This window comes from Hungatella sp., from assembly GCF_046966825.1.
Genome location: NZ_JBKVCZ010000004.1, coordinates 1 through 54,919, shown reverse-complemented (window position 1 = coordinate 54,919; position 54,919 = coordinate 1). Strand labels below are relative to the sequence as shown.

Genomic DNA, 54,919 nt, shown 5'->3' with positions numbered 1-54,919 from the left:
TCCTCCATGTCCTTCGGCAGGAATAAGCGGAGGCCAAATCTCGGAAGCTCCGGCAGCTCGGTGTCGCGCTTCACGTTTAAGTTCACATCCACTCTTCCGTCTGCTCCGATCAGCCACTCTGCCTCCATATTTAAAATCCTCTGGATAACCGGTGAGAGAATCGCAAGTACCGAATGGATACGCACGCCTTCCGCTGTGACAGAGTAATCCGTCTGATACGCCCTCGAATACGTGATATCGTAATGGGCCTTCTGCCATTTCAGTTTGATGTAGCGGTCATTATCCGTAGGCGCCCGCCATATGTTGTATTCCACAGGCCGTTCCAGGAGGCGGCACTGGTTGACATTCATCTCTTCCAGAACACCGGTCAGTTTATTGTAAACGTGAGCAAAATTCGGTCCGGACACAAAGAGACGGCGGTCGTCTTCTTTTACCGTGAACGGGCTGGACTGATTCCTGTCCGCACACGCCTTGCCGCACCGTTCCAGCATGCGCAGGGCGGTCTGGTTTCTTCCGTCTTCGTTCTTCAGCAGAATTTCATCGAATCCCAGCTCTGTCCCGGCCTCCGTCAGTCTCGTGCTCTCTCTGCGGATATACCGGAGCTTTAAGAAACATTTTCCCGCTTCCGGCACTTGAAAGTCCAGGCGGACGGCGGCTTCCCCGTGAGGCAGAATATCCGGCATTGCAGCCCCTTCCAGAACGCCGTCTGCGATGCACGCTCCATCACACGTCACTTCCCATGCAACAGACGCATACTCCTTTAAATTGGTAAAATCCAGATAGTTACGGATCACGGCTTCCCGTGTCTCCTGACAGAAGGAGACGACTCTCGCCGGACGGTTCACATTTTTCAGTTCCTTAAGGCCTGTATGAGGCGTTCTGTCCGGATAGACCAGTCCATCCATACAGAAATTACTGTCATGAGGATATTCTTTATGGTCTCCGCCATAGAGGTACATCGGGCGTCCCTCCAGGGTTCTGCCCTGGTAAATTCCGTGATCGCACCACTCCCATACAAATCCGCCGCAGAGGCCGTCATACTGCTCGATCACTTCGAAATAATCCTCGAGGTCTCCAGGCCCGTTGCCCATGGCATGGCAGTATTCGCACATGACGAACGGCTTCTTCGGATTCTCCGCAAAATACGTGTGAATGTCCTCCAGAGGCGGATACATCCGGCTGTATAAGTCAATGTTGGAAAAATCGTACGTTTTTTTGCTGTCTCTGTAACGGGCGCTCTCAAAGTGAGTCAGTCTCGTGGAATCAAATGCTTTCGTCCATGCTAAAGCAGCCTCAAAGGTGCAGCCGTAGGCGCATTCATTTCCCATGGACCAGATGAGGACACAGGGGCGGTTCTTATCGCGTTCCACCAGACGTTTTGCACGGTCTACCGTGGCCTCTGTAAATGCAGGGTTATCGGAAATCGCGTGGTTCCAGCGCTCTCTCCAGCCGGCCTCGTGGTCCTCTTCCATGTAAATATCGTTGGTTCCGTGGCTCTCATTATCCGCCTCGTCGATCACATAGAAGCCAAGCTCGTCGCAAAGCTGGTAAAACTGCGGGGCATTAGGGTAATGGCTGGTGCGGATCGCATTGACGTTATGCTGCTTCATCACCTGGAAATCCTTCTTCATCTGATCCAGGCTGATCACAAAGCCGGTGACCGGATCGCTGTCGTGGCGGTTTACACCGCGGAACTTGATTTTCGTTCCATTGACCAGTACGACTCCGTCCTTTACTTCGATCTCCCTGATTCCAAGGCGGTCTGTGATGACCTCCTTGCCGCACTCGTATACCACCGTGTAAAGATAAGGCTGTTCCGCATTCCACAGAACCGGACGCTCTACCGTAAGGGATAATCCAGCTTCTCCCGGTACGCCTTCCGCCGACGCGGCCAGATTTCCTTCCTGATCGTATACCGAGCATTTGACCGGCATCTTCTCATCGAAAAAGGAAAATGTCACATCGATCTGCGCCTGCTGCTCACCAGTTTGCGTTTTCAGGAAGTAATCAAAGATACCCTGTTCCGGCCGCTTTAACAGATAGACATCCCGGAAAATACCGCTCATTCGGAATTTGTCCTGGTCCTCTAAGTAGCTTCCGTCACACCATTTTAAGACGAGAACCGCAAGCTTATTTTCGCCTGCCCGGATATAAGGCGTTACATCAAATTCACTGGTAGAGTGGGACACCTGGCTGTAGCCCACATAGCTTCCGTTCAGCCATACGTAGTAACAGGAATCCACGCCCTCAAAATTCAAAAACGCCTTCGGCGCCGCCTCGTTGGGCTCATAGACAAAATGATGGATATACGCTCCGCAGGGATTTTCCTCAGGAACGTAAGGCGGGTCCATAGGGAACGGGTATCTCGTATTCGTATACTGATGTCCGTCAAAACCGTAATTCTGCCAGCAGCCCGGCACCGGAATCTCTCCGAAGCCCTCTTCCCCGTATCCTTCCTGGTAAAATTCATCCTTTAAATCGTAAATACTGTCAAAATACCGGAAACCCCACATTCCGTTCAACAGCTGAAAGCGTCCGGAATGCTCCCTGTTTTCCACCAGATCGTCAAACCGTTCTTCCGCCGGAATGTAATAGGATCGGTTCGCCACCGTATTCTCATGCAGCACATGCAGATTTTCGTAATGTCTCGGTATTATCATGGATTTTCAATCCTCCTCTTTCATTCTTTCCTTTATTATAAAATAGCGGGCTGAAAAATCCATATCCTTCGTTAGACAAAACATGCACAAAATGATACAATCATAGAATAGAAGGTATCGCAGGCCTGAAAGGAGAATCAAGCCATGTATACGAATACGGGATATCTGGACATATCCGACGCGGAACTGGAAGATAATACGATCCCCCTGCGGATCAACTGCTGCGGAGTCTACCGCCTGCTGACCCGCGTCTCCATGACCACCATCAGGGCCACAGGCCGGCCCGATTACCAGCTTCTCTATATCGCCTCAGGCAAAGCCGAATTTGTCTTAAACGGTCAGGCAGTCACCATTCCCGCCGGGAGCATGGTTTTATACGGGCCGGGAGAATACCAGCAGTATACGTATCTCCTGGAGGACAGGCCGGAGGTCTTCTGGGTCCATTTCACGGGATATGAGGCGGCGGGGCTTCTCTCCAGCACCGGCCTGAGTCTGGAAGGCCGCCGCATTCTGCGCACCGGATGTGTCTCCCGCTACCAGGAGCTCTTTCTCTCCATGATCCGGGAGCTGCAGCTGCCGCGCCCTTTAAGCGGTGATTTCTCCTCGCTGTATTTTAAACAGCTTCTTCTGACCGTACAGCGCCAGATCGCAGAGGGCGGAAAAAATAAACCGCAGATCCAAAAAGATATGGAGCATGCGGTTCAGTTCTTCCATGAAAATTTTTCTGCGGACATCGATATTTCCAATTACGCGGCCAGTCTTCATATGAGTACCTGCTGGTTTATCCGGAGCTTTAAGCAGTACGTGGGCGTACCGCCCTGTAAATATCTGACTTCCATCCGGATCAATAAGGCGAAGGAGCTCTTAGAAAGCACCAACTGCCCGGTCAGCGAGATCGGTTCCATCATCGGCTACGAAAATCCGCTGTATTTCAGCAGAATATTTAAAAAACAGACAGGACTTTCACCGGCTGCTTACCGGAAAGTCCTGCCATAACAGTGCCGCATCAGGGAAAGCTCCCCGTTATAGGGTACGGGGAAGCGGATGCGGCCTCCTCAGTCTTTTCCCTGACATCTTTATGATTTTATGACGCGCCCTGAAGCGCGGCGGAAAATATTTTCAAACACGCTCCCGGGCAAAACAGCTTTAGCACTCAATCGATACTCCGCACGGATACTTGGTATCGTCGATCACAACAAAGACCTCGTACGTTCCCTTCATTCCCGCCTTGTTCACATTGGTCTTCGTCACACGCTCATCGGACTCCAGGAACGTTCCGCAGCACATGGCCTTGTGGGAAACCGCTGTGGTGGAAATATAGTAACGGTGTTTCTCTTCGCCCTGCTCCAGCATGAGCATAACCAGCTGGCCCTTCTCGAATTTCGCATGGAAGGTGAAACGGTCGTCCTCATCCTCGATTCTAGCCTCATAGCGGTCCGGAATCAGTTCGCTGCTTACCGGAGCCGGGATATCTGTGTCAAATTCCTTCGTGATGCCCATTTCGCCCAGCACGGAGCCCTCGCCCAGCTCTAAATTGCCCTGATCCGCGTACAGCTTCATCTTCTCAGCCCTGTAGTAATTGCCCTTGGTATGCAGCTCCAGCATCTTCCTGTCGTCACAGAGCTCCACGGTTGTGGCAAAGAGCGTGCCGCCCATGTTCTGCTCCAGCGCGCCCAGGGACTCAGAAATCTCGCCGTCCTTGTTGTAGGCGCTTCCTCCGGAATGAACCATGTAATGGCCTTCGTTATAGTATTCTACGTTGCAGATATAGGGGGAGAAGAACCTGGCCCGCGGTCTTTTCCGTACTGCCAGATCTGCTCGATCGTCATATCCTTCGTATTAATCCTGTAACGCACGCCTCTGGAATAATTATTCTTCGCCGCGCGGTAGTTCTCCTTTATCTTGGATCCCCAGTGGTGGTTGTCAAAGCACATGACGTCGCCGTCCGGGGTGATCAGGCACGCGTGCTGCTCATACTGCCACTCGAAGTCGGTTCCTACAGGCTTGAAGAAATAGCGGTCCACCCACTCCTGCGGCCATCCTTCCGGATCGGACAGGATCCAGTTAAGCTTTCCGGTCTCAAAATCGATGTTGACGATGGAATCCATATGTCTTCCGGAAAATGTCAGGCTGTGGCTCTTCTCATCGTACCACACCGCGTTGTTGTGGAACCAGTCCTTCTCCGACCAGCTGCCGCTCTTTCCCAGTCCGGGCTCCAGGAAATTCTTATAATCCCAGGTCTTTAAAATATCACCCGTTTCCCTGTCAATCAGCACGCACATATCTTCCACGGTACCCGATGTCAGATCCTCGGTCAGGCAGAGAAGGCTGCCGTCCGGCATCTCAAACGCATCATGGTGAGAGCCGCCAGGCAGACGGTACTCGTGGTAAATCTTGCCGCAGGCACTGGTCTCATACATACCGGACATATAATACGGCATCTGCACGAGACGGTCCGTACCCATGAGAATATGGCCGTTTTTCAGCCGTTTCATATCGAATACGCATTTGATGTTCAGGCACCATCTGATGTCTCCCGCATAGTCAACAGCCACCGCCAGCTCCGCCCCCGACGGAGATAAGAAAATGCAGTCGTCCTGTAAGTATTCCGGCGTCGTATCCATGGATTCAACCGGTGAATTCCCTTCAAATACGTCCGGCACCTCGATCTCCACCGTATGTACTTTTCCACGGTATTCCCGCACCTCCACCCGGTTTACGTATCCGGAATAAAGGCCTACCACCGGCAGGACATGCTCTTTCGCCCTCGGAAATGTATGTGTGATATTGCCTTCCTTTGCTTTTCCGAATACAGTCACTGTAACGGCGGTCTCTTCCTCTGTGTAAAAGGAGATTACCGCGGAAAGCGGATTAATCAGATAGAGATTGTACGATACCAGCGGATTATCAATGGTATACGCTCCGGAACGGAGTTCCTTTAACATTGCTTCCTCCGCTCTGGCCTGTTTTTTAATCATGTGTTCTTCAAATGAGTATACTGCACCTGCCATAAATTTTCTTCTCCTTCTTCCGGCGCCTGCCGGTTTTTCGTTTGACAAAAGTATAACACACGGGGAGAAGGCAGGAAATTAGCCTTGACTATATTCCGGGAATTTTTTCTGTCCTCTTACTGTAACTTTAACACCTCTTCCGCAATTTCCTGCGTATTTCCAATGAACTGGTTTACTTGCGGGAGCCAATAAAATGTTGATGTATTCTTATCACACTTGAAGTACGTATCGTCATGGTGACACAGGTAAATTATTTTGTTCAGCGCGATTGCCATCCCCAGTTCTATATGAGTTCCTCTGCCCTGGGGAGTTAAAATTATCACAACATCCGACTGCCTGATCCCCTCATATTCCTTTTCCCCGACAGACATCAGTATCTCCGCGTCGTTTTCTTTCAACGGGCAGTATAATGTCCAGTCGAAGGTATGCTCCCATCCGGCATTTCTCAGCAGACGTGAAAGGTCACGCACCTGTTCATAGTTTACAAGACTTGAAGCGATGTAGAATTTCATATGACCCTCCCGTTGTATAATTACTGTTATATAAGAGCTTTTAAGCGGTCCTCGTCAATGATGAGGATGCGGCCTTTTTCTTTTTTGATGATGCCGGCTTTTTTCAGGGCGGAGGAGAGTTTGGAGACGGTGACCGGATGCATGCCCAAGTATTTGGCGATCTCGGCGTAGGTGAAGCCGTGGGGAACCGCACGGTACTGGCCCTCGCGGCTGCTGAAGGCGAGAAACCATTTATAGAGGCGCTTTGAGGCGCATTCCTCCTGGGTATCGTGGAATTTGCGGACCAGGGTGACGTAGTTGCAGGTCACAGCCTCCATGATGTAGGAGAGAAAACGGGAGTCTTCTTCCAGCAGAATCTCGAAGGTTCTCTCATCCAGACGGTAGAAGACACAGTCTGTCTTTGTGTCGATGCCGAACGGGATCTTTTCCTGTAAGCAGTCGTCTCCAGACAGCGTACGCTCTTCTCCGCGAATTTTTCTGTAGTGGCGCATCAGGGCCGGAGCAAAGCCAAGGAGATGGTCGTGGGGGAAATAGATGAAGTCTTTTTCTTCTCCGTCCATGGTCAGGGAGGTCAGACTGGCGATGCCTTCCACCAGGTAATAAATATAGGAGTCGGACAGCCTGGGATTACAGATCGATGTCTCCCTCTTTACTTCAATTCTCATACCGTAACGCTCAAAGTATTGTTTTACTCCGTTTTGATCCATTTCACCGAAGTCCTCCCGTCAAATTGTCGCTTTTATATCTGATTACTTCCTAATTATATCTTTTTACAAATATTGGAATAAAAATATAACCAAGACTATATTTTACTCTTTGTTAATATATTATCATATTTTTATGAAATTTAAAACAGCAAAGAAAAACAATAGGGGGTTCACTATGGCACAAACGAAAAAAAGGATTTCTACTCCATTCATCTGGTAATCGGAATTGGTATTATGCTGCTGTTCCGTTACCTTCCGTTCCAGCTTCCCTGCATCACGCCAATCGGCATGGAAATTCTGGGTATTTTCATCGGTACGCTGTATTTATGGACGACTTCCGACCCGATTATCTCCAGTATCCTCTCTATCTTTTTAGTGGGACTTTCCGGATACAGCACCATGAACGAGGTGCTGACCGCAACCTTTGGCAACCCGATTCTCGTTCAGGTTCTCTTTCTGCTGACAGCGATCAACTGTCTCATCGAGAACAACTTAACGGAATACTGCGGACGATTTTTCCTGACCAGGAAGATCTGCCTCGGCCGTCCCTGGGTGCTGGCATTCTTTATCATGCTTGGCTCCATGCTCATGGGCGCGTTTATGGGCGGCTTTACCCCGATCTTCTTATTCTGCCCGATCCTCTATGATATTTTTGAAACAGTAGGCCTCAAGAAACATGACAAGTTCCCGACCATCATGCTGATTCTCGTCACCGTTGCGACCCTGCTGGGCTTCCCCATCCCGCCGTTTATGGGAAATGGCCTCGCCCTCATCAGCAACTACGCTTCCGTCACCGGCAACATGGGAACCGTAATCGAGATCAATAACGCCGGCTACCTGCTTACCGGCCTGATCCATGCGACCGTCTGTATCGTGGTTCTGGTTCTGTTCTGCAAGTTTGTACTGAGACCGGATACCAGCAAGCTGAAAGAATTAAAGATGGAAACGTTAAATAAGAACCCGCTTCCGCCAATGAGCCTGCGCCAGAAATTTATTGCAATTTCTTTCACCGTGTTCATTCTGATCCTTTTAATTCCCAGCGTACTGCCAACGCACCCGGTCGGACGCTTCGTAAAAGCCAATACATACGGCATCGCCGCCTTCTATGTGTTCCTGCTGTGCGCGATCCGAATCTCCAAGAAGCCGCTGATGGATTTCTCCAGCACCATGAAGAGATTTTCCTGGAGTACCTATTTCCTCATCGCTTCCGCGATCCTGCTGGGAAATGCACTGACCAACGAGAGTACAGGCGTGTCCGCATTCTTAAACACAGTACTGATGCCGGTACTTCAGAACGTCCCGGCCTCCGCATTTGCCGTGATTATCATGATTCTTACCGTGATCTTAACGAACGTGTGCAACAGTTTCGTAATCGGCCTCTTAATGCAGCCGGTTATCGCAACCTTCTGCATGGCGACAGGAATGAACTCCGCACCGGTGGTGTCCATGATGATTTTGTTCGTGCTCTCCTCCGCGGCCATAACACCGGCAGCCTCCCCGTTTGCCGCACTGCTTTTCGGCAACAAGGACTGGCTGAAATCCGGAGAAATATACAAATATACAACCATATTTGTGGCGATAGAACTGGCAATTGTGCTGCTGATCAGTATGCCGGTTGCTAATCTGCTGATTCATTAAACATAAAAGGTCTGCAGACTGCCGTTGAAAAAAGAAAAGACTTGAAGCGCTGACTGATACAGCCTTCAAGTCTTTTTTTATCCCTGTTAAGCCCCGCTCACTTCTCCTGCCGTTTTGCATCCAGCCTGGTTTCATAATTGATCATGGTCTCTACCACAGTCAGAATACGGTCCTGAGCCGTGATGGAAAGATCACCTATTTTTTCATCAATATATTTGAATCTCTCCTCCCGCTCTTTCCTGTGTTCGCTGGGTTCAATTCCCAGAAGCCAGTCAGCGGAAACATCCAGCACGCTGATCAGTTTGGTAAAGGTCTGGATACTGGGTTTCTTCCTGTCGCCCTCAAGCGCGACGATAAAGTTATAGGACAGCCCCAGCACCTCCGCCAAAGCCTCCTGCGTATAGTGCAGTTCTTCCCTTCGTTCCTGTACTCTCCCCCCAAATGTAGCTCTCTTCATACAGTATCCTATCCTTTCAGTATCATAAAAATTACTAAAAGTATATCCATTATCCCGCCGCCAAAACAGAGACCACAAGTATCCATACTGTTACTGTCAGTACCATAATTTTATTATTTTTCTAACTATGTCTGGTATTTTTTATAAATCTGTGGTAGCATAAGGCGTTCACCATTAACAACCATAGAAGAAAAGGAAAACTACAAATACATGACTTTTAAAGACTTACAACTATCTCCGCTGCTGTTAAAGGCACTGGAAGAAAAGGGTTATATCACACCATCTCCCATTCAGCAGCAGGCAATTCCCTATGCGCTGGCCGGACGGGATGTATTGGGCTGCGCCCAGACAGGTACCGGAAAGACGGCCGCATTTGCCTTACCGATTATACAAAACCTGATGAAACCATCGGATAAAAAACATTCCAAAAAAGTGATCCGCTCCCTGATTCTCACACCGACCAGGGAGCTGGCCCTGCAGATTGCGGAAAATTTAAATGAATACGGTTCCCATACCCAGGTGAGGAGCGCCGTTATCTTCGGCGGAGTCTCCGCAAATCCCCAGATCAAAGAGCTGCGGCGCGGTATCGATATCCTGGTTGCCACCCCCGGGCGGTTAAATGATTTAATCGGTCAGGGAGAGATAAGCCTGTCTCATGTGGAAATCTTCGTTTTGGATGAGGCGGACCGTATGCTGGACATGGGCTTTATCCATGATGTAAAGAAGATCCTCACACTGCTTCCTGCTAAAAAACAGACGCTGTTCTTTTCGGCAACCATGCCCGCCGAGATTCAGGCGCTGACCGAAAAACTATTAAAAAATCCAGCCCGGGTGGAGGTGACTCCGGTCTCATCCACCGTGGATATCATAGACGGCTCTCTCTACTATGTGGATAAAGAGAATAAGCGCGCTCTGTTAGTCCACCTGCTGAAGCGCGAAGCCATCACCTCTACCCTGGTCTTTACCCGCACCAAGCACGGCGCCGACCGGGTAGCCAAATTTCTGACGAAAAACAAAGTAAACGCCGCCGCAATTCACGGTGACAAATCCCAGGGCGCGCGTCAGAAAGCGCTCAATCAGTTTAAATCCGGGGAAATCCAGGTGCTGGTAGCCACTGACATCGCAGCCAGAGGCATTGACATCGAGGAGCTTTCCTGTGTGATCAACTATGATCTGCCAAACGTTCCAGAAACCTATGTCCATCGAATCGGAAGGACCGGACGGGCCGGTCTCGGAGGACGGGCCATCTCCTTCAGCGATATCGAAGAAAAAGAATATGTGAAGGATATCGAAAAGCTCATTGGGAAGACGATTCCGGTCGTAGAAGACCACCCGTTCCCCCTGTCCGTATTCATCGTACCTCCGAAGGAGACAAAACCGCGGCCGTTAAAGAACGCGCGTAAAAATGACGGGAAACGCCCGGCCAAGCCATCGGCTAAACCATCGGCCAAACCAACGGCTAAGCCATCAGCTAAACCATCGGCTAAGCCACAGCAGCGCGCCTTTCAAAAGCCGTCAGCCGGCCGCAAAACAGCCAAAGTCAAATAAGGTTCACATCTGTCTTACTCAGAATCAAACAGCAGAAGATCGGACGGAAGGTATACGCCTTCCGTCCGATCTTCTCTGTTAAAGCCTGTTCTTATTCGATCAGCCGTTCCACATCAAGCATTCCCCAGCCCTGCTGGTTCATGGGCAGCCCCAAATCCACCGCCCGCTCTCTCAGCCTGAGCTTTACATCCCGGTTGCTCATATAGGGATATTTCTGCAGTAAAAGCGCAATCGCCCCTGAGACCAGGGGCGTGGACATGGACGTTCCGCTTTTTGACTGGTAGCCCCCTGTTTCCGGGGCGCAGCTGATGATTCCGGCTCCGGGAGCGATGATTTCCGGCTTACAGATGCAGGCCCCGGTAGGCCCTCTGCCGGAATAGTCGATCATACGGTTTCCCATCACATTCACTTCTTTATAGTCATCGGAGCATCCCACCGTAATCACCTTCCGGCTGATGCCCGGCGTAGTTATGGTGTTCTTTCCGGGGCCCATGTTGCCGGCAGCCACACAGACCACCAGACCGTCGTCCCAGGCGGCATTGACGCCGCGCACCAAGACGGAGTTTTCAGTCATGCCTTTCTTACTGAAAGAACCGACCGATATATTTACAATCCGGATTCCCAGCCGTTCCCGGTTCTCCCGGATCCATTTGATACCGGCCAGAACATCGGAGGCATATCCGTTTCCTTTCTGGTCCAGCACCTTGACCATAATTATATGGCACTCCGGCGCTACCCCCTGATACCTTCCATCGGAAGAATTTCCGCTTCCGCCAATGATTCCTGAAATATGCGTTCCTGCCTGTGTCAAGTAAATTCCAAAAAATATATTAAATAGCGATCAGTCGTTCACAGGCATCGGCATAATTCCAGATAATCTCGATGCGGTTATCCCCATAAAAGTAGATTCTTTTAATTAAGGTCTGAACCAGTTCATATGACAGCTCTGTTATATCCCCTCTTCCAGAAAAAACTTTCAGATATTCACTTTCTTCCAGCATTTCGCTCTGCAAATTCCTAAGCTCTGCCTCACAGAGTAATTTCTTTTCCTGTAATTTTGCCGTCTGGTTATCATACGTTTCCTTAATTTCCAAATAGGTTTGGCGGCTGATCTTGCCAAGGCTGTATTTTTCATAGCTTTCCATTTTGAAACGGCTGATTCTTTCAACAGTTTCCTCCATTTCGGCCAAATTTTTCAGCAGACCCGCCTGCTTACTTCCGGCAGGTCTGCTTCTTTTTAACAACGTATGGTTTAGGTCATCTGCGAGGGCAATTTGCCGATTAACTGCCGTCAGCACAATTTCCTCTAAAAGGCTGTATTCCAAGTGGTCCTGGCTGCACTGCACATCACTTTCCACCTGATGCCTGATACAGCGGTAATAGCCTTTCCCTTCCTTCCGCCTCCCCAAAGCATGACGGCAGGAACCACAATATACTTTTCGGGCAAAAACCGACTTTTCTTTTTTTCCGCCAGAAATCTTTCGGGGTCTTCTTTTTTCGGCTTCTTCCTTGATTGCCTGATTAATTTTAAGATATACCGCTTCATCAATCAAAGCCTCATGGAAGCTGTCAACCGTAATCCACTCTGACTTTGGTACGCCTACACAATGCTTGCTGGACATTTTTTCTTTCTTAAACCGTCCGAATTGCAGCTTTCCTATGTAGACAGGATTCTGCAGGATACGGTTAACACATCCTGCCGTCCATACCGACTTATCTAAATCTTTTACATTCAGCCTTCCGTATTTCTGCTTTAAATACTTTCCAGGAGGCGTAATCCCTTCTTTGTTCAGAATACGGGTGATCTCTGCTTTGGAACACCCCTCCGAATACATAGAAAAAATCCTTTTTACAATTTGAGCAGCTTCCTCGTCGATTACCAGATAATGCTTATCTTCTGCCGATATTGCATAGCCAAATGGTGCCGTTCCGCCCAGGAACAGCCCGCGTCTTCTCATGTCCATTGATGTTTCCCGGACCTTATCTGACGCATCCTTGCAGTACATCTCATTTATCAGATTTTTAAAACCGATCTCAAGCCCTGCACTTCTACTTTTATAATCATCACTGTCAAAGTGATCATTGACCGCTATCAGACGAATTCCGAGGAAAGGAAATACCTGTTCAATATAGCAGCCTGTCTCAATATAATCCCTCCCCAGTCTGGACAGGTCTTTTACCATAACAACATCTACTTTTCCCCGTTTTCCATCCTCTATCATTTTGCAGAATTCCGGCCTTTTAAAATCATTACCGGAATATCCATCATCACAGTACTCAGCTATTTCGGCCTCCCCATCAGGAAAAAAACGGCTTATACATTCCAAAAGCAGCTTCCGCTGATTACTTATGCTATTGCTCTCGCCATACTGGTCATCCTCACGGGATAACCGGAGATAGATGGCAGTCTTTATTTTCCGCATACGTTTCCCCTCCCATATAAATCTGCAAAACGAAAGGTTATCTGTATCCGTTTGTTATCAAAGACTTCAATTTTTTCTATCAAATCCCTTATCAGTTCCGGGGTAATTGTGCTCTTTTTTTCGTATTGCTGAATCGTTTTAAAAAATGTTTTCCCTCTTTCGATTTCCTGATCTGTCTGTTCCGTATCCCTCTGCAGCTTCTCCAATACTTCTTTCAGAAAGGAAATTTCTTTATCGTATTGTTCGGAAGTGTATAGATAATCTGTCTTTGTCAAAAAACCGCTGGCATAACTTTCATATAATCCGGCTTTCAGGCTACGGCATCTTCCGATTTTTTCCAGCACCTCTGCCTGTTGCTTTTCCTGTACTTCCTGTTTCCGGGCACTAGCCGACATAACAGGCACCATTTCATGCTCAGCCTTCTCCTGGCAGATCTGCCGTATCATAGGAAGCACTGTGGATGATACAATATCCACCAACTTATCCTCCATGATATGTTTGCTGGTACAGCATTCCTTTCCCAACGCTGCATACTTTTTACAGGTATAAGAATATTTTGGTGGCGGCTGTATCTCATTCCTGTCCCTGCGCCGATTGGGAATGATTTTCTTCTGGCTCATGGCATATCCGCAGTCCCCACAGAAAAGGATTCCTTTAAACATATTTTCGTGGCCGCCCGGCTGACCGGCTGAGGTTTCCGAGTCCTGTGCGGCTTTTCTTTTCATGGCATTGACTCTTTCAAACTGCTCCCTGCCGATAATGGCCTCATGGCAATCCGGAATGATGATCCACTTCTCTTCGGGAAGTTTCTTACACTCTTTTCCCTCATAATAGGAAGTAACCGTTTTTCTCTGAACCATGCTTCCGGTATAAACCTTGTTGGACAGCATTTTTGCTATCACCCCTGGGTGCCACATTGACTCACATTTACAATGTACATTCACAGTATATCCTTTTTCTTTCAATGACAGCCAGGGAGATTTAATGCCCTGCTCCTGTAAATACTGAGCAATTTTTCGGCAGGTCATTCCACTCTCCCGCAACGCGAATATCATGCGGACGGTTTCCGCCGTCTCTGGGTCAACAAACAGCTTTTTCTTATTCATCCCCTCAAAGCGGTAGCCATAAGGCGGACAGTTGCCAAGAAACTCCCCCCGCTCCTGCTGTAAATGTTTTACGGTTTGAATCTTTTTCGATATATCTTTGACATACAGTTCATTGATTAGATTTTTTAGCGCCACCACCAAATATTCCGTCGTGCATTCTGGATTATCCGAATCATAGTTATCGTTAATTGCAATAAACCGTACTCCGATATGGGGAAATACCCGCTCAATATAATTGCCCGTTTCTATAAAATCCCGGCCAAATCTTGATAAGTCTTTTACGATAATGCAGTTTACCTCCCCGGATTTGACAGCCTCCATCATCTGCTCAAATCCGGCTCGGTTAAAATTGGTTCCACTGCGGCCGTTATCTTCATATTCAGCCACTATTTTCACGTTTGGATTCCGTTCTGCAAATTCCCGAATCAGCTTCTTTTGATTGGACAGGCTTTGGCCCTTTCTGCTATCTTCATTTGATAACCTTGAATAACTGGCTGCCAGCCATTGGAAAACCACCTGATTTTCCTTATGTTCCGTCATGCTGCGTGCTTTGCGGCTAATTCTTCCCATCACATCACCGCCTTTGCAGCGTCGTCTGTAACCTGACATTCCAGTATTTCACACATACGGTCAAATTCGTCCTTATATTTTGGTACAAGAATGATTTTCTTTTTTTCATATATGACACATTGATCAATCAGCATAACCAGCAGTTTTCTATCCAGCTTCGACAATTTCCGGTTTGCAAGAAATACCTTCGTCCACTCCAAGCCGCCGCCATCGTCCGCCATCAGCGCTCTCAATTCCTTTTTTACAGCCCCGATATTTTGGATTGTTTTTTCAATATGCTCCGTATATACTTTTCCGTATTGCTCATATTCTTCACGTCCGATTACTTCCTCTGCGTAATCTTCATAAACGGACATTTTCAGATGCTTATATTTCTCCAGCTCCTCATTTAAAAGCTTCAGTCTTGTATCGGTAGCAATGATTTTCCTTTTATGTTCCTCGGAAAAGCGTAAATTTTTACAAAGCTCCTGCAGTACAACCACCGCCTCAATATGCTTGTTCAGCAACTCCAGAACCATCTTATATAAAAGGGTTTCACTAATGCGGTGGCTGCTGCAAGTGCCGTCCAAGCGGTTTGTGGAGCAGATATAATAGGCATATTCCTTTCCATTGGAAACAGTTGCTTTCCTTATCAAGGCTTCTCCACAATCTCCGCAAATCAAAAGCCCGGAAAATGGATATACAGTTTCCCTGTTCTGAGCCACTCGCAGGTCCTTTCCCAACAGTCCCTGTACCATTTGGAATGTATCCTTGCTTATAATCGCTTCATGGGTACCCTCCGCCCGAATCCATTCTGACTCCTTTAAATATACCGTATTTTTCACCTTATGGTTAGGCGTGCTCCGCTTGCCCTGCAGCAATACTCCGGTATAAATTTCATTTTTTAAAATTCTCCCTACTGTAACGGCGGACCAGAGCGCTATGCTCTTTTTCTTAAAGCTGCTCTGGTAATTGACACCTATGGCCTTCTTGTATTCCAACGGCGATAGTTCACCGCTTTCGTTAAGCCGCTGCGCAATCCGCTGCTGGCTTAACCCCTCCAGCTTCCACTCAAAGATTTTCCTTACAATTCCGGCTGCATACTCATCCACAACAATTTTGTTCTTGTCGCAGATATCTTTTTTATATCCGTATACCGCAAAAGCTCCTATAAATTCGCCCTGCTTACGCTTAATCTGCAAATGGGAGCGTATTTTTATAGAAGTATCCCTGCTGTAAGAATCATTTACTAAATTTTTAAAGGGAAGATAGAGCTGACTAGACTGATTTTCCGTATCCAGGCTGTCATAATGATCGTTAATTGCGATAAAACGGATTCCAAGCGCCGGAAACATCCGCTGAATATATCTTCCCGTTTCTATATATTCGCGCCCAAATCTCGACAAATCCTTCACAATGACACAATTTGTCCTGCCCGATTTGACATCTTCAAGTAACTCCATAAATGCGGGCCGATCAAAATTCGTTCCTGAATAGCCGTCGTCAATCCGTTCCGCGGACAGCCTGATATCCTGGTGTGATTTGACAAAATCACGAATCAGGCTCTGCTGATTGGTAATACTGTCACTCCTGTGCTTTCCTTCTGCTTTGTCAATATCATAATCATCTTTGGAAAGCCTGTAATAAGCAGTTGCTTCATAAATAATTGTATCGTTCTCCATACGAATTCTCCCATTCTACTTTGCTTCGATAGCAAACCAGATTAGGCTTCACTGTATGGTGCTATTTATCCCTGTCACCATAATACCATAACATCCTATCGGCGTCTATCTCGGATTTATGCTCTATAATCTTATCGCATAAGTTTCAATTGCCTCCTCCAGCGTTACCTTTGTATCTGGAAACTGCACTTTTACCACCGCGTCTTTATAACGAAACAAATAGGGATTTCTGATTTTTTCAATAAAATCTTTGATTCGCTCTTCCTTCGGCAATTCATTCTGGATAACAACATCCCGAATGTCAACCAGTGTGTCAATATCCACATCTCTGACATCAATGTCCTTCTCGTTCCCAATCAATGAAACAAACCTCCATATCTCTTCTCCGTTTCACTCTATGATTTCTGTAATTTGTCCTATTCCCCTAAATTCTCGGCTGCTGTGTCAGTTCAAAATAAGCGTCTGTTTTTTTCTCATACATAAACCTTCCCACATCATCGATCCGGTCAGTGACCGCCATATCCGGCAGGGCGGCCAATATGTCATTTTTATAGCGTCCGGCGGCGCGGCTGTCGAGGATAGAGAACACACAGGTGTCAGTCTCTCTGCGGATGCCACGTCCGATCCACTGGCGCAGTTTGATAAGCATACCTGGCACAATATTTTCTGACAGATAGGTTTGAAAATCATCATAAAGGGTGCGTTCATACTCCGATACCGGGTCAGGGGCGGGAAATGGCAGACGGACCACCACCAGCGAGGACAGGATATCTCCCGGAAGGTCAATGCCCTCCCCTGCACTATCGCTTGCAAGCAGCACGCCGTTTCCGCTCCTTCGGAAAGCGCCAATGGTTTCCAGCCGTCCTTTCCCCATACAGAACAACGGATAATTTACTGCCTGCGGCCTGGACAGTTCCTGATACACAAGCTCCATCATACGGTAGGAGGTAAACAGCACCAGCGTATGCCCATGGCTCTGCCGGATTAACTCCCGAAGCCGTTCCAGCAGCTTTTCCATGTAATCCCCATTCTTCACATCCGGGAACGGCAAATCCCCCGGCAGATACAGCAGGGCATGGTTTTCATAGTCGAAAGGGGAGGCCTTGCTGACTGTCAGAAGCCGGTTTTGTGGGAGAAGGTCAATGCCCGTCCGGTGCATGAAATGACTGAAATCACCCCCGATAGACAGGGTGCCCGAGGTCAGCATACAGGGCATTTCCTGATTCCAGATATCCTCATAAAGCAGGAAGTCCAATGCTTTCGGCAGGGTACAGAGCCGGCACGTTGACACACCCGTATATTCCAGCCAGCATATAGATTCTGAACTGTCCAATAGTATCATCAGCTTCGCCCGCTCGTGCTCTATACGGTTCAGTAGACGTTTATGTGTGTTTCCCGCCCCTGGCAAATAAAAACACACGGACAACCTGTTTAAAGCAGCCGCCAGTGTGTTCAAAATTCCTATGGTGCCCGCAGTAAAATCAAATGCCTGGCATCCTTTGTCATAATGTGCCCCTGCTTCGTGCTTGATGACTTCAAAAAGCAGACCGTTCAGCCGGAGCAGTTCCTCACATAACAGGGATGCTTCCTTACGGTTGGAAATGCCTCCCATACTTCGGTATGTGCTGGACACAAGCTGTTCCAATTCCGCAGCATCAAAGTTCATGCCGTACATCTGCCTTGCGGCATCCAACAGTTTATGGGCCTCATCAAAAATCAGGATGCCGCTCTGCGGGAGCAGACGGTTTCTTCCACCCTTCTGACTTAAAATGTCCGCCAGCACAAGGTTGTGGTTAGCAATCTGAAAATCATACGCCACAGTCTGCGTCTTGTGCAGGAAGTTTCGGTATCGGCAGATACCCGACAGGTCACAATGAAAATGGCAGTGGTTTACGCAGATACGCCCTTTTACATAGTCCGACAGCGGAAGGCAGTCTAAATCAATGGGGCAGCTGCCACTGAAAAGTGCTGTCAGGGTTTCCACCAGTATTCCATCCTCCGGCCGGTTATTATGCCGGATGGATGACAGGTAATTCCGCACCCTGTCATCACAGGCATAATGAGATTTTCCTTTACGGACCGCAAAGGTCAGCGGCCGGTTGATAATCCGATGCTCCAGTAGGACATCTGAAATCTGCGGGATATATTCTTCTGTCATCGCCTTTTGCAGGGCGATTGTTGAGGTGGAGATAACAGTCGGCTGCATACTGGCCTTAAAAATACGATACACAATGGCGGCAAGGATATATGCGTGGGTCTTTCCGGTTCCCACCTCAGCCTCGCACAGTGCCAGCTTCTTCTCCCACAGGGCATCTAACATTGCCAAGGAGAGGGAAAGCTGGTTATCACGCAGCGCCATTCCATGCTCCGGCAGAATACGAACAAACAGGCATCTCAGCAGTTCCTTTGCCCGTTTACGCCCATCAGCTGTCATCGCTGATTCTGCCTCCGGTTCCGGCGCTTTCGCCAGCATTTTTTCGATGGCCCGCTGATACCCATCCTGCGCAAGCGGCTTCTGTCGGGAAAAAAGGCGTTTCGCCTTTAATGTATTTAAATCTACCATACGGTAGCTGTATGCCTTTCCTGTAAAATATTCCAGCAATACACAGTCTTTGGTGGCAAGCACCACCTTTTCCTCCGGCCGGAACAGCCCGGCCTCATAAATCTTATTTTGAATGTCCGCTATGCAGACAAGTTCTTCATTCATAGCTTTTGCCTCCTTTGCAGCCTAAAGCAGCGACACAAGCATACGGCGGAGCAGGTTTTATTTAGTTGTCTGCTGACAAAAATATCTGTTCCGCCGCATGGTTTCTATCGTTCCAATAGTACGATAGATTGATATATCTACAAAGGTGTGGCAGACGTTCCGTGGGGTAACACAGACACCATAAAAGCCGCCCCCTGTTCTTTCTCAAACAGGGGTGTGCATTCTCCCATTTTTCAGGGCTGCTGGTTCTCAGCAGAAGTACCATGATTGTGACAGGGGTTATCGCAATCCGTCCCACCACGGGACGTCAGCACTGCAAACGTTATCGCTCGAATCGGCATGGTTATTTTATCCCCTGCTGTCGTCTTGGCGCGTTCCAGTTCGTCGCTTCCGGTTTCCCGGCCTGTCATCGCTGTGCCTCCACACCCATATTCACTTGTCAAGGAGCAGGTGAAAGGCTGTCCTGAAAAATTGCCTTTCACTTAACGTCCAAAAACTAGGGGGGTGTGGGGGTATCAAATTAAATTTTTTCAAAAATTTTCTGCAGTTTTACACTTGCAGCCTTTATGCTTTCCCTTACAGAGGTAAAATCCACGTTTTCGCGGGCCGCAATCTGGCGATAAGAAAGTCCCTGGTAGAAATGCAGGATGAACCTCTGTTTCTGCACCTCTGTCAAATACCCTCCTGTAAAAAGCATCCTGGCGGCTTTGGCGGCTTGTTCCAGATCACTTTGATGAATCAGTTCCATATCGGGGAAAACCGCAGCATACTGCCCCTGGCCTTCAGCACTTTCCAGAGTCCTCACCCGTTTGCCATACCGGTTGTCCTCTAAATCCTGCTCATGGTAGATCGCATCTGACAGGGCTTTCAATTCCATAAAGTCAGCCTCCGTCTTTTCCGGATTTTCTCGCAAATAATCGGCCAGCGTCACCTCCACCATACTGTCCGTAAATTGATACACAATTCCCTCACTGTATTTATTAAGGGCATAATCGCTGTTTTTGTAATTCTTCATTATTCTTTCCTCCGGTTTTCTGATTTTTAAATCAAAAACCGGAGGGCGGACCACGACAGCTACGGGAGCATAAAAATACCGTAATCTTCCAATAGATGATTACGGCATTTTGGAATGTATATTTATAACAGTTGGAATGTATGATAAGCGGCAGTGGGCTTTCCCTGTATTCAGACAAATCTCCTGCACGATATCCATCAGATATTAGCATTTGTATTTTCACCTTAAATATAATAACTGGCATTATTACAGAAGGCTTCTGTCTTTTAGATTACGGACAGATTGCATTACAAAGAAATCCTCCCGGATTATGGCAAAAAAATAACGGCCTGATGGTTTTAAGTTCCCGTCAGGCCGTATCATCAATAATTAACATGCAGTTTTTCATGCATTTCCCTTCTTCACCAAACACCGGGGGCGGCCATTACTGGCCGCCCCCGGTGTTGTTTTTTTCAAATGTGTTCTCTCTGCCGTTTACTTTGGCAGACCGCAGTACTATGATTTCTTCTTGCAGAACATCTGTATAATATTCAAAAGAAGCAGCATATCTTCATCATCCAGCCGTTCCATGTAATCAACGGCTTTTCTAATCATCTGCGGATATTCTTTGTCAAAAAATTCTGAAGGCGACATTTCAAAATACTCTATAATGTTAAAAAGTCCCTCTACTGATGGCAGCGAGCGGCCAGATGTGATCGCGCGAATATAATTCTTATTGTGTCCCAAATCATATGACATCTGATATTCGGAAACGCCTTTTCTCAAACGCAGATCCGTGATGCGGCTGCCGATAAACGAAACATCCATAGCATTATTCCCTCCTTAAAACTTATAATAACCTCATTCCGCAAAACAATATCGGGCTATAATATGGAACTTTTATATATTATAAGCATTTTTCCTCTTTATTGTCAGGCTGTAATGTGGCATTATTATAAACAAGCTACATCAAGCGGTATCTCGAAGAAGCAAGCGGAACCGAGATGGTTTTCCGTAAGATGCGGGAACAGCCACAGAGCACATGAAACAAATAAAAATAAGAAAGGAGAAACATGATAGCACCGCTATTGCCAGCCGAGTAAAGTACGCCTGACATTCTGCACTCTACCATATCACTGGACTGCTGCCTTGCCATTGATAACACATGTTTTTTTAGAAAGCCACATAAATAATTCACTGTGCGGTTCCGCCCTGTAAAAAATTGTCCAAACGAAATGAACAGAAAGGATGGAATGAATATGAATAAAACAAAGAATATCTTAATCGCATTTATGAATGGTAACCTGTACATCAGTCCCTCACTATCCATAAGAAATCCTGAATACATGAAGGCGATCGAAATCATGCATACAACGGCGGAAAAGCTTTACATGAAACTCAACGACGAAGATAAGAAATATCTTGCTCAATACCATGATGCACAAGAAAGTCCCATTGATGCATTTGTAGCGTTTCATACGGTCACCGAAACTGCCGCCCCCACTCTCGAACAGGAGGATTCGAAATGAGTCTTTTAAACAAATGGTATGATGGCAATCTCTATCCCTGTGAAGAAATTGTCTGCCACTCTCCTAAGTTTCTTGCTCTTAAAGATAAAATCAATAGGGAGCGGGAATACTTTATGAATAATTTAACCGAGGAAGATGCGAACCGCTTTGCAGAGTTTGAAGAACTCACAACGGAAGCCTCTTCTATGTACGCCTACACTAATTTTTCTTATGGTTTCAAATTAGCTGCCAGACTTATGTGTGAAGTCTTCTCGGATACTGACCGGCCTAAAAGAAAAATTTGAGAAGAAACAGGTGTGTAAAAACAGGCTACTTTTCAGGCTATGTATAGCCTGTGTACAAAAAATAAACTGAAAGTACTAAAGTCCATTGACTTTTGCGATCGCATAAGTTAAAATAATTATGCGACTGCAAAAGGAGGTGTGACATGGCCGCTAAAAAAATGGGACGTCCTACTGATAGCCCCAAAGATATTGACATCAAAATACGCTTCGACAAGGATACCGTGGATAAATTGGAAATATGCAGTGAAAAAATGCAGATTACCAGAGCGGAAGTCGTCAGGCGTGGTGTCAAAAAGATGTATGACGACCTCAATAAAAAATGAAAGGAAGCGGCGCACTTCTCGCAAAAGACACACGCCACTTCCCCAGCCGACTATTGCCAGAAAGCAAGAGCGACGTAAATAGTATATCATGCGCCGGATTCCCTTTCAAGCAATATCGAGCCCAAATAGAAAGGATAGATAGATATATGGGTAATGCCGAATATAAAAAAACACTTTCCGCTGTTAATAAACTCACTGAAGAACTTTTCACGCTGGGGAGGTTGAGTAAAAAATGAAGAACATCTTAGAGTTGTTGTATGATCACCCCAGTAGCATTCACGATCAGGATTCCCCTTTTGTAAGGACAGCATGTATCAAGAATGAGAACATGGAAATGTTGAATGACACCCTATGAACAAAAGGAACTGCTGAACGCCTACTTTGACGCAGATACCAGAATGGAAAGCATGATGAGTTTTGACCGTTTCCGGTATGCATTCCATCTCGGTGCTCAACTCATGGCAGAGTTAATAGAGGGCAAGGAGGAACTTTTAAAATGATCATATTAGAGCGTTTGTATAACGGCATAATTTGAGAAGAAACAGGTGTGTAAAAACAGGGCTGTCGCACCGTTGTGTGACAGCCCTGTTTTTACACAATCTCACCTCATCACGGCAATTGAGATCAGCATTTTATATTACTTGCTCTAAACTGTTAAATTCTTCTGTACAGAAGAATTGTAAACGGTAGATAGCGAGTACCTATACAAAACTGGAGCAAACCTGTATGATTGAAACAGATTTGCTCCAGTCTTATTTCATTTCACCTCATCTTTACCAGGCTTCCGGCAGTTCGCAGGGAGGTTCGGTGACCAGGGGAGCAGGTCATCCAGAAAGTTACGGTCCGTGCCATCCAAATGCTTTGGTATCTCAGTGAGCAGGTATTCAAAGTAATCGTATGGCTTCAGGCTGTTTGCCTTTGCGGTTTCCGCAATGCTGTAGATGATTGCACTGGATCTGGCACCGGCAACTGTATCGATCATTACCCAGTTCTACCCGATACAGAAACCCCGAATCGACTGTTCCGCAGCATTATTTGTTTTATGTACTTAATTTCATAACTCCAATAACAGGGCGGAACGTTGTGCAAAAGTCTACGGAACAGGCCGAAAAAACTTTCTATTCCATGATACAGTGGATGGAGCAAGATCGAGCGCTATCATCTACAGCCTCGTGGAGACGGCGAAAGTCAACCACTTAAACGTGTTCCAAGACCTCTACACACTGCTGCTATACATGCCGGACTACAAAAATGAGCCCGCAGGCGTGGAAGCAATGATGCCATGGAGCGACTTTATAAAGGAACGTTGTTGTGGGGTGATGGATACGGAAACAGAAACACCGGAAAACCGAGGGCAGATATCATTCTGATAGATGCTTTTTATTTGCTGACCGATTCTTTATAAGAACTAATGACGGTAGATTATTCATCGCTTACGTTATTTTCACATTCCCCAGGACTCGCGCTCTGTTCCACTTGCAAAAAGTGCTTCGCAGAATACTGGTATAGCACAGTGTCCATGCTTATCGGAAAGATAATTGGGTAAAAATGAAAATAACGTTATTCAACCGCACAGGTTGAAAAATTTCATTTCTAGTACAGCATTGCATAAGTTTCGGTGAAAATAGCAGGTGCTATATTCACCGAAACTTATGCAATGCTGTACTAGTACCAATGCCATAAAAAGGGGACTGTCACACCCGAGTTATTTAACTCGCAGTGCGTCAGCCCCTTTATTTCTTTGCAATTGTCTGTTCGTAACGGAATTTTGCTATTTATTTCTATGATGTCCATCTTTTCTTGTTTCATCCAGTTGTTTCAGAGTTGTGGTGTAAATTAAAAATAAGAATATCAGAAAATAAAAAGACCAAAATATAGTTAGATAGAGTTTCACTGTATTTGGTCTTTTCTCAAAAATCACACAAACAAGTATAATTGATATTTTCACACAAGTATTAATTGTTAAAGCTAATGCACTGTCGCTTAGAATTATATTATACGAGGAGAGTTACTATGAACAGATTAAAGGAATTGCGCAATAGTCGTGGCATGAAACAAAAAGTACTTGCAGATATATTAGGAACTACCCAACAAAATATCAGTAGATACGAACAGGATATAACCACAGTACCTGCATCAGTTTTGATTGTAATTTCCAATTACTTTGACGTTTCGGTTGATTACCTACTCGGATTATCTGATGTAAAAGAGGTGGCCAGGGAATGTGATGCACCGAAAAAATCATCAGAGTATGATAGCCTAATTGAGAATATAAAAACTTTGAGTGCTGCCGATCAAAAAACGGTCAGCGATATGGTTGCATTTTTAGGACAAAGGAAGAAAACAGTATGATATCAATAGCTATTTGTGATGACGAGTTAAATATGCGTGCCTGTCTTAAAAAAGAATTAGAAAAAGTTATGGAGAGCTTTGGAGAAAGTATCCAGATCGAGGACTTCTCGGGAGCCCAGGATTTCTATGCTCGATTAACAAAGAAAATTTTTGATTTGTTATTTCTGGACATTGAGATGCCTAATATAAATGGTTTCTCCCTTGCTAAGGAACTGCAAAAAAGTAAAGCTGAAATAACCATTATATTTGTTTCTTCACATGAAAACCTAGTTTTTGATACCTATGAATATGAAGCTTTCTGGTTTGTTAGAAAAAGGACATTAGAATCGGATTTAAAAAAGGCAATAAAAAAGTATTTGGATCGTGTATATTATGAGCGAAAGGATTTTATTGTAAAAGTTAAATCAGATTCCTTTAAAATTTTATACAAGGATATTTTCTACTTTGAAAGTTATGGCCATGATATTTTGATTAAGACAGAGAGCAATACATACAAAATGGGAGGCAGTTTAAAAAAGCTGGAGGAAGAAATAGCGCAACATCAGTTCATCCGAATCCACAAGAGCTTTTTGGTAAATATAAAATACATATATTCGATCAACAGTGACACGGTCACTCTTACTGATAAGAGTACTATTCCACTTAGTAAAGAACGTCGTGCAGCGGTTAGAAAAATATATTTTAGCAAAGGAGTATAGGTTTGTCAGTAGGAATTGAATTAATAGCCAATATCGCAACCTCTATTATTGGAATACACTTTGTTACCCAGTATTGTCAGCCTCGACATAGAGGGAAAAAGAAGGTTATTTGTATGATCGTAGGAATTCTAGTCTACTTTGCTACAGTGACAATGCTTAATTTTTTCATGATATTTGAAGGGGTGTTTGGTTTTGCCTATTTACTGATAATATTTCTTTATGCTAATGCCTTTTGTAAAGGTGATGCAATCGATCATGCAATTGGAGCTATGATATGGGCCTGCATTATCCTTTTCTCAACGATTCCGATTTTTGAATTCCTTAGTCTTATTACAAATCATAGTATAGATCAGCTTCTCAATTCAAATTTTTACTTAAGGGCTGAGGCGCTGACGGCAATTACTATTTTGAAGTTTATATTGTGTCAATGCATGCTCTTGAAAAAACGAAAGAATAGTCTTTATCTCAGTAGAAGAGATGGGTATGTCTTGATTGGAATATGTTTTCTCATGTTGTTGATTATACTGGGATTTTTTACTATGGAACTCCATGCAGATAATAAGGTTGTTCGACACATAGTTTCTATGCTGCTTCTTTTTGGCACAATTCTGATTATGTTGCTTGTTTTTGTAATATTTCAAAAACTAAGTCAATATCATATCGACGATGTCACACGAGAATATACGAATAAACTAGTTGGAAAACAAAGTGAATATGTAAAATATATAGAACATTTAAATAAGGAACTGCAAATTATGCGACATGACAGCGCTGCGCATTATACAACTCTCCATCTACTTTTAAATTCCGGCAAGAATGAGGAGGCTGCCACATATCTGGGAGAACTTGAGGAGAATATAAAAAAATATTCGGGACTGCCAGTAGTAACAATCAGCGATAGTCTAAATGCCATATTATATAAGGCATATTCTGACTGTAAAGAGAGAGACATAATATTTAATTGTATTGTTCTTGCTCAAGTTAGCAAAATCAGAAGCAGCGATCTGGGTATATTGCTGTATAATCTATTAAACAACGCGATTGAGGCCGCATCACTTTGTGACAAAAAAGAGATTTCATTGGAAATTAAAAACTACCACTGCTATTTGCAATGTAGCATTACAAATACTGTTCGTGAGCCGGTTATTGAAAATAATCCAGAACTTATAACGAGTAAGAAAAACAAAGAGTTGCACGGCTTTGGAATGGAAAGCATCCATCGGATTGTTGAGAAATACGATGGATATTATGAGAATTGGGATTCTGATGGGGAATTTAATCAGATTATATACCTGAAATATCCAACAAAAGTTTGAAAAAATCCTGATTATGCAAAATTTATCCCGATTATGCAAAGTCTATTGATTTTTCATTTCCCAGGCATTAATATTCTATAATGTGGAGGATAATATTTATGATATGTAAATTATCTATTATATTAACGGACATGCTTGAGAACGAGCATATAATACAAACGGCTGACAGAGAAGTTTATGAATACGGTTTTCAGATCACGATGGCTAATATAACTAATGCGCTGATTGTATTATTAATAGGTATTTTGATGGACTCTGTTCTTAGGGTATTACTATTTTATGCTGTATTTATTAGTATGCGAATTTTTTCTGGCGGTTTTCACGCAAAGACGTATACCAGATGTTTTTGTTTGTTTGGTACAACCTGTTTATTATGTATGATGTCAAGCTATGGAATTATGCACTTTATTAATATTAATTCAGTAATCGCTATATCAGGTGTCTTACAGGGGCTTTGTATTTATCAGATGGCTCCTATAGAAAATGAAAATCATCCGCTTTGTGCAGAAGAAAAGAGGAAGTTTCGTTTCTATAGTATGATTGCATTTATTTTTTGGTTGTTGGTAATGATAATATCTTCTTTCAAGGGGTACTATGTGGTATCAGCGGTTATTTCAGTAACACTGATATCAGTATCAATACTTATGGTTTTAGCAAAAAAAAATGGAGGTGAAGGTGTTTATGAAGAGAAAAGGGCTTGAATTATTAGCAAAAGTTGCATCTAATGCGGCAAAGCGTGCAGAGGGAAGAGCCTCTGAATGGGGTGGCTATCAGCCAAAGCGCCCAGCAAAAAGGAATTAATATTATGACGATAGACTGTCTATATAACTGTGTATTGTCGTAAATTGGTATGTATCCAGTTCCATGAGAGTGTAAAATAAAGTGTGTAAGTTAAGAAAAGAAAATTTCAAAACTTACGCACTTTGTTCGTTTCACAGAGTGTGTTAAGATATCAGGAAAGGATTAGCAAAGGATGAACACACTCAGTATGGCAAGAAAGAAAAAAGATTTAAATCCCAATCAACAGCTGGCGAGAGCAATTCTCGAGCAATACCAGCCTAAAAGCGTAGAAGATATGCAGGATGCTTTAAAAGATATTTTTGGTCCTATGTTTGAAGCAATGCTTCAAGGAGAAATGAACAGCCATTTAGGTTATTCCAGCAATGAGCGTGGAGAAAAGGAAACTTTAAACAGAAGAAACGGTTATACCAAAAAGACTTTAAAAACAACGGTTGGAGATGTCCCTGTTGAAGTTCCACGTGACCGTGAGGGAACCTTTGAACCGACCATTGTGCCAAAAAGAAAAAGAGATGTTTCCGCTATCGAAGATAAAGTTCTGGCTATGTATGCAAAAGGAATGAGCCAGCGGGATATTGCGGATACGATCGAAGATATTTATGGATTTGATATCTCCCACGAAACTATCTCTGAAATTACAGACAGCGTCCTGGAACAGCTTGAAGAATGGCAGAACCGTCCTCTGAAGAAATTTTATACGTTCTTATTTGTGGATTGTTTGTACGTAACGATTCGTAAAGACTATGAGACAAAGAATTATGCCGTTTATGTAATTCTGGGCTATGATGTGGATGGACAGAAAGATATTCTTGGTCTTTGGCTTAGTGAATCAGAAAGTAAGCATCAATGGATGCAGATTTTTGATGAGATTAAGAATCGGGGCGTGGAAGATGTGCTGTTTCTTTCTATGGATGGTGTAAGCGGACTTGAGGAGGGAGCAAAAGCAATTTTCCCCAATGTAGCGGTTCAAAGATGTATTGTCCATCTTATCCGCAATGCCATAAAATATGTTCCAAATAAAGACTATAAACGTTTTACAGCCCAGTTGAAAAAGGTCTACGGTGCGGCCAGTCTGAAAGCGGCAGAATCTGAATTTGAACGTTTTAAGCAGGCATGGAGTCAATACCCGGGTGCCGTAGACGTATGGGTACGCAACTGGCAGCATGTAGCCCAGCTATTTCGATATGGAAGTGCCGTAAGAAAAATCCTATATACCACAAATGCGGTAGAAAGTGTCAATGCAAGCTTTCGTAAAGTAACCAAAAAAGGAGCATTTCCCAATGAGAATGCACTGCTTAAGTTGTTGTATCTGAGGGTAACAGAGCTATATAAAAAATGGAATGGCCGTCCCCTGAACAATTGGGCTCTTGTCCGCAATCAGTTAGACATGGACGAAAACCTTCAGGAAAGAATCCGGAAATATGAAAATGGAGGATTCTAACGGGTTATTGGCATGATACCCTATTAGAAATATTCCCAAAACACTTTAACAAAGTATCATTCAAAAGCGTCGGATGATACAAATGGGGAGGTTCCCCTCCCCAAAAAATTTTCTTAAAACTTACACAAAAAACTTGACAAACCCAAGTATTGCGATCATTGAGAACTGGCAGATGAAATGGGAAAACTTCTCCACATACCACTGATCCGCCGCCTCATCTATACAACTTATAACGACAAAAAAACTATACCGACATTTCCAGAAGTCCCATCACCTGTATGGGACTTTCAGAAAAATATCGGTATAGTTTTTTACAAACGGTATAGCGCTTCCGCTATTTTCGTGTCTTTCCAGTCCTTTTTGCTGTTCTCCTTATCAGGATTGGTCTGTTCCAATGCTTTCGCCAGTGTGTCCAGCGTAACAAAGGCATAGAACCCGGAGGGGGAGAAATGTTTTCGTGGCCGAGCATCTGCTGGATACAGGGCCATGAGCCTATACCAGGAAGGATGCCCTAATTCCCTGCTGGAACTTATCGACAGGTTTGCCCGGCGCTTTCTGGATTATGAACTGCCTGTGATCCGAAAAAAGAGCCAGAATAGGGCAACCATCGCCTGAGAGAAAGATCAATCTAGGTAGTGGATTGCACAGGGATCAGTCCCCCTCCATCCTCTTGTTGTACCGTAGCTACAGGCTTTATTCAGGATTGTATAGAATAAAGCCTGTAGCTATGGTAATAACTATCAATAAGAGGATTGCGTTAAAGGAGGCGGGGGTATGACACATGATGCAGCAACAGCATACGCGTGTGTAGCATATCGGGTTATGGAGTATGATGGAGTGTCGTTGAGTGAGGAGCAGTTTGAGGTAATTCTGGAAATGCTATTTGGATTTTACAATGAATGGGAAATTCAAAAAATCTATCAACAAAACATCGTATTCGGTTCAAATGATGCCATCATAAATGAAGAAAAAATAAAGGAAAAAATAGAATAGTATTGCCGAAAGATGGCAATACTATTCATATAAGCAAATATCGTATTTTGAAAAAGTTTGTCATGCTAACATAGCTAAAACCAAGTCATGAAGTGTCGAAAAATGGAACTGGGTTTGTCAAGTTTTTTGTGTAAGTTTTAAGAAAATTTTTTGGGGAGGGGAACCTCCCCATTTGTATCATCCGACGCTTTTGAATGATACTTTGTTAAAGTGTTTTGGGAATATTTCTAATAGGGTATCATGCCAATAACCCGTTAGAATCCTCCATTTTCATATTTCCGGATTCTTTCCTGAAGGTTTTCGTCCATGTCTAACTGATTGCGGACAAGAGCCCAATTGTTCAGGGGACGGCCATTCCATTTTTTATATAGCTCTGTTACCCTCAGATACAACAACTTAAGCAGTGCATTCTCATTGGGAAATGCTCCTTTTTTGGTTACTTTACGAAAGCTTGCATTGACACTTTCTACCGCATTTGTGGTATATAGGATTTTTCTTACGGCACTTCCATATCGAAATAGCTGGGCTACATGCTGCCAGTTGCGTACCCATACGTCTACGGCACCCGGGTATTGACTCCATGCCTGCTTAAAACGTTCAAATTCAGATTCTGCCGCTTTCAGACTGGCCGCACCGTAGACCTTTTTCAACTGGGCTGTAAAACGTTTATAGTCTTTATTTGGAACATATTTTATGGCATTGCGGATAAGATGGACAATACATCTTTGAACCGCTACATTGGGGAAAATTGCTTTTGCTCCCTCCTCAAGTCCGCTTACACCATCCATAGAAAGAAACAGCACATCTTCCACGCCCCGATTCTTAATCTCATCAAAAATCTGCATCCATTGATGCTTACTTTCTGATTCACTAAGCCAAAGACCAAGAATATCTTTCTGTCCATCCACATCATAGCCCAGAATTACATAAACGGCATAATTCTTTGTCTCATAGTCTTTACGAATCGTTACGTACAAACAATCCACAAATAAGAACGTATAAAATTTCTTCAGAGGACGGTTCTGCCATTCTTCAAGCTGTTCCAGGACGCTGTCTGTAATTTCAGAGATAGTTTCGTGGGAGATATCAAATCCATAAATATCTTCGATCGTATCCGCAATATCCCGCTGGCTCATTCCTTTTGCATACATAGCCAGAACTTTATCTTCGATAGCGGAAACATCTCTTTTTCTTTTTGGCACAATGGTCGGTTCAAAGGTTCCCTCACGGTCACGTGGAACTTCAACAGGGACATCTCCAACCGTTGTTTTTAAAGTCTTTTTGGTATAACCGTTTCTTCTGTTTAAAGTTTCCTTTTCTCCACGCTCATTGCTGGAATAACCTAAATGGCTGTTCATTTCTCCTTGAAGCATTGCTTCAAACATAGGACCAAAAATATCTTTTAAAGCATCCTGCATATCTTCTACGCTTTTAGGCTGGTATTGCTCGAGAATTGCTCTCGCCAGCTGTTGATTGGGATTTAAATCTTTTTTCTTTCTTGCCATACTGAGTGTGTTCATCCTTTGCTAATCCTTTCCTGATATCTTAACACACTCTGTGAAACGAACAAAGTGCGTAAGTTTTGAAATTTTCTTTTCTTAACTTACACACTTTATTTTACACTCTCCTATACTTCTTCCAGCTGTCCTTCATCGCCTCCAGATTCATGTATGCGATCTCCTCACTCTCGGCTCCGTATACCCGCTTCAAATCCTTCATAAAAGCCTTGGAATCCTTATAGGCTATATATTTCATGGTATTCCGGATTTGATGGATAATACACAGCTGAATCCTTGTTTCAGGAAATACGGTTTTGATCGCATCCGGAAATCCTTGCAGGCCATCGATACAGGCGATCAGGATATCTTTTACTCCACGATTCTTCAGTTCATTACATACCTTCAGCCAGAACTTGGCACCTTCATTTTCACCAATCCATATCCCCTATATGTCTTTTCGGCCTTCCGCGTTGATCCCCAGTGCGACATAGGATGCCTTCGTGACGATCCGCCCTTCTTCACGGACTTTATAGTGCACCGCATCCAAGAATACGACAGGATAAAAACCATCCAGAGTCCGGCTGCACCACTCCCTTGCTTCTTCCATGATTTTATCAGTTATATTGGAAACGGAGGCCGGAGATAATTCGAATCCATAAAGCGCCTGGACATGAGAAACAATATCACGCACCGTCATCCCTTTCGCATACATGGAAATGATTTGTGCTTCCAATCCCTCCTCGATGACAGCCCTCTTTTTAATGACTTCTGGTTCCAATTCCCCTTCCCGGATTCTTGGCACATCAATGTTAATACTGCCGTAAGAAGTCTTTACTTTTTTGGGTGATATTCCATTCCGCTTCGGGGTATTTCCCTTACTTTTTTCATTTGTGATATAATCTGCAATTTCACTTTGAAGGATCTGCTCAATCGCATCTTTTACCATTCGTTGGACAAGTCCATTTGGACCAGTGATATCCTCCATGGTACTGCACTTAGAAAGTTCCTTCTGATAATTAAAGCCTGATGTCATATCCCTTCACCTCACAAAATTTATTTACCAATTTATTCCATCTACGTGCAATATTGTCAATAATAATGATACCTATTCAAAAAAGGGGTGTGTTGAATAATCTGCAAGTGATACACAGTTTATTTGACACACCCTGATCAAAAAATGTCTATATTTAAATAATTTTACGATCTTTAAGTGTATTTAATCTTTTTGTCCATAGTATAACCCATATAAGGCAGCTCCTATTGCAGTGCCAGCATCTCCAGATGCTGGTTGAATAAAAAAATTTTTATAGATATTATTGGTATATATAGCGTAATTTGCGACACTATTTAATGCAACTCCACCTGCTATACAGACATTATTGCAATTAGTTATTTTTTTCAAAGCTTTAGCTGCTGATACAACCGCAATGCTGGTTACTTTCTGTGCAGAAAATGCAAAATCTGCCTTATCTTGAAAAGTTTTTACTGAATATGATATATTAATAAGTTTTCTAAATGACTCCTCATTAAAAACAAACGCGCCTTCATCAGAAATGTCAAATAAAGGTAAAAATAACGGCCAATACCTATCTGTACCATATGATGCTAGACCCATTATTTTTCCTTCATCAAATAAACCAAACCCTAGTAAATTGGTTACTACTCTATAAAAACCTCCTATGGAGTTTGTGAATGGCATACTCAAGTCAAAGTATGTGTTAAACGATACAGCCTTACCACCAAAAGTTTTTACATTTTGTATCCTCTTGTCTTTACCATACCAAAACGAAATGGTTTCACATTGTTCATTTTTCCATTCTCCTCCAGCCCCATCAACTACTAAAATAGCTGATTCTTGAAACTCTGATGGATAATACGTACTCGCTGCATGAGCAAGATGATGCCTTATTTTCTGGATCTCACAATCAGAAATATGATTTCTATAAAATACCGCATTTAGCAAATCATTAGTATAAATTCTTGATATATCTGATATTCCCAAATTATACTGATTAAGTAGATACCAAACAGAACTCATTTCACTTATTTTTTTTTCATTACCTAAAATAAATGAATGCTTTATTCTTGTAATTCGCTCGTCCTCAATATATCCTAAAATACCAGTGTCATTACATAAGCAAGCTGAAAAATCATGGCCTGAGCCTCCTAGTCCCAAAATATACATAAATTCACCTCATTTTCTTATAATAAAATCATCTATAAATAATTCGTCAATTTGAGTTTGGAGAAAACAATTAATAGCCTGCTCAGGAGTTTCTACAATAGCTTCTCCTTTAATATTAAAAGATGTATTTATTACCATGGGAATTCCTGTAATATTATAAAATTCAGTTATTAGCTTGTGAAACTTTGGCATCAATTCACGTTCAACAGTCTGTAAACGTGCTGTACCATCAACATGTACGACTGATGGAATTTTATCTTTGTATACGTCAACCACATCCGCTACCATTAACATATAAGGAGTAGATATATTCAATTTGAAATACATTCTCTGAAACTCACTTAAAACTGCCGGCGCGAATGGACGAAAATTTTCTCTATGCTTCACTTTATTATTTAATATATCTTTCATATCTTTTCGTCTTGGATCGGCCAATATACTTCTATTTCCTAACGCACGAGGTCCACACTCACTCCCATCTTGAAACCAAGCAATTACTTTTCCATCTGCAATAGATTTTGAGGCAGTAGCATAAAGGCAGTCCCCCAGCTTCTCGATTTTTAGTATACTTGTATATTTTTCTAGTGTATTTGAAACATTATAACGCTTTCCTAAAAATGGGTTAAACATTTTTACTCCCTTCTATGAATATTCCGTTCACTTAGTACAATTCCTTCGGTAATTTAGTATACCCCTTTCGAAAAAGTCACACTAAGAGAAGAGACTATTCATCCTATAATGTTAATCCCTAAATTATTGATTTTTCGGTGAACAATTAAATGAGTATGATAACATAAGTCTGTCCATAATGGCTATCAATCCTTTATTTATCTATGATAGTGGCCCTCTAGTGCTTAAAGGGATCTTATTCCAACTAGTTATAAAATTAGGAACCATATTTATGGCTCCTAATTTTACCATCCGTTAAAAATATAGGCTGTAAACTATATTCAAAACCTAATTTACTATAAAGAGAATATCTCTTTGAATTAAATCGTTAATATATTCTATTAACTTGTATCTGTTTGCATCAGATTGTGTTACTTTATTTTCTTTAAAAAGATAATTGATAATTTCATCAACTGTATGATTCCCATCCGCTAACTTTAGTATATCATTCGCAATAAAAGGAGCTTTAAATAAATCATCTGTTTTAAAATTGTAAATTGTAATAAAATTATAATCTGTTCTCCATTTAAGATCTGGAGCCACCTTAACTAATTTTTCCATGTCACCCTCCTATTCTACCCAACACCGTGGATCGCTTGCAAATATATTTCCGCCTTTACTTAATGCAACAGCTCTACAGCCACCACATTTCATTATGTGTTTACACCTTTCACACTTTCCAAGTAACTTGTTTCTATTTTTTAAATCTTTCACCACATTACTATTTTTCCAGATTTCAGAAAATAAAGCATTATTAACATTTCCCAATGGCTCATATAACATTACGCAAGGTAATACAGTTCCATCGGATAGTATACAGCCATTGCCAATGCCAGCCTGGCAACCTCTAAAACCAGCCATATCTTCATAGCTTTTATCTATTGTTACCAACTGTGCTTCATGTGATGTAAACTTCATGCTTCCCAAATACTTTTGCTTTTTTGTATACCATATCTCCATAACATTTTTCCATTCATCTACATTTAAATCTAACTCTTCCATTCCCTTACCCATTGGAACAAATTGAGATAAATTAAATCCATTAACCCCCAGATTATATGACATATCTATAACTTCCTCTAATTCCTTATAGTTAAGTCTTGTTGGCGTCATACAAACATTAGTTTTTATACCACTTTTCACTAACATTTCTATAGCCCGTATAGACTCTTTAAACATGCCTTGTACACCCCTAAAAGTATCATGTGTTTGTGCATTACTTCCATCCAAACTAATCTGTACTCGATCCAATTTAAATTGCTTTATTTTTTCTATTACTTCTTCACAAATCACTATACCATTTGTTCCAACACCAGTAGACAATCCTAAATCTACTGCAGTTTGTGCTATTAAATCAAAATCAGGATGAAGTAAAGGCTCTCCTCCAGATAAAGCTAAATTAAATACGCCACATTTTTTAAGGTCTTTTAAAACTTCAATTATTTTTTCTGTAGATATATCCTCTTTACCAGCCACCGAACTAGAGCAATGTTTACATTTTGAATTACAAATAGAGGTAATACAAAATGTTATGTAAATCGGATACTCAAAATCTTCAATTATTTTTAACATTTGATGCTCCTCCCTTAAGAGAAATACAATAGTTGAGGCCACAAAGCAGAAGCGCCATTACCCCAAAAAACAGCCACGAAAACCTAATACTAACAATATCGGCTACTCTTCCACTTAAGAGCGCAGATATTGGAAGACTTATTGTTGATACCATAAAACTTATGGCATATATACGTCCGCGGTATATATCATCAACTTCCTGCTGAAATAATGTAGCAAACATAACATTAAAAATAGCATTATTACACCCCAAAATGAATCTTAGCAAGAAGACACTTAAAGGACTTGAACTCAACGCTATACCAATAAAACATACACACTCAAAAACTCCTGCTAGGATCATAATTTTATAATAATGACTGTTTACTATTTTTATAACAATCAATGCTCCCAACAACATACCTGCTGCACCAAATGCTTCAACAATACCATATATAGCAATATCTTGGTTGAGTGAATTCTTTATAAAAAGCGGTAAACAATAAAATGATCCTGAAACTAAATTAAGCGTCAAACTCAAAAACAAAAGTAATAATAAATTCTGTTTTCCTAGCAGGTATTTTACTGCACTAAAGCTATCTTTCAGAATATTTGTTTCTTCCACCTCTTCTTTTTCAATTATTTCTACATATTGAATTTTTTTTGTAGATAATGCTGATAGGATAAAAGAAAAACAATTTACCCATAATGTCCATAATCCCCCTAAATACTTAAATGCAAACCCACATACGGAATTACCAATTATGGTTATAATATTAAGTATAAATGTCGATATAGAATTTGCATCTTTTAAATCGCATTGTTCGACAATTTTAGGAGTTATTGAAAATTGTGCAGGATTATAAAGTCCTTGAAAGAAAGCAATAAGTAATGTTAAAATAAAAATATAATAAATATTAACTTTTCCAAATGCAAAAACTAAACTAAATCCAAAAATCAATACGCACCTTGCAAAATCGGCAATTATCATGATTTTCTTTTTAGAATTTCTATCTACAATAACTCCAGAAAAAAAACCAAGAAATATGGCAGGAAGGGTATCGCAGACACTAATGAAACTTAGTTTTGTATTTGAATCAGTTATTTCTGCTGCAATCCATAACATAGCCACCAAATACAGTGTGTCGCCAAAAGTAGAAATCATTTGCCCAAATGTTAACAATCTAAAATTTCTATTATATAACACCTTATGTTTAATCATGACTTTTCCCTGAACATAACCAGCAATGGGGATCTTGTCCTAATGCATCATTGTAATATGCATATGCATTAGCACGGCAACCACCACATGAATTTTTTAAGTTACAATCTCCACATCTCCCAGAAAGTTTATTTTTGTCAATCACATTACCATCTCTTTGATATTTTATAAGTATATCTGACAATTTTTCTTCTTGAAGATTCCCAAGTTTTATTGGTAACATTACGCATGGATGCACATCACCATTTGGTAATATATAGCAATGTGAGTAACCGGCCAAACAACCTTTATATTCTCCCAAAGATTTTGGTTCCAACTCTGGCATAAGTAATGGCATTTTTACATCATGCACTTGAATTCTTACTTTATCTGTATACTTTTCCATTCTATTTTTTACTTGCTCATAAACACACTTCCATTCCATAGGTAGTAAATCAAGACTTTGACTCCCCCTTCCAGTAGCGACATAGTTTGAAACATTCACTACTTTTACGTCCCTGTCAACAATGAAGTCAATTATTTCACCAAGGTCCTGATAGTTGTCCCTCATAGGAGTAATTCCAACTGTTACTGGAAAATTGTTTTTCACACAAAGTTCAATGCCATTTATTGCAGCATCATACGCATCTGAGTTACCTCTGATTTTGTTATGTATATTTCTATCATAATGATCCAAACTAATAAAAATACTATTTAATCGATGCTGAATTAAATTCTGTAATACCTCTTCATTTAATGCAATTGCATTGGTAGCAAGAGCAACCAAAATATTACTATTTACGCAATAATCTATAATATCTAAAATATCAACCCTAGTTATCGCCTCTCCCCCCGTTAATCCAATAAAAACAACCCCCATATTTTTTAGCTGATCAATTATACTGCATATCATTTTAAAATCCATATCACCACTATTCCCAAAAGCATTAAAGTCGGCATTAATAGAACAATGTTGACACCTGGCATTACACCCATATGTTATTGCGAAATCAACATAAAATGGAAATAGCTCTATAGGTTTATTATTTTCTATCTTCATTCCTATCCTCCTCGTATATTAGTGTATTAATGGAGGAGGGGACTCCATTAAATACTAATACTGCTTAATTTTTCTTAAATTACATTCCAAACCATTTGCCGCATTTTTCCCAAATAGTCACAGTAAAGCTCAAGGTCACTATCTGATGAATAACTTTCATTGATAGAACGTGCATCTTCCCAAGGAGTTGCAATTACATCTTTTATCTCATCATAATTACCCATATTGATACCTCCTGAAATCTATTAGCAAAATTTATAAATTCCCCTCTAATCTATAAATCTTTGCACAAATCTTTAAAGCACAAAGGATCCGTAGCATTAATGTCACCTGTCTGTAGATATGCCATTGCTCGGCAACCACCACAAACAGTTTTAGCAGAACATTGTGCGCACTCTCCTTTCAAATGCTTTTTTTTAAATGAATCATTTGTTTCATTTCTGGACCATATTTCACTAAAACTTTTTTCTCTCAAGTTACCTAAGGTTACCGGCAAAAATATACACGGGCGAACTTCTCCTTCTGCCATTATAGCTCCATATGTAGTACCTCCTATACACCCACTGAAGATCCATGAATCTGGTAAATCGTTTTCTAAAATTCCCATTAACGGCTCTTCAATATAAAGCTGTATTTTATCTCCAAACTTTTGTATATACTCAGACCATTTTATACAATGTGCATAATAATCTTCTTTTGATACTACTAAATTTTTTATATATGTACTACCATGTCCAACTGGCATAAAACGCCTTGCCCCAAACGTATCTACACCTAACTCCAATAACAAATGAAGAATACCTTCAATCTGTTCTTTATTACAGTTCATGACTGTAGCTACAGCACCAGTGCGTATTCCAAATTTTTTTAAATTCTTTATTGCATCTATGGCTCCTTCGTAAGCTCCAGATACACCCCTTATAAAATCATGAGTTTTATTATCACAGCCATCTAAACTAATTTGAACTAAGTCTATATTCTCTATAAGGCACAATTTCTCTGCCATAAAAGAATCAATAAACGAACCATTTGAGGTAATTCCTATTTTAAAACCCAAGTCCGATGTATACTTTAGAATTTCCAAGAAATCACTTCTGCAAAATGGCTCCCCTCCACTATAATTTATTTGTTGAATTCCCAATTGTTGCAACTCTATAAGAATTTTTTTAATCTCAATTATACTTAACTCATTCGAATAATCATAACAACGGTCATCATCCATTCGACAATGAATACACCTATAATTACAGTTTGCTGTAAGCTCCCAGGAAATTGTTATTGGGAACTCAAAAATGTCTTCAAAATTTACTCTCATAATCAAACCTCCCATAAATTAACTTCATTCAAAAAAATAGTTGGTGAATAAAAATCTCCTGCTATCCACTCCCCCGGATTAGTAAACTGAGCATTTTGTAACATTTTATCTATATTTATTTGTAAACTATATTCACCTAATCTTTCCAAGAGCTTTCCCTGCCTAATCATGTAACTAATGATAACTTTTCCTCGAAAAATTCCATTGATATTGTCACTAGTACCATTATCTTCGAGAAAATCTATATAATATCCTTCTTGGGTATTATCCAATAAATTTTGATGTTCCAACGATGACAAAATTATTAAATTATTGTAAAAAGGAGCTGGAGGTGTACACCAACCACGTTTACCATTACCACTACTTCGAGTCTTTCTTTTTTGTGCAGTCAGTATATCCGAATAAAATTCATTAATCTTACCATCTTGAACTAATTTAGTAGTTCTACACATGACGCCCTCATCATCAAACGGCTGACTTCCTATCTGCCAATCTGTAATTCCGCAGTCTAAAATATTTACATTACGACCAAACAATTGACTATTTAATTGCTTCATAGTCAACTTCCCATTAAGCGACATACCGAGATAATTCTTTGCTATGCAATAAACTGCAAGTGGTGAAAAAAACACATTTTTTAAGTTTAACTCTCGTATCTGATGATACGGTAAATTTTGTTGTAGAGACACCTTAGAAGAAATTTTATCCACAAAATCATATAATTTACATTTACCATCTCTATAATAAAAAAGTAGATCATTATTTTCCGAAAAGGCCTCAAATTGTACTTTAAGGATAGTCTTTTTATAATTATAATCATATCCTTTTTTTTCACAGAAAAATTTATAATAAAAAATTTCATCTACAATACATTGTATTTGACACCGAAAACGCGGTAACGTAAGTAATAATTTCTCTAATTTTTTTTTCACATTTTGGATAAATAAATAATCTATATTTTCAATTTGCGAATCATATATTTGTACTACTGTTTTTGTAAAACAGCAATTATAATCTTCCATTTTACATTGTTCCGTATTATACTTAAAAGTTTTAAGAGCGTTATTTAGCATCTCATCAGAATCATAATATCCTGAAGCAGTTGAATATCCAATATTGTTATCTCCTACTATCCTTAAAGCCATTTGATCAGATTGAATTCTTTCTTGTGAAATTACACTGTATTTTTCAAAAACATAGCAGCTTTCATTACGGTTAGAAGCAAAAATATCACCATTATATTTTTTTTCAACTTTACTTAATAAATTTTCTGCATTGGTCCTCATTCAATCACCTCTATATGACCTTTTTCAATAAAAAAGTATGGAGATATATACGATACTGGCAATCCTCTTTGAGAATACTTATTACAAGAATACCCTTGTGTTATTTCAGTTTTATTTCCGACCATAGTTATGTTTTTCAGTATACCTATATCTCCATATAGGAAAACATCCTTGCAGCGACCAGAAATCCTTCCATTTTCTATTAAATAAGATTCTCTAGGAATAATTGTAAACTTTTTTATATCTGTACTCGCCCCCTTTAATCCCTTAATTAAAATTCCATACTTTACATTAGCCACCATCTCATCAAATGTTGACGCTCCTGGTTCAACATATATATTACTCATTCTAACTATAGGAGCAAAACGATAATTCAACGCTCTCGCATTTCCGGTTGACTCTCCATTATATTTATAGGCAGTATCTTTAGAATGCATATAGCTTTTTAAATATCCTTCTTTAACTAAAATCGTATCTTTAGATAGTTCACCTTCATCATCATAATAGTAACTCCCTCTAAGACCTTCTATTTTAGGGCAATCATGAACAGTTAACTTAGATGATGCAATTTTTTCTCCTATCTTAAGTTCACTAAGCAATTCTTTATATTCAAAAAAATTATCAGCTTCTAACAAATGCCCTAGAACCTCATGAATCAAAGAGCCGCTTACAATAGGATCTAAAATTATTGGATAATCACCCGAATTAATATTTTTTTTTTCGCTAAAAGTTGACATTTTAAGCAAAGGTTTAATTATCAATTCTTGAGCATCATATAAAAAATCATACCCGATTCCACTACCTATACTAATTGGATATGTAATTATTTTATATCCATCATCAACTATTCCCGCAAAATTTGTTATTATATCTTTTTTTTGTTGCATAATTACACTACCATCAGAACTAAGAAAAACTGTAGTTTTCAATGAGCTTCCATATGAAATTAATGAGCCTTTAATTTGAGGCAAGTCTAAAATATTTTTATTTATACTTTGTAGCAAAGTCATTATTTCATCTATATCAATACGTAAATCTTCCCCAATAAATTTGCATAAACAATTCTTGTCTAGTTTATCTTTGTCGTATGGTCCTAAATATTTTTCTTCATGGATTATATCTTTATATATTTTTTTAATGTCTTGAGGAGAACTAAATATCCTCTTCATTCTTTGCTTATTTGAATAGTATCTGATTTGTCCACCAGTAATACTAGATTTACTTATATCTTCAATGCTATTGTTTCGAATTCTAATACGAGTTGTTTTATTGGATTCCAGATAACATTCTGTTTTAATATCTAAACATGCCATAAACTCCTTAAGAGCAACACATTCATCATAATTTAGCATATTATGCCTCTCCAAATATATTTATGTTTTTAAACATATCCACCAGTGTTTTATTATATGCAGATTCAGTTACACTTTTTTCTGCATATGTCGAACAATGTGAACAATTTAAACAATCAATATTATGAACCGATGTATTTGTGCAATACCCCTCCAAAAACCCCTCCAACTTTTTGTTATCAATAAATGTTGAATATGGAGATGGTGAAAAAAGAGTTAATACATCACATAAATTCCCATCATAATTTTCTTCCGCATAAGCCTGTATTGCTTTCCATGGCATCCCATGAAGAACTGACGGACGTCCCTGTAACTTATAAAAACTTATTCCTATATTTTCAAATAAATGAATATCCTCTGGTCTTATCCAATTTAACTTTAATACATTTTCCTTTTTACTATATTTTTGCATTGCACATCTTGATGTATAATAAATACTCCCATTTTTTTCATTTATATAATGCGAATCATGATTATAATGAAACATTTTATATCCGCAATTCTGATAGCACAAATTGTTAACTATGATTTCTATTCTACTTCCAAATACCTCTGCCATTTTCTCTAATAATTTTAGATCTCTATTTATATCAGCATCTACAACAATTCTGTCTACCCCCATATTTTTATATAAATAAATCTTTTGTATTGAATTCACTTCGCAAATTGTAGATACTACTATTTTACTTTGGGGTAATGTATATTTTATAATTTCCATAATCTCTGGCAATGCCACTGTAAAAGTATCAATCCCCATATTCCACAAAGTTTTTACCAAAATTTTTATTTCATGAAGACCTTCTGCTGTTCCCTCATAATTTGACATACAAGAGGCATTAAAAGTGTAATTAAACCCTATACCTTTTTTTTGTGAGCATGTAACATAGTATTCAAGCTCTTTTAATCCTACTTGGGGTAAAGATTCGCACATTCTTCCTGATTGAACTAATTTCCCCTCTACCATCTGCCCATAAGTTTCTACTACTTTAGCCTTAGGATAATTTTTGTTAAACTCCTCATACTTTTCTAAAGTGGATTCTCTAAAATCAGCAGGAACAGTAAATAATTTCATAAAACCTCCTATAATATATTTCGTAATATTTTTTCTACATCTGTTTTCCTCATTGTTTTTTCTAATAATATAAAAATCTCTTTTTGGGCTTTCTCTTTTGTATAATTTGTATAATATATCTTTGTACATTGCTCCCATTTAATGCTTGTAGTATAGAGAAATGATGACCAATTTTCATTTATTGACCTGTAACTAGAAGCAGCTGTTATATACAATTTTTCCAATAACTCTATTTGAGCTTTATTAAAATCCTCTTTTTTTAAGCCACTTACTAATCTAAGCATTTCGGTACTCTGAGGTGGATTATTTTCTAAAATTTTATATATCAATCTTGCATTTTCACTTATTTTTTTTTGTGTCCATGTTTTTTTCAATAAAGAATATAAATATTTGGATATATAAACAGTTTTTTTCTTATAGATCTTTGAATAAAAAATCTCCTTTTCATTTATTAATAAAACTGCATCTTGCCATGACGAGCCAATATCATTAATAGATTGTATAATATCATCTTTATTACATGCGATTATGCCAAAATCATTTATATAATTTAATAACACTGTCTTACTATCCATACTTCATACACCTACAATTTTCTATAAAATCAAAATCCCAACTACTACTTTTATGCATTTATTATTTGTCTAATTTTAATTAACAAAAGACAATTAGTCAATGCACTTTGCACAATCAGGATACATTTTGCATTAACAGTACCACATGTCATTATATCATTAACTACTATAATGATGACTATTTTTCATGGCTATTTTGACCACTTTTTACATTGAAATAGAAAAGCCTTTGCAATAGAACAGATCACTTGCCACAGAATACTAACCTGTTGTTTAGCGTTCTATAATAATGGTAATAGCACATACACTTTAGGTAATTGTTAAATGCTTTTTTCGTTTCTGTAGATAGTTATCTACAGAAACGGCCGGGGAATCAAGGTCACGATTCAGACAAATTTCTGAATTGACATAAAATATAAGATTTTGGGCGTATGATAATAAGCCCAACAAAGTAGTATGACAAATAAATACTTTTTCAGGCAGCTAAGGGGTTGAGGCTTCTGATGTATTGTGGACAATTCATACGGTATGCGACGATTACCGTAAGCTGTCTGGCAATTCCGGCCAGAAATACGTCTGCCTTGGTAGTGGCGTGATTCCGCGTCCTGCACCCGGCAACACACATATTGATTTTAAAGTGGTTGATTGCCCGTTCCACAATCGTCCTGATTTTATAAAGGGAGATCCATTCGTCCGTATCCCTTTGGATTCCTGGAAACATGCGGAAATCCATGTTTTCGTAGGTATAGGTGGTCCGGCCTTTCTTAGCAGTGCTGCAAGGCTCTTTACAGTCGCAGACCCACTGCCCTTTTACCATGTGGACCTTAGGACAGCCCCATTTATCGCGGTCAGCCCGCCCTTTTTCATGACAATGCCCAAGATATTTCATATCTAAAGAGGGGTCTTTTGGGCAAGTGGGATAGCCATAAAGATTGTACCCGACTTTTTCAAGGCTACTTTCATTCCGGGGATTATAAGGAATTAGAGCCCTGGAAAAATGGAATTCATGTTTAAGAAATCCATAGGTATCAATGGTATCAAAGGCGGAATTCCCCAGAAAGGTGTCCGGCTGGAAATGTGGATGCAGGGTAAAAAAGTCAGAAAGTACCGGCTTTAAGGAGGAGGAATCGCCAATGGATTTATCTTCATCAGGAGAATCAGATTTTTTTTCTACCGGCATTTCAGGATGTGCCTGTTTGAAAGCATCATCCAAAAAAGTAATGTGGCGGATAATGCCAAGTCCATTCGTAAGAATGGCAAACTTGTCAGCATAGCAGAAATTTCTGAATCCAACAGACGATACAGGTATTCCTGGTGGGATTCCCGTTCCATCATGATGGAACGGTCGGCAAGGTTGGAAGACAGCCTCAGCTTTTTACAGCATTCAAGTATTTCTTTATGATAATCAGCCATTGGAAGCCACACCTCCTCCCAGCAGACAGCGGTCATACGACTCAAGGTCAGCAGTCATCTGTTCCAAGTGCGGGACTGTGCCGTGTATAATCATAGGTGGGAGTTCCGGAACATCCGCATAAATCCTGCGATAAAGATTCTGAAGACTGTCCGCATCAGTTGCCTGGTCTACCGTTTGTACTGCACTGTCAAATCCGGTGCGTCTGGTCAGCTCTGCGATGACTTTAAGGATCTTTCCGCGGTCTGTCCCATGACAATCACTTAGATAATTCCGCATCCCGGATGGCATCATTTCATAAATGCCTGTGTTCATGAGGGAACGGGGAGGGCGGCTGATATAACTCAGATATGGGATCCATTCCATACTTTCCTGTTTTTGGTCTCCATAAAGACGCTTGTGGGTAATGATCTCACGCAGGTTTTCATCCAGCACCGTTACTGTCGCAGAGGACAGCTTTAATGTCACCACAGCATTCGTGTGTTTGGGAGATACTGAATATTCATGCTTTCCTTTGTACAGGGTAAACTTTCCCCAGCCATTCGTGGTAATTGTCTTCATGCCGGCCAATTCAAAAGGAATGGCTGGCAATGCCAGAAAGGAATGCCGGTCTTTGCTGAACAGCGCCTGTATTGTACAGTCATGCCGGTAGTGCTCACGGTCTCCATCCAGATCGCTCTCCTTTAATGCGTTTCCATTATAGTCAGCGAGTGCGGGAAACCGGGGATGGGAACCAGAAAGTTGCGGCGGCTGTATCCGACCTTATTCTCGATATTGCCTTTTTCCCATCTGGATGCAGGATTGCAGAAGACCGCTTTGAAACCATAGTGTTCACGGAACCGGATAAACCGCTCGGTCAGTTCCCGCCCGCCGCCTTTGATGATCTCAGTGACAATGGTGGAAGTATTATCGAACCAGACTTCCCCCGGCACGCCTCCTATATGGCGGAAGATGGCATCCAGTGATTCCAGCAGACATTCCATGTTTTCCCCATAAAGCAACTGATGAAATCCCTGATTGCTGTATGGAAATGAGAGCACAAGGTATTTGCCGGAATGCTTTGTACCATTCTCATAAAAATCGGCAGAACCGAAGTCACACTGTGCCTCACCCGGGTAATGGTTGAGGGGGATTTTCCCTTTGTCTTTGTTTTCAAGGTACAATTGCTTTTTCTTTTTTTGACATAGTCAGCCACCAGCCGGTAAGAGCATTCAAAATCCTCCGTTTCATTTGTCAGGCGTACATACACCCGTTTAGCGGTGTGCCGCCGCTTGCGTGGGGCCTTTTTGTCGTCCATAAGCCACTGATCGATCAGTGATTTATATGGATCCAGTTTTGGACAGCATGGCTGCTGAAGGACCGGCTTGGGTGCCGGCATATCTGAAATCGCAGCCATCACAAGACTGCCTGCTTAAAACAAAGCTCTCTACATCCGAAGTATTTTCAATTCTCAGCCACCAGGGGGCGCTTGTATACCCAGGCACACTAATTACAAGTGAGCCGATAAAAAAGATGAAAGACATATACAAACATTTTAAAATCAAATGTCCAGAAGAAATACCATACGCCCCAACGGAGGATGAGTATTCCAGAATGTAGAAGGAATTAACTGGCGGGAACTACGGGTAATGCATTGGTAACAGCGCTTTAACCTGTATTTTGCAATAGTACTAGAGAGTGTAAAATAAAGTGTGTAAGTTAAGAAAAGAAAATTTCAAAACTTACGCACTTTGTTCGTTTCACAGAGTGTGTTAAGATATCAGGAAAGGATTAGCAAAGGATGAACACACTCAGTATGGCAAGAAAGAAAAAAGATTTAAATCCCAATCAACAGCTGGCGAGAGCAATTCTCGAGCAATACCAGCCTAAAAGCGTAGAAGATATGCAGGATGCTTTAAAAGATATTTTTGGTCCTATGTTTGAAGCAATGCTTCAAGGAGAAATGAACAGCCATTTAGGTTATTCCAGCAATGAGCGTGGAGAAAAGGAAACTTTAAACAGAAGAAACGGTTATACCAAAAAGACTTTAAAAACAACGGTTGGAGATGTCCCTGTTGAAGTTCCACGTGACCGTGAGGGAACCTTTGAACCGACCATTGTGCCAAAAAGAAAAAGAGATGTTTCCGCTATCGAAGATAAAGTTCTGGCTATGTATGCAAAAGGAATGAGCCAGCGGGATATTGCGGATACGATCGAAGATATTTATGGATTTGATATCTCCCACGAAACTATCTCTGAAATTACAGACAGCGTCCTGGAACAGCTTGAAGAATGGCAGAACCGTCCTCTGAAGAAATTTTATACGTTCTTATTTGTGGATTGTTTGTACGTAACGATTCGTAAAGACTATGAGACAAAGAATTATGCCGTTTATGTAATTCTGGGCTATGATGTGGATGGACAGAAAGATATTCTTGGTCTTTGGCTTAGTGAATCAGAAAGTAAGCATCAATGGATGCAGATTTTTGATGAGATTAAGAATCGGGGCGTGGAAGATGTGCTGTTTCTTTCTATGGATGGTGTAAGCGGACTTGAGGAGGGAGCAAAAGCAATTTTCCCCAATGTAGCGGTTCAAAGATGTATTGTCCATCTTATCCGCAATGCCATAAAATATGTTCCAAATAAAGACTATAAACGTTTTACAGCCCAGTTGAAAAAGGTCTACGGTGCGGCCAGTCTGAAAGCGGCAGAATCTGAATTTGAACGTTTTAAGCAGGCATGGAGTCAATACCCGGGTGCCGTAGACGTATGGGTACGCAACTGGCAGCATGTAGCCCAGCTATTTCGATATGGAAGTGCCGTAAGAAAAATCCTATATACCACAAATGCGGTAGAAAGTGTCAATGCAAGCTTTCGTAAAGTAACCAAAAAAGGAGCATTTCCCAATGAGAATGCACTGCTTAAGTTGTTGTATCTGAGGGTAACAGAGCTATATAAAAAATGGAATGGCCGTCCCCTGAACAATTGGGCTCTTGTCCGCAATCAGTTAGACATGGACGAAAACCTTCAGGAAAGAATCCGGAAATATGAAAATGGAGGATTCTAACGGGTTATTGGCATGATACCCTATTAGAAATATTCCCAAAACACTTTAACAAAGTATCATTCAAAAGCGTCGGATGATACAAATGGGGAGGTTCCCCTCCCCAAAAAATTTTCTTAAAACTTACACAAAAAACTTGACAAACCCTAGTACTATATATCTTTTTCCGCTTATTATTGTTCTATCTCTACTGTTTATTCAAGGTGGTATCAAAATGATCTCCTCCCCAGGCCAATATAGAATATGACTAAAGTTTGCTCTCCGGTTACATAATATTTTTTCCAGATAATACTTTGTCCACATTTCTTCAATTAGAATATGAACAAATTTTGTAGTGTTCAAAATGTTCTTTTCACCCCATATTATCACTTGCTTTAATGGTATCGATTCCTTATCACCTTTTGAATCTTCAGCCGCGTTCTTCTCTATTATTGTTTTTACCTCTTTGTTTTCTACGAAAAAGCAAAGTATATAAAGATTTGATGTCTGCCCGTTATTGTTCTCCCGGAAACGACTTTTCTTTTTAACAAATCCACTCTCTGTTAATTCCCTTAAAGCCCGTTTAACAGTAGACACACTAATATGCAGCTCCCGGCTCATTGTAGCAATCGCCGGAAAACATGTTCCCTCTTTATTTGATCGATCAATCAGATACACAAGCACTTGCAGAGCACGACTCTTTAACGTAGACTGATACGCTTTCTGCTTCATCTCATACTTATTCATAAATTTCCCTCCTGACTATTTCAAACTATTTTTCTATGATATATGGTTTTACGATTGTTTTATATATATTTCCATTGCTCTTCCCATTCAAGCAATCCGGCTGATATTCTAAAAACAGCACCCGATGCTTATCCGTAGAAAACGAGTCTTCATAAGCTCGCCGATGCTCCTGAGTCACAAACGGAAATAAAATAATCACGCACTGATCCTCATACTGTTCCAACAGTTTCAAAGTATGAGGGAGCTCATAGGGCTTTGTCCCGCATACCAATAATAAGATATCTGGCATTGTACCTGGCTCTCCCGTGCCGTAATCCGTCACAAAAAACGAATATTCCTGCGTAGGCTGTCTTTTATAATATCCCACCTTATCCATAACAAATCCCTCATCTTTCGGCACCATTTCATAATCTATCGCTAAACATTCCATATGCCCCGATTCATTTGCCTCCACATAGCAGGAACGGCCGCCTACCTCCGTCAGCCAATTTGCAAGCCCCAGTGCTACCGTAGTCGTGCCAATCCTTCCCTGTGATCCCACCACCGCGATCTGGATCCGACTGCATGAAAAATTATAGCGCTCCCCCTCATGGTATATCTCTTGTTTCTCCCTGATCCGATATTTTCGAAGTCCCTGACTGCTAAGACACTCCTCAATTTCTTCCTGCTGTCTTTCAATCGCTCTTTCGGTAACAATATTCCCAATCCCTGCCTCCAGAAGTTTTATAAACAACGCCTCTTCCTGCCCCAATCCCTCAGCAATTACAGTCACTCTGGCCTGGTACATCGTCAAGAACTCTTCTATCGCTTGCACAAATGCATCGTCACTGTCTCTGAACGCCCCTCGATCCAATATCAACTCAGTACAATGAGAAAAATTCCGCATATCATAAATAACAAACTGCTTCAGGATAAAACTGCCGGTCATCTTCTTGACCGGCAGCGTTCCTTCCCTTTCAATATAAAAATCAAGCAGATCTGTGTGATCCTGCGTTGTCATATATAAAATCAAAATTATGCTCCTTTCTTTCCAATTGCCCAGAATGGCCCGCCAGCCCCAGCTCCCTTTCTGGCTTCATTCATAATCAGAGATAAATCCCACTCCTGATTGCTGCGTTCTATACTGGCCGGATCCGCTACCAAAATCTTTCCTTCTCGCGTAACTCCTCGCAGGACAATAAAGTGTCCGTTTTTCGTGAAATGCCCCTTTGCCATAATCGCCACTACCAATTCCCTATTTTTCAGAGCATCCACAATCTCCTGAGCCGTTAAATTACCTTTTGCAGTCAAACCATACGATTCGGCCGCTCCCGGTATCAGGCTATGGTAAGAACCGCTTCCTGAGCAATAGTAGCCATTCTGATAGGACCACCCCGCCATATGCGGCGGATCTACTGCTTGTCCGGTCAGTGTAGAAATCACAATACTCATACTCGTAGGCCCGCAGCCACTGCGTCCTATCGTACTGTCTCCATAGGACGCCCCTGCCCATCGTTTATCCAACTGACTGTAATATACAACTTCCGTTTCTCCAGCATCTCCAAATACCACTCCCTCGTAAGTCTGGCCGTTCCCCTGAAGATAGTCGTTTTCATAAATACCGAGATTCTGGTGATAGCCGTGATCAATTTGAAACTCTTCCACCAGCTCCAGCTCCTCTGCATCCAGAAACACTTTTAATACCGACAATGGATTCGTAATCAGGTAAAGAGAGAATGAAATAACGAAAAGCAGGAAAGCCACCGGAGTCACAATTAAGACAATCATCCGGTTTCTGGCCTTTTCATCTGATGCAGCTCGCGCGGCTATGCCCACGGCTGTCTTAATCACAACCGGTGAAATCATCAGCGGCCACCCGCCTTTCCCATATATTGAAACTTGTATTCCGGAATATCAAACTGAATGTGAAGCCGCTTTGCTCCGACAATAAAAAGGGCATGTCCTCTCCGTCTCGCCAGCAGCAATTCTTGTTCGGCCTCCGTAAGATCATAGAGCTGTCTGGTTTCTTTTAAGTTCGGCCCATCCGTTCCCATCAGGATTTTATAGCAGGGCACATCCAAAAGGGCCTGTCCGTACTGCCGGATTGATTCGCTTAGAAAGTCACGGACACTGTGAGAAATAATCGCCACCGCCGCCTCATACTTCCTTGCACGTTTCATCATATTGCGCAAATATACCATAGCCTGTGGAACTTTCTGGTCGATCATCAAATAAGCCTCATCCCCTGCCATTAAAATCCGTTCACTCCTATCCCAGCTCATCAACCGCCAGTTATACAGCATAATCAGGAAATACTGGGCGCGCTGCACATTTTCTCCCGTCTCCTGAAGCGCATGGGTATCCAGTACTAGGAAACGGGCGCTGCTTGCCACTGTGCTGTGCCCATTCCAGATAAAACTGTCAGCTCCGTATACCAGATCGTAGAGAAGGTTAAGCAGTTCCTTATATACAATTTCACCCGGTTGTTCTTCAGCTCGGCTCTTCAGCAGCAGATAAAGGTCTGTAAAAACAGGAAAATCCTTTGCTTCCAACTCTAAAATATCCGTATCCCAATCAATCCGAAACTGCGCATACAGTTCTACCAGACAGCGTTTCAGAGTAGCTTTCTGCATATCCGACAGGGACGGAAGATAGAGGCCAAACCAGATATCGAGATTTTTCAAGTGCATGGCGAGATCATTAATTCCGTAGCCTTCATCACGGTACAGCCGGTTCTCTTCAGGTTCCTCTTCATCATCTCTGGGAGACGGCAGTACCTGCAATGGGTTTAACCTCCCCTTAAAACCGCCTGTAGCGCTGATCCAGTCTCCGGAGAGTTTCTGACACATTTCCTTGTACTCACTTTCCGGATCGATGACAATAATTTTTGTACCTCTCATATATTCAGACAGCAGGATATGCTTCACCGCGGTAGATTTACCAACCCCTGAATTTCCCATGACACAGAAATTGCTGTTAGTCCTGTCGCCTCCCCGTTTCCATGGATCCACAATAATCAGACCGCCGCTGGTATCTTTTGCAAAATAGTAGCCGCTTCCATCGTTAAATCCGCTGCTTGCAAAAGGAAATCCACCCACAAAGGTCGAAATCGGCACTACTTTCTGCAAAATTGTTTCGATCTTACTATGATTGGGGTACGTTGGACTTAAATGCATGAAACACTCTTTCTGAAGGTTTGGAATCACCCGCATCTTGCATTTCATAACGCTGATACTGCTCTCTGCCCTCCGGCAGATTCTTTTGAAGATCTTCTCGTCACTGGAAACCGGCATAACCGACACACTCATAAGCCCCACGGTCTCACCTTCCCGGTCGATCTGTGCGATTACAGTCTCCCCGTCTTCCGCAGCTTTTTCCGCTCTTTGGCGGGAAAGTGGATCTTTCGCCGCCTCCGCAATCCCTCTCTGCTGCACAACACTGCGTGAGATACTATTGATTAATTCCGCATTATCGACGGGATTGAATCCAATGGACACGATTGTACTGGGAATATTAGTAATCTTGGACAGCCACTCAGATTCCACCGTCTGGGGATAACGGATAATCCCGTAGATTTTCCCCACATTTTCTCCTATGGAAAGTTGATTTTTTTGAAATTCCAGGCCAACCGGCGTAATGGTATTTAGCAGGGCTGGATTCTCCCTTATCACTTCCATATCTCGTTTTTTCATACAATGCCCTCCTTCAGCAATGGAATCGTTGCTTCGTAGTCTGGTTCTTCTAAATGAGAATACGCCGGATTATGGACCAGATTCAGCAGCCGGACAATCTCTTTTTCCTGCAAAATATCACACAGTACACCACCAGCACTGAATTTTTCACAGAGCAGAGCCGCCGTTTTCTGTAAATCCGCCTCACAGCCCTCAGCCTGCTTTTCCCAGATCATAAGATAAAACTGGCGTTCCACAATATCTCCGGATAAGGCATATCCACTCATCTGCACAATTTCCTGCTTTAACAGTTCTTTCTGCTTCTCCCCTGCCTCTGGAAGCAATTCAGTCATTTCCTGGATGACTGGTGAGATATCCACTGGTCTGGATACCGCCAGAAATTTAAAAGGTCTCTGAATATCTGATAGTTCTGCTGTTAAAGTCCTGATCAAAGTATTTTTCTCTGAGGTACTGTATAAATCAATGCTGATGGCGTGAATTCTCAAATAAAGAAAAACATAGCCATCCCTCGAATAAAGAAATTTATCCCGGATATCCTTCACGTTCATAAACTCCTGAGCCGTTTGCATGGCAGCTTGTTCTCCGGAAGCCGGCTGCCGTTTTTTATCTGCTCGTAAGAAGTACAAAAGAATACCGCCACCCATAAGAGTGACGGTCAGTGTAACCATCGGTATGATCATAGTCTGCAAAATAGTATCCTCCTCGGTTAGTTGGCAGGACGAATATGCCAGTCAAAAAACAAGTTGCCCCGAACGGTCAGATCATCGGTTAAGTGGATTTTCAGCATTCCCGCCGGGGTCCATGCATCCAGAACTTCTCCATATACTTCATACGGTCCATCCGGAAACCATACCGGCGAAAAATGAGATCTTCGCTGATAGGTACTGTATGGATTCTTTTGTAATTCAAAACTGGATGCATATCCTCCTGCCATTCGTTCTAACAGTCTCCAATACGTCTGATAGGCAAATTCAGGGAAATAGGTTACAACGTTTTGAGCTCCGGTTATTGCTGCAGATGAGGCATCAGAACTCACTCTGGCAGTTGCCTTCACATTAATCCCGTACCCGGATTTCATAACGCAGCCTTCCGCTGTTGGATTCCTCTCGTCGGGCTTGATTGACATGGAAGCGGATATACTGGCAAAGTATGGAATCCAGTCAAATTCATACCAGCCATGATCACAATAATACCCGGACTCATCTTCGCTCCCGTCGTGATATACCCAATGTTCCTGCCACCAGCAATCCCACTCTCCCCAGGTCAGCTCTGTCACATCTCGTTTATTTGGCACGTTTGGAAGGCGGTAGCTGTCGTTTCGATCGTTGGCCTGGGGATCCGGCGGTGGATTTTCATTCAAATCTACAACACGTACCGTCATTTGAGTCGTGCTCAAAGTTCCTTTATTGGATGATATCGTAATCTTGATATCCTGAGGTGTTGAAGGAGTATGCCATTTTACCCACACCAGCTGACTGCCGCCTTCTGGCATTACAATATCGGTCATCTGACACCTTCTCCCCTTAATGCGAAAAGTAACAGTGGCCTTGCTTCTGTTATTGATTTCCCGGTCAGAATACAGGCTTACTGCCGTAATCACATCCGTGTCGACTCGATATTCCTGATCGTATTCCATTTCTGTTACAGGAGGATCTTCTTCCGGCTGTGCCGCATAACTTACTATTCCGATTCCCAAAATCAAGATCATCTCGTTGGTTGTTCTGGCGCTTCCTTTTGGGCCGGTATAAGCCTTAAAGCCTAAATCATCACGCTCTAAAAACATGGATAAGGCAAAATTTTTCATTACAACCGTGGGAAAATGACTTCCTAAGTCTCCATTAGTTGTACGGTTATAAAGCCCGGCTTCCGTAACTGTCATAGCAAAAAATAAGTGATTGTACCAAAGATAGATTACAGGCTCTAAAATCACTTTATACTTGCCGGAAATCAAATCATTTAGCTCAATCCCTGTATAAGAAGCCACCATGGACGCAGCCCCTTCGGAACAAAAATAAGTTTTAATCGCATTCATGTCTGCTTTTCCGCTATTGGTTGTGATGATTTTGGGGATAGGGGTATCCGGATGAAAATACTCGTATTGTGTTTGTATATTCAGTGCTGCGCCATTTCGATATTGAAGTTTGCTCACTTTTCCAAAATTAAAAATATCGCTTGATACAGCCGCCACATTACTGTTGGTAAAATCAATCGGTGACGTCACCTGTTGTCCGGTTCCTGCATCTACTATCGTAATACGAATCCCTTCATAACCAGTTGGCCATTCATATCCTGCTACCCCCTGATTGACATGGCCGCCTCCTCCATCTATATTTCCATCCCCCTGTATCGCAAATGCCTTTGCAGACGGAACCAACCACAAGCATATACAAAGAATAATTGATAACAGCCTATGCTTTAATTTCATATGACTCCCTTCTTAAACGAAAAAAGAGACACCAACTTGGCATCTCTCTCTTTCTAGCGTATTCATCTACTGCATCGTTCCAACCTGTTTATTCCAATCTCCATCAGAATGAGCTGGTATCTCCGTTACTCCGCCTCCTGTCTCCACATA

Annotated in this window: 52 protein-coding genes and 4 pseudogenes; 17 read left to right on the top strand and 39 right to left on the bottom strand. The window is 41.8% G+C overall.

The genetic code is table 11. The features are described from left to right. The coding region (locus ACLTD4_RS02425) for a glycoside hydrolase family 2 TIM barrel-domain containing protein (RefSeq protein ID WP_412331097.1) at positions 1-2,660 on the bottom strand (2,660 nt) is incomplete at its 3' end. A gap of 144 nt (positions 2,661-2,804) precedes the next feature. On the opposite strand from ACLTD4_RS02425, the gene ACLTD4_RS02420 reads away from it, so the two are divergent. Continuing rightward, the gene (locus ACLTD4_RS02420) at positions 2,805-3,656 is read left to right on the top strand and encodes an AraC family transcriptional regulator (protein WP_117634034.1); all 852 of its coding nucleotides are present in this window, start codon (positions 2,805-2,807) and stop codon (positions 3,654-3,656) included. A 150-nt stretch (positions 3,657-3,806) separates the two neighbouring features. On the opposite strand, the gene ACLTD4_RS02415 is transcribed toward ACLTD4_RS02420, so the two are convergent. From ACLTD4_RS02415 to ACLTD4_RS02400, 4 genes are all read right to left on the bottom strand, one after another. Then, the gene (locus ACLTD4_RS02415; protein WP_412331096.1) at positions 3,807-4,391 is read right to left on the bottom strand and encodes a hypothetical protein; all 585 of its coding nucleotides are present in this window, start codon (positions 4,389-4,391) and stop codon (positions 3,807-3,809) included. Between the two features lie 23 nt (positions 4,392-4,414). Further along, positions 4,415-5,671: an aryl-sulfate sulfotransferase gene (locus ACLTD4_RS02410; RefSeq protein WP_412331095.1), complete on the bottom strand. Its 1,257-nt coding sequence runs from the start codon at positions 5,669-5,671 to the stop codon at positions 4,415-4,417. Between the two features lie 116 nt (positions 5,672-5,787). Continuing rightward, the gene (locus ACLTD4_RS02405) at positions 5,788-6,183 is read right to left on the bottom strand and encodes a nucleoside 2-deoxyribosyltransferase (RefSeq protein ID WP_055660844.1); all 396 of its coding nucleotides are present in this window, start codon (positions 6,181-6,183) and stop codon (positions 5,788-5,790) included. A 26-nt stretch (positions 6,184-6,209) separates the two neighbouring features. After that, a complete protein-coding gene (locus ACLTD4_RS02400) occupies positions 6,210-6,890 on the bottom strand; it encodes a Crp/Fnr family transcriptional regulator (protein ID WP_117634035.1) in 681 nt (226 codons plus the stop codon). A gap of 234 nt (positions 6,891-7,124) precedes the next feature. Between ACLTD4_RS02400 and ACLTD4_RS02395 the strand changes: the two genes are divergently transcribed. After that, on the top strand, positions 7,125-8,528 hold the full coding sequence (locus tag ACLTD4_RS02395; protein WP_412331094.1) for an SLC13 family permease: 1,404 nt from the start codon (positions 7,125-7,127) through the stop codon (positions 8,526-8,528). A 97-nt stretch (positions 8,529-8,625) separates the two neighbouring features. Here ACLTD4_RS02395 and ACLTD4_RS02390 read toward each other — a convergent pair whose 3' ends face one another. Continuing rightward, positions 8,626-8,985, bottom strand: coding sequence for a helix-turn-helix domain-containing protein (locus ACLTD4_RS02390; protein WP_117634036.1), 360 nt, complete (start codon positions 8,983-8,985; stop codon positions 8,626-8,628). A 210-nt stretch (positions 8,986-9,195) separates the two neighbouring features. Between ACLTD4_RS02390 and ACLTD4_RS02385 the strand changes: the two genes are divergently transcribed. After that, positions 9,196-10,533, top strand: a complete 1,338-nt coding sequence (locus tag ACLTD4_RS02385) for a DEAD/DEAH box helicase (protein WP_117634037.1) — start codon at positions 9,196-9,198, stop codon at positions 10,531-10,533. 91 nt (positions 10,534-10,624) lie between these two features. On the opposite strand, the pseudogene ACLTD4_RS02380 reads toward ACLTD4_RS02385, so the two are convergent. The 8 genes and pseudogenes from ACLTD4_RS02380 to ACLTD4_RS02345 form a co-directional block, all read right to left on the bottom strand. Continuing rightward, positions 10,625-11,332: pseudogene (locus ACLTD4_RS02380) on the bottom strand (S8 family peptidase); the annotation flags it as partial. A gap of 31 nt (positions 11,333-11,363) precedes the next feature. Then, positions 11,364-12,956: a recombinase family protein gene (locus tag ACLTD4_RS02375; RefSeq protein WP_148510155.1), complete on the bottom strand. Its 1,593-nt coding sequence runs from the start codon at positions 12,954-12,956 to the stop codon at positions 11,364-11,366. Beyond that, positions 12,944-14,632 (bottom strand): recombinase family protein, encoded by a 1,689-nt coding sequence (locus ACLTD4_RS02370; protein ID WP_187383016.1) that lies wholly within the window; start codon positions 14,630-14,632, stop codon positions 12,944-12,946. Before ACLTD4_RS02370 ends, ACLTD4_RS02375 begins: the two co-directional genes overlap by 13 nt. After that, positions 14,632-16,293, bottom strand: a complete 1,662-nt coding sequence (locus ACLTD4_RS02365; protein ID WP_148510157.1) for a recombinase family protein — start codon at positions 16,291-16,293, stop codon at positions 14,632-14,634. The genes ACLTD4_RS02370 and ACLTD4_RS02365 overlap by 1 nt, the downstream gene beginning before the upstream one ends. Positions 16,294-16,416: 123 nt before the next feature. Beyond that, positions 16,417-16,653, bottom strand: a complete 237-nt coding sequence (locus ACLTD4_RS02360) for a DUF6870 family protein (protein ID WP_243138741.1) — start codon at positions 16,651-16,653, stop codon at positions 16,417-16,419. Positions 16,654-16,717: 64 nt separating this feature from the next. Then, entirely contained in the window at positions 16,718-19,000 is a 2,283-nt protein-coding gene (locus ACLTD4_RS02355; protein WP_243138742.1) for an ATP-dependent DNA helicase, read from the bottom strand. A gap of 520 nt (positions 19,001-19,520) precedes the next feature. Then, complete coding sequence (locus ACLTD4_RS02350; protein WP_148510159.1) at positions 19,521-20,015, bottom strand: RNA polymerase subunit sigma-24; 495 nt, start codon at positions 20,013-20,015, stop codon at positions 19,521-19,523. Positions 20,016-20,510: 495 nt separating this feature from the next. Next, positions 20,511-20,822: a helix-turn-helix domain-containing protein gene (locus ACLTD4_RS02345; protein ID WP_148510160.1), complete on the bottom strand. Its 312-nt coding sequence runs from the start codon at positions 20,820-20,822 to the stop codon at positions 20,511-20,513. 431 nt (positions 20,823-21,253) lie between these two features. On the opposite strand from ACLTD4_RS02345, the gene ACLTD4_RS02340 reads away from it, so the two are divergent. The 4 genes from ACLTD4_RS02340 (at position 21,254) to ACLTD4_RS02325 (ending at position 22,630) form a co-directional block, all read left to right on the top strand. Continuing rightward, entirely contained in the window at positions 21,254-21,523 is a 270-nt protein-coding gene (locus tag ACLTD4_RS02340) for a DUF6809 family protein (RefSeq protein ID WP_148510161.1), read from the top strand. Further along, on the top strand, positions 21,520-21,807 hold the full coding sequence (locus ACLTD4_RS02335; protein ID WP_148510162.1) for a DUF6809 family protein: 288 nt from the start codon (positions 21,520-21,522) through the stop codon (positions 21,805-21,807). Before ACLTD4_RS02340 ends, ACLTD4_RS02335 begins: the two co-directional genes overlap by 4 nt. Positions 21,808-21,950: 143 nt before the next feature. Next, positions 21,951-22,130 (top strand): CopG family transcriptional regulator, encoded by a 180-nt coding sequence (locus ACLTD4_RS02330; RefSeq protein WP_148510163.1) that lies wholly within the window; start codon positions 21,951-21,953, stop codon positions 22,128-22,130. 341 nt (positions 22,131-22,471) lie between these two features. Continuing rightward, positions 22,472-22,630, top strand: a complete 159-nt coding sequence (locus ACLTD4_RS02325; protein ID WP_187383018.1) for a DUF6809 family protein — start codon at positions 22,472-22,474, stop codon at positions 22,628-22,630. Positions 22,631-22,887: 257 nt separating this feature from the next. Here the strand turns inward: ACLTD4_RS02325 and ACLTD4_RS02320 are convergent. After that, positions 22,888-23,166: pseudogene (locus tag ACLTD4_RS02320) on the bottom strand (transposase domain-containing protein); the annotation flags it as partial. Between the two features lie 28 nt (positions 23,167-23,194). On the opposite strand from ACLTD4_RS02320, the pseudogene ACLTD4_RS02315 reads away from it, so the two are divergent. The 8 genes and pseudogenes from ACLTD4_RS02315 to ACLTD4_RS02280 all read left to right on the top strand — a co-directional run. Next, positions 23,195-23,500: pseudogene (locus tag ACLTD4_RS02315) on the top strand (IS66 family transposase); the annotation flags it as partial. A 643-nt stretch (positions 23,501-24,143) separates the two neighbouring features. Further along, positions 24,144-24,482 (top strand): helix-turn-helix domain-containing protein, encoded by a 339-nt coding sequence (locus tag ACLTD4_RS02310; RefSeq protein WP_187383019.1) that lies wholly within the window; start codon positions 24,144-24,146, stop codon positions 24,480-24,482. After that, the gene (locus ACLTD4_RS02305) at positions 24,479-25,180 is read left to right on the top strand and encodes a LytR/AlgR family response regulator transcription factor (protein WP_148510165.1); all 702 of its coding nucleotides are present in this window, start codon (positions 24,479-24,481) and stop codon (positions 25,178-25,180) included. Before ACLTD4_RS02310 ends, ACLTD4_RS02305 begins: the two co-directional genes overlap by 4 nt. 2 nt (positions 25,181-25,182) lie before the next feature. Then, the gene (locus tag ACLTD4_RS02300) at positions 25,183-26,496 is read left to right on the top strand and encodes a GHKL domain-containing protein (protein ID WP_148510166.1); all 1,314 of its coding nucleotides are present in this window, start codon (positions 25,183-25,185) and stop codon (positions 26,494-26,496) included. A 98-nt stretch (positions 26,497-26,594) separates the two neighbouring features. Beyond that, entirely contained in the window at positions 26,595-27,197 is a 603-nt protein-coding gene (locus tag ACLTD4_RS02295) for an accessory gene regulator B family protein (protein ID WP_187383020.1), read from the top strand. Between the two features lie 287 nt (positions 27,198-27,484). Next, entirely contained in the window at positions 27,485-28,735 is a 1,251-nt protein-coding gene (locus tag ACLTD4_RS02290) for an IS256 family transposase (protein ID WP_055649181.1), read from the top strand. Positions 28,736-29,221: 486 nt separating this feature from the next. After that, entirely contained in the window at positions 29,222-29,350 is a 129-nt protein-coding gene (locus ACLTD4_RS02285) for a hypothetical protein (protein WP_279238241.1), read from the top strand. A 159-nt stretch (positions 29,351-29,509) separates the two neighbouring features. Next, the gene (locus ACLTD4_RS02280; protein WP_148511398.1) at positions 29,510-29,728 is read left to right on the top strand and encodes a hypothetical protein; all 219 of its coding nucleotides are present in this window, start codon (positions 29,510-29,512) and stop codon (positions 29,726-29,728) included. 254 nt (positions 29,729-29,982) lie between these two features. Here the strand turns inward: ACLTD4_RS02280 and ACLTD4_RS02275 are convergent, their stop codons facing one another. The 18 genes and pseudogenes from ACLTD4_RS02275 to ACLTD4_RS02190 all read right to left on the bottom strand — a co-directional run bounded on the left by ACLTD4_RS02275 (position 29,983) and on the right by ACLTD4_RS02190 (position 46,067). Next, positions 29,983-31,233 (bottom strand): IS256 family transposase, encoded by a 1,251-nt coding sequence (locus tag ACLTD4_RS02275; protein ID WP_055649181.1) that lies wholly within the window; start codon positions 31,231-31,233, stop codon positions 29,983-29,985. A 112-nt stretch (positions 31,234-31,345) separates the two neighbouring features. After that, positions 31,346-32,260: pseudogene (locus ACLTD4_RS02270) on the bottom strand (IS256 family transposase). Positions 32,261-32,443: 183 nt separating this feature from the next. Continuing rightward, positions 32,444-33,412, bottom strand: a complete 969-nt coding sequence (locus ACLTD4_RS02265) for a carbamoyltransferase N-terminal domain-containing protein (protein ID WP_148511239.1) — start codon at positions 33,410-33,412, stop codon at positions 32,444-32,446. A 9-nt stretch (positions 33,413-33,421) separates the two neighbouring features. Beyond that, positions 33,422-34,042 (bottom strand): carbamoyltransferase C-terminal domain-containing protein, encoded by a 621-nt coding sequence (locus tag ACLTD4_RS02260; protein ID WP_148511240.1) that lies wholly within the window; start codon positions 34,040-34,042, stop codon positions 33,422-33,424. A gap of 327 nt (positions 34,043-34,369) precedes the next feature. Then, complete coding sequence (locus ACLTD4_RS02255; RefSeq protein WP_148511241.1) at positions 34,370-34,642, bottom strand: hypothetical protein; 273 nt, start codon at positions 34,640-34,642, stop codon at positions 34,370-34,372. Between the two features lie 9 nt (positions 34,643-34,651). Beyond that, positions 34,652-35,653: a radical SAM/SPASM domain-containing protein gene (locus ACLTD4_RS02250; protein ID WP_148511242.1), complete on the bottom strand. Its 1,002-nt coding sequence runs from the start codon at positions 35,651-35,653 to the stop codon at positions 34,652-34,654. After that, positions 35,637-36,854 carry an MFS transporter gene (locus ACLTD4_RS02245; protein WP_148511243.1) on the bottom strand — a complete coding sequence of 406 codons (1,218 nt, stop codon included), beginning with the start codon at positions 36,852-36,854 and terminating at the stop codon, positions 35,637-35,639. Before ACLTD4_RS02245 ends, ACLTD4_RS02250 begins: the two co-directional genes overlap by 17 nt. Then, complete coding sequence (locus ACLTD4_RS02240) at positions 36,847-37,893, bottom strand: radical SAM/SPASM domain-containing protein (protein WP_148511244.1); 1,047 nt, start codon at positions 37,891-37,893, stop codon at positions 36,847-36,849. Before ACLTD4_RS02240 ends, ACLTD4_RS02245 begins: the two co-directional genes overlap by 8 nt. A 74-nt stretch (positions 37,894-37,967) precedes the next feature. Then, complete coding sequence (locus tag ACLTD4_RS02235) at positions 37,968-38,117, bottom strand: hypothetical protein (RefSeq protein WP_187383117.1); 150 nt, start codon at positions 38,115-38,117, stop codon at positions 37,968-37,970. A 50-nt stretch (positions 38,118-38,167) separates the two neighbouring features. Then, entirely contained in the window at positions 38,168-39,208 is a 1,041-nt protein-coding gene (locus ACLTD4_RS02230; protein ID WP_187383118.1) for a radical SAM/SPASM domain-containing protein, read from the bottom strand. Positions 39,209-39,210: 2 nt separating this feature from the next. Continuing rightward, positions 39,211-40,494 carry a metallopeptidase TldD-related protein gene (locus ACLTD4_RS02225; RefSeq protein WP_148511246.1) on the bottom strand — a complete coding sequence of 428 codons (1,284 nt, stop codon included), beginning with the start codon at positions 40,492-40,494 and terminating at the stop codon, positions 39,211-39,213. Beyond that, positions 40,491-41,846: a TldD/PmbA family protein gene (locus ACLTD4_RS02220; RefSeq protein ID WP_148511247.1), complete on the bottom strand. Its 1,356-nt coding sequence runs from the start codon at positions 41,844-41,846 to the stop codon at positions 40,491-40,493. Before ACLTD4_RS02220 ends, ACLTD4_RS02225 begins: the two co-directional genes overlap by 4 nt. Before the next feature lies 1 nt (position 41,847). Continuing rightward, positions 41,848-42,918 carry a U32 family peptidase gene (locus tag ACLTD4_RS02215; RefSeq protein ID WP_187383119.1) on the bottom strand — a complete coding sequence of 357 codons (1,071 nt, stop codon included), beginning with the start codon at positions 42,916-42,918 and terminating at the stop codon, positions 41,848-41,850. An 8-nt stretch (positions 42,919-42,926) separates the two neighbouring features. Further along, the gene (locus ACLTD4_RS02210) at positions 42,927-43,493 is read right to left on the bottom strand and encodes a hypothetical protein (RefSeq protein ID WP_187383120.1); all 567 of its coding nucleotides are present in this window, start codon (positions 43,491-43,493) and stop codon (positions 42,927-42,929) included. A 475-nt stretch (positions 43,494-43,968) separates the two neighbouring features. After that, the gene (locus tag ACLTD4_RS02205) at positions 43,969-44,382 is read right to left on the bottom strand and encodes a hypothetical protein (protein ID WP_412331093.1); all 414 of its coding nucleotides are present in this window, start codon (positions 44,380-44,382) and stop codon (positions 43,969-43,971) included. Positions 44,383-44,663: 281 nt separating this feature from the next. After that, positions 44,664-44,906 (bottom strand): hypothetical protein, encoded by a 243-nt coding sequence (locus tag ACLTD4_RS02200; RefSeq protein ID WP_148511250.1) that lies wholly within the window; start codon positions 44,904-44,906, stop codon positions 44,664-44,666. Then, positions 44,899-45,465 carry a hypothetical protein gene (locus ACLTD4_RS02195; RefSeq protein WP_148511251.1) on the bottom strand — a complete coding sequence of 189 codons (567 nt, stop codon included), beginning with the start codon at positions 45,463-45,465 and terminating at the stop codon, positions 44,899-44,901. Before ACLTD4_RS02195 ends, ACLTD4_RS02200 begins: the two co-directional genes overlap by 8 nt. Positions 45,466-45,587: 122 nt before the next feature. Beyond that, positions 45,588-46,067 (bottom strand): DDE-type integrase/transposase/recombinase, encoded by a 480-nt coding sequence (locus ACLTD4_RS02190; protein ID WP_148511252.1) that lies wholly within the window; start codon positions 46,065-46,067, stop codon positions 45,588-45,590. Positions 46,068-46,227: 160 nt separating this feature from the next. Here ACLTD4_RS02190 and ACLTD4_RS02185 point away from each other — a divergent pair, with 160 nt between their 5' ends. Then, complete coding sequence (locus tag ACLTD4_RS02185; RefSeq protein WP_148511253.1) at positions 46,228-46,503, top strand: hypothetical protein; 276 nt, start codon at positions 46,228-46,230, stop codon at positions 46,501-46,503. 196 nt (positions 46,504-46,699) lie between these two features. Further along, positions 46,700-47,950: an IS256 family transposase gene (locus ACLTD4_RS02180; RefSeq protein ID WP_055649181.1), complete on the top strand. Its 1,251-nt coding sequence runs from the start codon at positions 46,700-46,702 to the stop codon at positions 47,948-47,950. Positions 47,951-48,145: 195 nt separating this feature from the next. Here ACLTD4_RS02180 and ACLTD4_RS02175 read toward each other — a convergent pair whose 3' ends face one another. The 6 genes from ACLTD4_RS02175 to ACLTD4_RS02150 are packed head-to-tail and all read right to left on the bottom strand — an operon-like array spanning position 48,146 to position 54,769. Beyond that, the gene (locus ACLTD4_RS02175) at positions 48,146-48,673 is read right to left on the bottom strand and encodes a helix-turn-helix domain-containing protein (protein ID WP_148511281.1); all 528 of its coding nucleotides are present in this window, start codon (positions 48,671-48,673) and stop codon (positions 48,146-48,148) included. 25 nt (positions 48,674-48,698) lie between these two features. Next, positions 48,699-49,685 carry a hypothetical protein gene (locus tag ACLTD4_RS02170; protein ID WP_148511282.1) on the bottom strand — a complete coding sequence of 329 codons (987 nt, stop codon included), beginning with the start codon at positions 49,683-49,685 and terminating at the stop codon, positions 48,699-48,701. Between the two features lie 2 nt (positions 49,686-49,687). Beyond that, complete coding sequence (locus ACLTD4_RS02165; protein WP_006772911.1) at positions 49,688-50,518, bottom strand: C39 family peptidase; 831 nt, start codon at positions 50,516-50,518, stop codon at positions 49,688-49,690. Next, on the bottom strand, positions 50,518-52,344 hold the full coding sequence (locus ACLTD4_RS02160) for a VirB4 family type IV secretion system protein (RefSeq protein ID WP_006772910.1): 1,827 nt from the start codon (positions 52,342-52,344) through the stop codon (positions 50,518-50,520). Before ACLTD4_RS02160 ends, ACLTD4_RS02165 begins: the two co-directional genes overlap by 1 nt. Further along, positions 52,341-53,024 (bottom strand): hypothetical protein, encoded by a 684-nt coding sequence (locus ACLTD4_RS02155; protein ID WP_006772909.1) that lies wholly within the window; start codon positions 53,022-53,024, stop codon positions 52,341-52,343. The genes ACLTD4_RS02160 and ACLTD4_RS02155 overlap by 4 nt, the downstream gene beginning before the upstream one ends. A gap of 26 nt (positions 53,025-53,050) precedes the next feature. Beyond that, positions 53,051-54,769: a hypothetical protein gene (locus ACLTD4_RS02150; protein ID WP_025532131.1), complete on the bottom strand. Its 1,719-nt coding sequence runs from the start codon at positions 54,767-54,769 to the stop codon at positions 53,051-53,053. Positions 54,770-54,919: the final 150 nt, after the last annotated feature.

Bases quoted from the DNA above. Each gene is read 5' to 3' on its own strand.
- ACLTD4_RS02420 (WP_117634034.1), top strand. From the start codon at position 2,805: ATGTATACGAATACGGGATATCTGGACATATCCGACGCGGAACTGGAA.
- ACLTD4_RS02415 (WP_412331096.1), bottom strand. From the start codon at position 4,391: ATGGTTCATTCCGGAGGAAGCGCCTACAACAAGGACGGCGAGATTTCT.
- ACLTD4_RS02410 (WP_412331095.1), bottom strand. From the start codon at position 5,671: ATGGCAGGTGCAGTATACTCATTTGAAGAACACATGATTAAAAAACAG.
- ACLTD4_RS02405 (WP_055660844.1), bottom strand. From the start codon at position 6,183: ATGAAATTCTACATCGCTTCAAGTCTTGTAAACTATGAACAGGTGCGT.
- ACLTD4_RS02400 (WP_117634035.1), bottom strand. From the start codon at position 6,890: ATGGATCAAAACGGAGTAAAACAATACTTTGAGCGTTACGGTATGAGA.
- ACLTD4_RS02395 (WP_412331094.1), top strand. From the start codon at position 7,125: ATGCTGCTGTTCCGTTACCTTCCGTTCCAGCTTCCCTGCATCACGCCA.
- ACLTD4_RS02390 (WP_117634036.1), bottom strand. From the start codon at position 8,985: ATGAAGAGAGCTACATTTGGGGGGAGAGTACAGGAACGAAGGGAAGAA.
- ACLTD4_RS02385 (WP_117634037.1), top strand. From the start codon at position 9,196: ATGACTTTTAAAGACTTACAACTATCTCCGCTGCTGTTAAAGGCACTG.
- ACLTD4_RS02375 (WP_148510155.1), bottom strand. From the start codon at position 12,956: ATGCGGAAAATAAAGACTGCCATCTATCTCCGGTTATCCCGTGAGGAT.
- ACLTD4_RS02370 (WP_187383016.1), bottom strand. From the start codon at position 14,632: ATGGGAAGAATTAGCCGCAAAGCACGCAGCATGACGGAACATAAGGAA.
- ACLTD4_RS02365 (WP_148510157.1), bottom strand. From the start codon at position 16,293: ATGGAGAACGATACAATTATTTATGAAGCAACTGCTTATTACAGGCTT.
- ACLTD4_RS02355 (WP_243138742.1), bottom strand. From the start codon at position 19,000: ATGAATGAAGAACTTGTCTGCATAGCGGACATTCAAAATAAGATTTAT.
- ACLTD4_RS02350 (WP_148510159.1), bottom strand. From the start codon at position 20,015: ATGAAGAATTACAAAAACAGCGATTATGCCCTTAATAAATACAGTGAG.
- ACLTD4_RS02345 (WP_148510160.1), bottom strand. From the start codon at position 20,822: ATGGATGTTTCGTTTATCGGCAGCCGCATCACGGATCTGCGTTTGAGA.
- ACLTD4_RS02340 (WP_148510161.1), top strand. From the start codon at position 21,254: ATGAATAAAACAAAGAATATCTTAATCGCATTTATGAATGGTAACCTG.
- ACLTD4_RS02335 (WP_148510162.1), top strand. From the start codon at position 21,520: ATGAGTCTTTTAAACAAATGGTATGATGGCAATCTCTATCCCTGTGAA.
- ACLTD4_RS02330 (WP_148510163.1), top strand. From the start codon at position 21,951: ATGGCCGCTAAAAAAATGGGACGTCCTACTGATAGCCCCAAAGATATT.
- ACLTD4_RS02325 (WP_187383018.1), top strand. From the start codon at position 22,472: ATGACACCCTATGAACAAAAGGAACTGCTGAACGCCTACTTTGACGCA.
- ACLTD4_RS02310 (WP_187383019.1), top strand. From the start codon at position 24,144: ATGAACAGATTAAAGGAATTGCGCAATAGTCGTGGCATGAAACAAAAA.
- ACLTD4_RS02305 (WP_148510165.1), top strand. From the start codon at position 24,479: ATGATATCAATAGCTATTTGTGATGACGAGTTAAATATGCGTGCCTGT.
- ACLTD4_RS02295 (WP_187383020.1), top strand. From the start codon at position 26,595: ATGATATGTAAATTATCTATTATATTAACGGACATGCTTGAGAACGAG.
- ACLTD4_RS02290 (WP_055649181.1), top strand. From the start codon at position 27,485: ATGGCAAGAAAGAAAAAAGATTTAAATCCCAATCAACAGCTGGCGAGA.
- ACLTD4_RS02285 (WP_279238241.1), top strand. From the start codon at position 29,222: ATGAGCCTATACCAGGAAGGATGCCCTAATTCCCTGCTGGAACTTATC.
- ACLTD4_RS02280 (WP_148511398.1), top strand. From the start codon at position 29,510: ATGACACATGATGCAGCAACAGCATACGCGTGTGTAGCATATCGGGTT.
- ACLTD4_RS02275 (WP_055649181.1), bottom strand. From the start codon at position 31,233: ATGGCAAGAAAGAAAAAAGATTTAAATCCCAATCAACAGCTGGCGAGA.
- ACLTD4_RS02265 (WP_148511239.1), bottom strand. From the start codon at position 33,412: ATGTATATTTTGGGACTAGGAGGCTCAGGCCATGATTTTTCAGCTTGC.
- ACLTD4_RS02260 (WP_148511240.1), bottom strand. From the start codon at position 34,042: ATGTTTAACCCATTTTTAGGAAAGCGTTATAATGTTTCAAATACACTA.
- ACLTD4_RS02255 (WP_148511241.1), bottom strand. From the start codon at position 34,642: ATGGAAAAATTAGTTAAGGTGGCTCCAGATCTTAAATGGAGAACAGAT.
- ACLTD4_RS02250 (WP_148511242.1), bottom strand. From the start codon at position 35,653: ATGTTAAAAATAATTGAAGATTTTGAGTATCCGATTTACATAACATTT.
- ACLTD4_RS02245 (WP_148511243.1), bottom strand. From the start codon at position 36,854: ATGATTAAACATAAGGTGTTATATAATAGAAATTTTAGATTGTTAACA.
- ACLTD4_RS02240 (WP_148511244.1), bottom strand. From the start codon at position 37,893: ATGAAGATAGAAAATAATAAACCTATAGAGCTATTTCCATTTTATGTT.
- ACLTD4_RS02235 (WP_187383117.1), bottom strand. From the start codon at position 38,117: ATGGGTAATTATGATGAGATAAAAGATGTAATTGCAACTCCTTGGGAA.
- ACLTD4_RS02230 (WP_187383118.1), bottom strand. From the start codon at position 39,208: ATGAGAGTAAATTTTGAAGACATTTTTGAGTTCCCAATAACAATTTCC.
- ACLTD4_RS02225 (WP_148511246.1), bottom strand. From the start codon at position 40,494: ATGAGGACCAATGCAGAAAATTTATTAAGTAAAGTTGAAAAAAAATAT.
- ACLTD4_RS02220 (WP_148511247.1), bottom strand. From the start codon at position 41,846: ATGCTAAATTATGATGAATGTGTTGCTCTTAAGGAGTTTATGGCATGT.
- ACLTD4_RS02215 (WP_187383119.1), bottom strand. From the start codon at position 42,918: ATGAAATTATTTACTGTTCCTGCTGATTTTAGAGAATCCACTTTAGAA.
- ACLTD4_RS02210 (WP_187383120.1), bottom strand. From the start codon at position 43,493: ATGGATAGTAAGACAGTGTTATTAAATTATATAAATGATTTTGGCATA.
- ACLTD4_RS02205 (WP_412331093.1), bottom strand. From the start codon at position 44,382: ATGAAATATCTTGGGCATTGTCATGAAAAAGGGCGGGCTGACCGCGAT.
- ACLTD4_RS02200 (WP_148511250.1), bottom strand. From the start codon at position 44,906: ATGGCTGATTATCATAAAGAAATACTTGAATGCTGTAAAAAGCTGAGG.
- ACLTD4_RS02195 (WP_148511251.1), bottom strand. From the start codon at position 45,465: ATGAAGACAATTACCACGAATGGCTGGGGAAAGTTTACCCTGTACAAA.
- ACLTD4_RS02185 (WP_148511253.1), top strand. From the start codon at position 46,228: ATGGATCCAGTTTTGGACAGCATGGCTGCTGAAGGACCGGCTTGGGTG.
- ACLTD4_RS02180 (WP_055649181.1), top strand. From the start codon at position 46,700: ATGGCAAGAAAGAAAAAAGATTTAAATCCCAATCAACAGCTGGCGAGA.
- ACLTD4_RS02175 (WP_148511281.1), bottom strand. From the start codon at position 48,673: ATGAATAAGTATGAGATGAAGCAGAAAGCGTATCAGTCTACGTTAAAG.
- ACLTD4_RS02165 (WP_006772911.1), bottom strand. From the start codon at position 50,518: ATGATTTCACCGGTTGTGATTAAGACAGCCGTGGGCATAGCCGCGCGA.
- ACLTD4_RS02160 (WP_006772910.1), bottom strand. From the start codon at position 52,344: ATGAAAAAACGAGATATGGAAGTGATAAGGGAGAATCCAGCCCTGCTA.
- ACLTD4_RS02155 (WP_006772909.1), bottom strand. From the start codon at position 53,024: ATGATCATACCGATGGTTACACTGACCGTCACTCTTATGGGTGGCGGT.
- ACLTD4_RS02150 (WP_025532131.1), bottom strand. From the start codon at position 54,769: ATGAAATTAAAGCATAGGCTGTTATCAATTATTCTTTGTATATGCTTG.